Source organism: Lacrimispora struthionigena, from assembly GCF_048627165.1.
Taxonomy (GTDB): Bacteria; Bacillota; Clostridia; order Lachnospirales; family Lachnospiraceae; genus Lacrimispora.
Genome location: NZ_JBMBWP010000001.1, coordinates 230,685 through 288,355, shown reverse-complemented (window position 1 = coordinate 288,355; position 57,671 = coordinate 230,685). Strand labels below are relative to the sequence as shown.

Sequence of the window (57,671 nt, the reverse complement as noted above, 5' to 3'; positions counted from 1 at the left end):
CAGTCCCGCTTCTGCGAGGCAGCTTTGAAATGCCTCAATGTCATTATAATGAATTCCTCTTACTTCCACTGTTAAGCGGGCTGTAAATTCCACATCTCCGTTTCCAAACTTTCTTGCTGCCTTAGCAATGGCAGCGGTCTGATCTGCTGTAATCTTACCGTTTACCGTAATTACCCGCCCGTTAAATAAATCCGTTCCCTTATTATTTAAAAACCCCAGAGCCTTAACCCTTTTGATCTCATCTGGCTTTAATGTGCATGTCATAATTTTACCACTCCTGTTTTTTTATTATGATCCTTCTACCTCTGTAAAAGTAATTCCGCCTTCCAGCACCTTTGTATGCTTATATCCGTAGTAATCCAGCCGGTTCTGAAGCAGATAGGCCCGCTTTCCCCTGTTACATACCAGAAGAATATGATCCTCTTTATCAAGCCCTTTAACCGGTCCGTCTACCTCCGTTAATTCCACATGCATGGCACCTGGCACGGAAGGAACCTGACCTGCGTCCACCAGCTTATAACCTTCTGCCATTCCATTTGCATATTCCGCAGGAGTCATGGATTTTAAATTGCCGTTTAATTTATTCAGTAGAATATTTAAAGTATGTACAAATGGATGGATTGCGGTAGAAAATGGAGGTGCATAAGCAAGATCCATATCCGTAAGATCGTTTAAATCCGCCTTACACATAATCGCAGTCACTGCCATATCCACAATTTTATCAACGGCACCGCTGCCAACGGCCTGAACTCCAAGAAGGCGAAGGGTTTTCTTATCCGCGATCATTTTAATAATAAAATAAGATGCACCCGGCATATAATGTGCTTTATCATCCACCACCGCGATCACGCTTGCTGCATCAAATCCTTCCTCTATGGCCTGGGTCTCTGTCAGTCCAGTTCTTGCGGCATTTAACCCCGGAAGCTTACACACTGCAGTTCCCAGAACGCCGCGGTAGGAACGCTCTTCTCCTGCAATATTTTGTGCAATGAGCCTTCCGCTGATATTGGCCGTTGATCCCATGGGTGACCATGCTGGTTTTCCTGTGATGGCATTTTTCACCATGGCACAGTCTCCTGCTCCATATATATCCTTATCATTGGTTCTTCCCTGGGAATCAGTAATGATTGCTCCCTTAAACATCTCAATTCCGGTGCCCTCTAAGAATTCTGTATTGGGTTTGATCCCTGCGCAGAAGACAACCATATCTGCTTTATAGGAGCGTTTATCCGTTACTACCTTCTCCACTTTTCCATCGCCTTCAAGAGCGGTTACCTTCACCCCTGTCACAACAGGAATTCCGGCATCTGCAAGCTTTCGTTCCAGATAGTCAGAAACCTCCGGATCAAAACCCGGAAGAATGTGAGGCGCCATATCCACCACAAATGGCTTAATTCCTTCCGCAGCCAGATTCTCAGCAAGTTCAAGACCGATATAGCCTGCACCCACCACAACTGCCTTTTTTATTCCTCCATTTACTGCAAGCTCCCTGATCGCTATGGCATCTTCAGGCGTTCTCATGGTAAATACATTCTTTCGTTCTCTTCCCTCAACAGGCGGAATGACCGGGCTTGCTCCTGTTGCAATTACCAGCTTATCATAATGGTATAACTTTTCTTCTCCAGTCCCCAGATCAACTGCTGTCACAGTTTTGCCGTTACGATCTACCTTTGTTGCCTCTGTACGGATCAATACCTTTGCTCCAGTGAGTTTCTCAAATTTCTGGGGAGTATTGACAATCAGCTGCTCCTTTTCAGGAATTACATTTCCTACGAAATACGGAAGTCCACAACCTGCATAAGAGATGTTTTCTCCTTTATTCAGAACGATCACTTCATTTTCTCTGTCTTCCCGCATAAGCTTTGCGGCCGTTTTTGTTCCTGCAGCCACACCGCCAAGTACAATCACCTTCATTGGTTTCTCCTTTTGATTTGTATCAAAACTTTGATTACTTTTTATCAATATCATAGCACTTGTTTTTTGCACCGTAAAATAGTATTATCTAAAGCATGATATTGGTTTTATCTATACCAGATGAAGGGAGATAGTAAGATGGCAACCTTGAAGCAGTTAAAGACCTTTATAGCAGTGGCAGAGACATTAAAGATGAGTGAGGCAGCCAAACGGCTCTATCTGTCCCAGCCTACCGTAAGTCAGATTATTGCAGATTTGGAAAAAGAATATGAAACTACATTTTTTAAACGATACCCCAAGCGTCTGGAACTGACCCCCATGGGAAAGCTTTTCTGGGACAGAGCCCTGAATGTTTTAAACAGCTATGAGACATTAAACCAATCCATGAAAAACTCTGCCGTACTCCGCCCTCTGCGGGTGGGCGTTACCTTAACCATCGGAGATACCATGATCAGTGATATGATACAGAGACTGCAAAAGAGCCATCCGGACATCTCATGCTCTGTATATATAGAAAATACAAAGATACTGGAACACCGCCTGATTCACAATGAGCTGGATATCGCTCTGGTGGAAGGCGTGATATTAAATGAGAAAATTCATACAGAACCAATTATGGAAGACGAATTGCAGCTGATTTACAGCATAGACCATCCTTTTTCCGGAAGGGATGTGATCAGAGCTGAGGATTTATACAACTGTGAATTTATACTGCGGGAAGTTGGCAGCGGAACACGTTCTATCTTTGAAAACCTAATGCAGACCCGGCATATTCCTTATAGCGTTAAATGGGAATCCTACAGCGGATCTGCCATACTGGACGGTGTTGCCCGCAACCTTGGCATCGGAGTCATCTCCACCCGCTATGTAAAGGGATCTTCCCGGTCTGAAGTGATTCATGCCCGTCCCATAAAGGATATGCCCATGAACCGCTACTTTTATCTCTGCTATAATGAATGCCACGCCTTTAACTCCCAAATGGCTGATTTCAAGGACACCGCAACGTCCATGAAATAGAAAGCCGGTGGGAGTTTCCTGCTTTTCAGCCTATGGGAATTCAATTTTCATTCCATCATAGGCAAATTCAATTCCTTCATACTGTCTTTGCAGCCTAAAGTAATCGTCATAGGACTTTCCCCAGTCTTCTTCTAAATGGGTAATGATTACCTTTCCTATCTGATAATTCTTTTTTAATGCAACAATCTCATCCATAACAAATAATTCTTTCCGCAGAATATTTGATTCATCAAGTACAAACCCATCCTTTAACTGATCTCCCACAATGGTATTGCCAATTATTAAGACATCGGCTTTATAAAATAGCAGGTGATCTGGAAATGGTTTTACATCACAGGGCGCATAAATCACTTTCCGGTCTTTATCCTTTATCACAAAAACGGTTACAATCCCACTTTCATCAACCGGGACAAATTCGATCTGAATTCCGTTTTGTTCCAGATGGTTCATATTTTTGACTTTTGCCAGCCCCATATCTTCATAATATTTCAGCATGGAACCATATTTACTGCACTGACTCCTCAGTTCCTTTATAATCTCAGGCATCGCCCCTACGGTCAAAGGCTGGCTGCAGGTTATCCCCAAAGACCGGGCGAGCCAGTCCATCTTTAACTGCTCAATCACTCTGATTCCCATGGTATGATCCGGGTCTGCATGGCTGAACAAAATGGTATCAATTGCTTTCACATCAACATGGTTTAGTGCTGCATTGATGTCTTCCGGTGTATCTATTAACAAGTTCAAATCTTCTAAATACAGACTGCATCCACATCTTGCGTATGGAACTCCTTTTATTCTGGCCTCCTTACAGATTCTGCATTGGCATAATGGTCTTGGTATGCTGACACAGCCGCCTGATCCGACTATTTTGATCTTCATGTTGTCACCTCCTGGTATTGATAAATTTTCTCTTTTCGTGTGACATTGTTACATACATATTGCGTAAATTTTTTTATAATCAGGAACATAAACAACCCACCTATGGAAAGAAGGTTAAACAATGAATGCACAAACCCTTGTTGTTATAAAAGAGAACTGCCCCCAAAATCACCCCTGTCCGTCTGTCCGTATCTGTCCGGTAGGAGCCTTAAAACAAAACGGCTTTCAGGCCCCCACGGTTGATATGGAAGCCTGCATACGCTGTGGCAAATGTACCAGATTTTGTCCAATGAACGCGCTGCGGCTAGCCTGATTTTCTTGTTTTAAAATCATTGGGACTTAAGAGTAAATTCATTAAAAGAAACTTTCCCCCGCATTAGATGATGCGAGTTTCATCAATAAGAATTTGCACTTAAGTCCTTGTGATATCAATCTTTTCTCAATGCCCCGGCAATACCCAAAACAGCTCCATACAATACCGCTGCACTTGGCCAGATAATCCAGGTCTTACCCCAGCCTTCGGTTAAAAAGCTGATCCCCAGATAAACTGCAGTCACGATACACCAGTAAATTGCTGGAACACGTTCTTCTTTTTTCTTTTCCACTTTTTTGCCTTCTGAATAATCTCCCTCCTGAAGAAGAATATGAAAGCAGGATTTCTTCTCGCCTGCCACAATGATCAGAAAAACACCTGCGGATACTATAACAAATAATAGTAACAGACAAATCGTTTGTATATATTCAGAAACACCTATAGAAGATGCGATCACCAACGGGCACACGGAGATAATACATAGAAACACACCTGAGACAGTATAGAGACGGTTAATCCCTTCATATTGTGCCATTTTATTGCGTACTACTGCTTCTACTCCATATTCCAGCTGAAATGTTTCTTTTTTCAGATGTTCAAATGCTTCCATCTTCATCCCGTTTAATATGAAAAATACCGTAGAAAATCCCACAATCAGAAGTAGAACAGCAACACCGACACCCCCTGCCCTCCCTTCGCTGATTACATTTTCTTTAAACTGTGACAGTGCCCCAAGATAAATAAGAACAACCGGAGATAAGATACAGGCTGAAACAGCCCCGGCTATCTTCTTTGATGCTTTGATCTTATTCTCCATAAATTCACTTGCAACTTCCATGGTGATTCGTCTTTTCCCATTTTCACCATCAGAAGCTTCCGGCGATGCTGCCGGTAAGTCTTCTAACTCCTCCTTCAGCAGATAATCCGTAGATACACCAAACAGCTGACTGAGTTTTAAGATTCGTTCCAGATCCGGAATGGAAGCCCCTGACTCCCACTTTGAAACTGACTGCCTGGATACATCCATCTGAAAAGCCAGCTCCTCCTGAGACCACCCATTTTTCTTTCTGAGTTCCATAATTTTTTCTGCTAATATCACAATGATCCATCCTCTCATCATTTATATTGGTCATACTGCCCATCCTTTGCTTTCTATTCTGTTATAGTCTGAAAGAAAGTGATAAATGCCCGTTGACTGCCTCTATTATAAGATTTTTACCGGTTGTCAACTACCAAGTGCACTGTATGATCTGACAACCAGCAGTTGCAATTTGCAAAAACAAAGGTAAAACGGATGGCTAAGACTCAGATTATCAGAAAACGGGAACATAATATGGTAAAGGATCCCTCTGTAAGAACCTGTCACCGCGAAGAATGGCTATATTAACCGCCAATAACAAAAGTCATTTCTGTCTCAGTTGATAACTCCTCTATGTACCGGTACCCCAATGCATTAAATTTCTTTAACTGTCTGACCTCTGTCACATGGTTCTCTGCCATAAACCGAACCATCTCTCCCCTTGCCATCTTGGCGAGAGTTCCTTTCTGCTTTATCTTACCCTGATCCAGTTCTCCAAATATACAGGTTACAAATGTATCAGCAGATGACAAATATGGCTTCACTGCCTGAGAGTACTCCTTAGAGGCGAGATTTATTACAGTATGATCTTCCCCTGCCAGTTCTTTATAGATTCTGTTGTCCCAGAAGCCGTATAAATCTCTGCTCCCAGCAACAGCCATACGCGCCTGCATCTCAAGGCGGTATGGCACTACTCCGTCAAAGGGAGATAAGATTCCGTAGAACCCGGAGAGAATCCGCAGATGGTCTCCGAGATAATCAAGTGCCTGTCTGGTCATAATCAGAGGCGCCATATGCTGGTATTGAAGTCCCTCATAGGCCAGTACTGCAGGAGTTATGTTTTTTTCCAAGTTCATTTCAGCAAACCGCCTGTAGTTTAATCCCGCAAGCTTGTCGTTGCAGCCCCATAACTTCTTTGCCTCATCATAGGACAACTTTTTAATTTCTTCCCAAAGTATTCTGGTATGATCTAATAAGACAGGCAGTCCTGTTGTGGCCATGGAATCGGTATCCACATTCATTTTTTTCGCTGGTGAGATTATGATCTTCATTTAGATTTCCTTTAACATCTGCGCCGGATTTTCAGCCGCCTTTACTTTTCCCAATGCCTTTATAATTACTCCCTGTTCATCAATCAGATATGTGGTCCGAACCACACCCATGGTCTTTTTTCCATACATATTCTTTTCCTGCCACACATCGTAAGCCTGAATCGCAGTCAGATCCGGATCAGAAAGCAGAGTAAACGGCAAACCATTCTTCTCCTCAAATTTCTTATGAGAAGCAACGCTGTCCTTGCTGATGCCGATCACGACAGCATCCTTTTCAAGAAACTGGGGATAAAGCTGCGCAAATCCGCATGCCTGACTGGTGCAGCCCGGTGTCTGGTCTTTTGGATAAAAATAAAGAATCACTTTCTTACCCCTGTATTCATCTAATGTATGGATTACTCCATTCTGGTCCGGTAATTCAAATGATGGTGCTTTTATTCCTGTTTCTAACATCTTTATTCCCCTTTCCGTCTGTCTGCTCTTATTATTTCCAACAGTATGACATTCCATTTATGTACTTATATTATCATGAACAGGGGATTTTTTAAAACCATTTCTATTTATTCTGGTGTCTGGCCGGCAACTTTATTTCTGATATAAATAGTCCTGCCAGTGTAAGCAGGATTCCAAGCACGGCGGTACCTGTAATTGTCTCGTGAAGGATCAGTACGGAGGTAATAACAGTAATTACCGGAACCATATAAATATAGACACTGGTTTTTACGGCTCCCAGTATTTTCAGAGCATAATTCCAGGTTACGAAGCAAATAGCCGATGCTCCAAATCCAAGAAATATGATATTAAACAAATTTACCGGCTTTATAATCTGACCAATGTCCGGTTCAAACTTAAATATAAATAATACAGGCATCATAAACAGTAAGCCGTAAAAGAAAATTCTTCGTGTCACTGAAATGGTGTGGTAATGATACCCACTGATTTTCTTAGTAAGTACGGAATATATGGCCCATACCACAGCCGCCAGAACCGCCAGTATATCTCCCATTGGATTTAATTTCAATTGGCTGCTTCCATTAAAGCTGATGAGAAATATTCCACCCACTGCCACTGCAAACCCAATAAAAAACTGGGCTCTCATCTTTTCCCCTGCCAAAAGCAAATGGGCGAAAATTGCTGTAAAAAACGGTGCAATGGAGATGATAACGCCAACATTCGATGCAAATGTATAAGTCAATGCTATATTTTCCAGCAGAAAATAAAGTGTGATACCACATAATCCTGCTCCTGCAAAATACAGCTCCTGTTTTCTTTCCTTCACCTTCAGGCGGTGGGGATATAACGCAAGTAAAGCGAAATAGCCAATTACAAATCTTATAAATAATATTTCTATGGGAGAAAATGTCTTTAAAAGTATTTTAGTCGATATGAATGTGGTGCCCCAGATAAATATTGTAAATAATGAAAACAAATGTCCCTGAATCTCTTTCTTTCTGTCCATGAAAACCCTTTCTTTTTATCAGTCAGCATCAAGTATCTTTAAATATTTTACTATACTGCTTTGGTGTAAGTCCTATGTAGCGTTTAAAAAAGTTGGAAAAATGGCTTTGATCACTGAATCCGGTCTGAATTGCTGCCTCCACAGGCATGGCCCCTTGCTCCAGCAGCTTCTTTGCTCTGTCAATCCGTATGGTTTCCAGATAGCTGTAAGGAGAGATTCCCTTTTGCCTGGTGAATGACCGAAGCAGGTAGTATTTACTCAGCCCAGTCATATTACAAAGATCATTGAGAGAGATATTTTCCATATAATGAGACTCCAGGAATTGGCAGACCACCGTTGCCTTAGTGCTTTGCACCATTTGTTCTTTTGGCAGATGCTGTTTTGTGTATTCTTCAATCAGCTGCCCCAGAAGGAAAAAGAATATCTCCTCTTTTTTAAAATCCGTTTCTTCCTCCATAATCATCTGATGAAGCTCCTTTAGTATCACAACCAGCTCACTGTGAAAAATTACCTGAGACGTGAAATAAGGCAGATACTCTTTCCCGGTTATTTCTAACATTGCCTTTTTCATAATTTCAGGCTGGATATTAATACACCGATAATCAAACGCTTTTCCGTCAATCTGTTCGCAGGCATGATTATCCCGGGGATTAAACAGCAATAAATCGCCTGGTTCTATGGTATAATCCTTGTTTTTACAGTGCAGATACCGCTGGCCAGCGTCAATGAAACCAATTACGTAATAATCATGAAAGTGGTTGGGAAACTTTTGCATAATCCCCTGAAAAAGATAAGCCTCAACATTTAATTCCCCATCATATTTCACAGTCCGTATTTCCTGCTTCATAAACGGGTCCCTCCTTTCTCTCCTGTCTAATGCATAGTATAACATAGATGGTAGCTACTTTCTTGTATGATATTGCCTTTCACTGTATAAAAATACACCTCTTACCGCCAATAACCCACCACTTGCCTGAAACATATTTACATCGCTGTTATTTTCAGATAAAATTAGCACATATTAAAAACAGGCGCCGGCAGCTGACCAGAAAGAACAGGAGGATGGATATCACTTTATTATGAAAATTCAAATAGAAATTGATACGGCTTTACAGGAAAGTGAATTGCGTATCCGCTGTCCTGAAATCAACGAGGAAATTACCCTGATTCAAAAAATGATTTCGGAACTGGATAACAGCCAGACACAAATGATTTTCTATCAAAATGATACGGAATTCTATTTTCATGTAAGCAGAGTCCTGTTTTTTGAGACTGCAGACAAGGGCATTTTTGCCCATACAACCGATGATGAATTTCTGGTAGAATATAAGCTTTATGAACTGGAAGAGCTTCTCCCCCCTTATTTTATGAGAATTTCAAAATCCACCATATTAAACACCACAAAGGTTTACAGCATCACACGCAGCCCCACTGCCTCCAGCAGAGTGGAATTTCAAAACTCCTATAAAAAGGTCTATCTATCAAGAAACTACTATAAGCTTTTAAAATGGAAGCTGGATCACCAGCACATGGAACGATAAAAAAGAGAGGTAAAATCATTATGCAAAAAAATAGATTATTTTGGGGAATCATGTTTCTCCTGGCAGCCGCATTTGTAATAATCGGAAAACTGGGATATCTTGGAAGCTTCAGCCCATTTTCCTTAGTTTTCACTGTATTTATGCTGGCCATCATCGTAAAAAGTATTCCGCGCTTAAATTTTTCAGGAATCTTATTTCCAATTGCATTCCTGTGCATCACCTATGACAAGGTTCTGGGGATCGAAAGCCTCACCCCCTGGACTGTCCTTGCAGTAGCACTCCTGGGAAGCATCGGGTTGTCGTTACTGTTTCACAAGAAAAGCCACTATTGGTATAACCATCATCATAAATACAACAGCTTTAATCAGGACCCACAGGTGGAAGTGATCGATATAGAAGACAATGACCATGTAAAACAAAGCACTACGTTTGGATCCAGCACAAAATATATAAACTCAGATGATTTTAAACAGGCTGACTTAGACTGCAGTTTTGGCTCCATACAGGTTTATTTTAATAAAGCACACGTGGAAACAGAGGCCATTGTACGAATCAGCGGTAACTTCTGCGGAATCGAACTTTATGTTCCGAAAGAGTGGCGGGTGGAAAATGAGATCGAATCCGTGGTCGGTGGAGTTAGTGAGAAAGGGAGAGGGTTTGTCACCAGTAATACTGCTCCGGTTTTAAAACTGGTAGGGGAACTTAATTTTGCAGGAGTGGAAATTATATATATCTGATAACAAAAACGGGCTTCAGTCAGTTATGACTGGAGCCCATATAATTATTATCATTAATCTTTCAGCAATCCATGAACTTCGCACAGATCATTCTTCTGCAGTTCAACCAAATCAAAGCTTACTAAAAGACCATCATAATTTAACATCTTTCCATAAAGAACTTCATCCAACCCCAGCAATATTTTAATGCATTCTACTGCCTGTAAGGAACCGATCACACCAACCACTGCTCCCAGTACCGGACCTGGCCGTTTCAGCTTTGTATTACCATAGCCAATGCATTCCAGACATGGAAAATCCTGTTTTATTGACATAACAAAACCATAAAAACCGTATACCCCGCCTTCAACCAAAGGAATATCCTGTTTTATACATTCCCTGTTCACAATTAATCTTGTTTCTACATTATCAACACAATCAATTACTACATCTGCACCATTGATTATCTTCCCAATATTCTCTTCGTCTATCCTTTCAGAAACAGGATTGATTGTGATTTGAGAGTTTAAGCTGTTTAAGACCTCTCCAGCCAGCTCTGCTTTATTCATTCCCATATCTTTTTCATGGTAAAGGAATTGCCTGTTTAAGTTGGAATCTGATACTGTATCATAATCAATCAGCGTTATTGTTCCCACTCCTGCACATGCCAGGTAAGTCAGAACTGGTGAAGCAAGACCTCCTGCACCAATTACTGTGACTTTTGATTTTTTTAATGTGTTCTGTCCCTCTTCACCAATTTCCTTCATTAAAATCTGACGTTCATATCTCATAATCAGCCTCCTCCTACCGGTGGAAACAGAGCCAGAACATCCTCATCTTTCACAGAAGCATCTAACTTAGAATGCCTTCCATTAATTAAGCAGATTGCCACCTCTTCATGAGGTATGTGAAAATAATCGATTACCTGAGCAGCTGTCTGAAACTGACCTGCCTCCAGGAAGGTAATCTTTTGCCTGCCTTCACGGAATGTAGCAAATAATCTTACTTCTATCATCATAACCTCCATTGTTGATTTACAGTGTTTTATACTGTCGTATTCTTTATTATATAAATATAGGAAGGATTTTATAAATGAAGCATCGCTTTCACTTAAAATCCTTCCTGTATATAATAGTGGCACGACTTTATTACTTTTTTGTTACCGGTATGGAGACTATAAGCCCAGACGTGCTAATGTTTCCTCAGTAGGAAATGCATTTTCCCAACCGCGTACTTTGTAATATTCCGGTAATGTAATATTAATCTGGCTTACCTGTCCTTTGGATGGACCATCCGGAATCGGCTGCTCTGTCAGACGTTTTGGAAGTCTGTCATCTTCCGGCTTCATACCCGCAGCTTTGTTAAACAACCGTTCAATGTTATAGATCCGCTCCCCTACTTCTAAAAGTTCCTCAGCTGTATAGCTGGTTCCTGTTCCTGCATTTAACATGGCAGCATATTCAGGTGCTCCCAAAGCAAACGAGGTGAACAGACAAAGTCCCATAGAATCAATAACTGCAGTCAGGTCCTGGAATATCTTCGTCCACAGTGCCTTTCCTTCGGTTTCGGTACGGTCTAACTGCTGGGGTAACCCAAGAATCTCCGGTGAGATTAAATAACCTCTTACGTGACAGCCACCCCGGTTACTTGTTGCATAGGTGATACCAATTCCCTGGATGGCACGTGCATCGTATGCGGGCATCTCCTGTTTCTTAACACTCATGGAAATTTCAGGATGTCCATAGTATTCACATAAACGGTAAGAACCCTGGGCCATCAGCCTGGCTAACGGAATATCAGACTCACCCATCCGCTTGGTCCACTCTATGATTGCCTCTGCATTGCCCCACTTTAACGGCACGCCTTCACATTCTTCTTCCTTAATCAAACCCTTTTCATACAATTCCATGGCTGCTGCAATGGTACAGGGAGTAGAGATCGCATCTAATCCATATTCATTGCACCAGTAGTTGGCTGTATTAATTGCATTTAAATCATTAATTCCACAGTTTCCGCCAAATGCCCATAATGGTTCATATTCCGGTCCGCCTGCAACCTTACCCTCAACATTGATAACACGGCCGCAGCCAATGGGACATCTGTGGCAGAAGCTCTGTTTTACAAGATACTGGTCTTTTAAACTTTCGCCGGACGTATCGTCCGCTTCCTCATAATAGGACTCCTGCCAGTTTCTGGTAGGAAATGCACCGGTATTATTAATAATGTTAACAAGTACTGCCGTTCCGTATGTAGGTAAACCGCCTCCGGTAACCCCATTCTCTTTTATCGCCTTCAGACATCCTTTTGTCACTTCCTGCAAAGCTTCCGGATCATATGATTCAATGGAGGATTTTGTTGCTGTAGCCGTAATCGCTTTTAAATTCTTTGACCCCATAACTGCGCCGACACCGCTTCTGCCTGCTGCACGGTCTTTATCATTCATAATTGCGGCTAATAAGGATAATTTTTCGCCTGCTGGTCCGATATTTAAAACGGAACACTTCTCATGTACTTTTTTTAACTCTTCATCAATTTCTTCACTCATCATGCCAACATATTCATCTGCCGGCAGAATCTCTATCTTATCATCCACTACATTGATATAAACTGGTGTCTTTGCCTTTCCTTCCACTATAATGGCATCCCACCCTGCATATTTGAGCTTTGCGCCCCATACACCACCGGAATTAGAACTTGCAATCATACCGGTTAACGGTGACTTGGTTACAACCATATAACGGCCGGAAGTCGGTGTCTTGGTTCCGGTCATGGCACCGGTTATATAAATTAACTTGTTGTCTTCCGATAAAGGATCAACGGTTGCAATACCTTCATCATATAACATCTTGGTACCGAGACCGCGGCCTCCGATAAACTTTCTGGCCAGATCCATATTAAGTTCTTCTACTCTGATCTCTCCAGTTGATAAATTAATTCGGGCTATCTTTCCATTGTACGCTGTCTGCATAATAACACCCTTTCCTTTCATTGTTTAAAAGTAAACTGTAACGAAATAGAAAAGGAGTCCTTTCCAAACGCGGGAGGCACTAATTCTTAGGTTAGTACCCATAGGCTTTATCTACTCAAGATAAAACTCGGATCCTTAATTTTATTGTACATTATTCGACAAAAAAATGCAATTAGTTTTTTATTTGTTGCTTTTTTAACAAATTTATCTGTTTATATGTGGTATTTTTTGTAACATATTCCATTTTTCAGGTCTTTGAATCTGTCTGCCTGATTTGATCACCAGTTTGTATTTTTCCTGACTTTTTAACTTTTCCGAAGCATGTACCCGAAGTTAATACGCATGGGCGATCCGTCTGCCTCAGTGTGCATTCAGGAAAGCAGCGTTTGGTATATGTCCCTATTTCTATGGCTGCGTGATCTATAATTAGAATATCACCTTCATTCAGCCGGGTATAATCGATCCCCTGGGTCACAATATTTTCCTGAAATTTCCGGAAACACAAACCTTCTTTTTCCTGTTTTCTGATCCACTGCTTTGATTTTGACGAAATAAGAGCTATCTGTTTCTCTCCTCCTAAAGCGTGGCAATCGCCAACTATCCCTTTACCCGCTTCAAGCTCTACGAATGTTACGCATTCAAATGGCTGACCTTTTTTTCTTTGTATCTGAAGTGATTCTACATATCCTGACTGCAATTTTGTACCCCGTTATTCTTCATCTAGATAGCATATGTTTCCCGCCTCATCATACTGGTAACCTCCGGCATTTGCCAAGCGTGTATGAAGCTCACTACTCTTTAATACTTCGATAAATGCTTTGATTTCAGGAAGATTCAGATATTTTACCGGAACAGCGAAATCATATTCCTCCTGCCCGACTTCTATGAAATCCAGCTGCATAGCCTTTGCTGCCGCGAATATACCCATGGCTGCATCTGCACTGTTCCCGGCAACAAGAGCCGCCACAGCCATATGGGTGGCTGCCTCTCTGTCGTAGCCATTAATCTCAGAAGCGTCCATGCCAGCCTGCTTCAGTTTATAATCAAACAATACTCTTGTTCCTGCACCTCTCTGCCGGTTCACAAACCTGCATCGTTTTAAGTCTGCTATTCCTTTCAAGTTCAATGGATTTCCTTTTTGCACAATGAGTCCCTGAATGCGTTTAACCCCTTTAATCAACGCCATGGGTTCTTCAAACATTCTTTTTATATAAGGTATATTATATTTACCAGAGGCTTCATCCAGAAGATGGACAGGTACGATATGAGCTTCTCCTCTTTTTAGTGCCATTAATCCCCCCATACTTCCAATATGAGTACTGGACAGATATACACCCGGATAATGGAATGCCATCAGATCAGCAGCCAGGTCAAGAAGCAGGTCATGGCTGCCAATGCAGACAACCGTATGTCTTATTTCCTGCAAGCTTCTGTACAATTCAACTCTGACCATTTCTCCGGCTTCAATTCCTTCACAATTCTGTTCAATCACACAGAAACCGTCGGCACGCACAAGGCTCATGGCTGCGCCTGCCCCTCTGGCAAGGGGAGAAGCTACCAGTTTATCACCTACCTGTCCCACTTTTACCCTTACGTATTCTTTATGCTTTAGAGAAGATATCATTCTCTTTGACAGCACTGCCTCTGCCACATTATTATCACAGTAGGTTTCTCCTGTTAACAATGCCAGTACCGGCTTAACAAAATTTTCAAAATCAATATAAGCCGAAACCGGATAACCTGGAAGACCGATCACCGGTTTTCCTTTTACGGCAGCCAGTATCACCGGTTTTCCGGGTTTAATTGCAACCCCATGCACGAACACTTCCCCCAGTTCCCTTAAAATATGCACGGTATAATCTTCTGTCCCCGCACTGGAACCTGCATTGATTATTACCATATCGTAGCTGTCCAGTGCTTCTGAAACCGCCGTTTTTATTTTATTGTAGTCATCCGGGGTAGGCGGAAAACGGTCTGCTAATCCTCCATACGAGGTTACCATTGCCTCAAACATTCTGGAATTTGATTCAATAATTTCTCCTGCTTCCGGCGTTTTGGTTGGTTCTATAATTTCAGTTCCGGTAGGAAAGATTGCTGCTTTTGGCTGCTTCACCACCATGATTTTAATAATTCCGCCGGAAAATAATACGCCTATGTCAATCGGTCGTATTTTGTGCATGCTGGGCAGCAGCATCTCACCGGATACGATATCTTCGCCAATGGGTCTGATATGCTGCCAGGCTGTTGCTGCCTCCAGAATTTTAACAGTTCTTTCATCAATTTCAATTACGTCCTCTGCCATGATTACAGCGTCATAAGGATAATTAACAGGATCTCCGGTATCAACCACAATGAAATCCTTATTCTTTTCTAAAATAAGAGGCGTCCTTTCCGAGGCGCCCTTTGTTTTTTCTGTTATTACCGCTATCCCATCCATGGCTGCAGCATTAAAAAGAGGTGACGAGCACCTTGCATAAACAGCCTCTTTTGTTATCCGGCCCAGACTTTTTTCTACCGGAATTTCCTCATATTGCATTTTTACTATATCTTTCAGCGCTTTTTTATAAATGCCCAGCGCTTCATTTACAGGTGTATTATTTAAATAGAGATTTCTGTTTGCCATAGCTTCTATGCCTTTCTGCTTTATCCCGGAAATCCTGACTATCATGTAATTTTATATATAAAACACTTCAACAATTTCGTCTTTTTTAAGTCCTTCTTTATTCTCCTCAATTAAAATATAGCCATCAGCTCTTGTCATGGTCGTAATAAGGCCCGACTTTCCGAAAACCGGTTCTGCATGTATTTCATTTTCCTGCCTGTTCAGTTTAACAAGCTGGCAGGTCATTTTTCCAGGGGCTCCTGCCAGATTTGACGTAATACGGGCAAATAAAGAGCTGTCTGCAGGTTGATCTGTCAAATGCTTCCAAACCCATATAACCAACAGTTCAAAAACCAGCATGGCTGCTACCGGATGACCAGGAAGTCCTGCCAAAAGTGTACGGCTGATTTCATCATATCCTACAATAGTTGGCTTTCCCGGTTTTAATGCTAATCCATGAATGAATGAACCTTCACTTGCCACTTCGTCAATGATATCATTGGTTGCATCCTTTTTCCCCTGAGAACTGCCACCTGATATGACAACCACATCACTCACCTGCATTGCCTGTATCACGGCTTCTTTTAACTTCTGTTCGTCATCCTTTTGTACCACTGTATTCAGTACTGTAAGGCCGTGTTTTTGTGCCTGGGCACAAAGTGAATAGGAATTAATATCTCTTATTTCCCCCGGAGACGGTGTGTTATGAGGGGGAACCAGTTCATCCCCTGTGGATATAATGGTAATCTCCCATGGTTTAAAAACTATAACCTCTGTAATACCCAGGCTTGCCATAGCTCCAATTTCCTGGGGACGGATCCTGGTTCCTTTCTTTATCACTATTTCTCCCTGCTCTATGTCTTCACCTGCTAAAACTACATTTTTCCCATAGGAAACCGGACTGTAAACGGCAATATGACTGCTGTCAAAGGCTTCACAGTATTCAACCATTACCACTGCATCTGCTCCAGGAGGAATCATTCCGCCGGTTGGCACATAAGCGCATTCTCCGGCATGTATGTCTTTCAGGGCTGGAAAACCCATGTTAATTTCATCCACACATTCCAAAAAAACCGGCAGATTCTCCGATGATCCGGCGGTATCACCGGATATAACAGCATATCCGTCTACTACAGACCTGTGAAAGGCCGGTACCGGTTCCCTGGAAATAATGTCGCTGGCTAATATATATCCCTGGGATTCAAGTAATTTTCTGCATTCTGTCTTAATCAGCTTATTCTGCATGATATTTACTGTCTTATCTCTTGCTGATGCTATGGTATCTACCTTTAATAATTTCATTCTTATTATTGCCTTTCCTGATTCAGTTTCCAATCGTGTATTTTGACAAATATTGTCTGATAACAGGATTATCAGTATTAAGTAAAATATCATCCGGAGTTCCTGATGCGAGAATACTTCCTGCATCCATAAAGTGAATGCATTGACACAGCTTATAAATATGTGTCAGCTGATGGCTTACAATGATCCATGTAACCGGTTTTTTTGACTGAATTTCAAAAATTATCTGCTCAAACAGTACGACACTGTCCGGATCCATATTGGCCATGGTTTCATCAATAAAAATCACTTCTGGCTCAAAGATCAATGCTCTTGCTAATGAAAGCTTCTGGCGTTCTCCGCTTGAGAGGCTTGGCGCATATTGTTTCTCTTTGCCGGAAAGCCCGCACCTGTCTATCCATTCCATGATTATTTCTTTCTTAATAACCTGCTTCCTTATCTTTAATGGATAAGTGAGATTATTATATACCGTATCATGAAGCATATAGGGTCTTGGCGCTGTAATCACAATATCCCGCTTCGTTAATGTACCAAAATCCATAACCCCCATATCGGGCTTTAACAGCCCCGTCATCAGTTTAATCAGTGTAGACTTGCCGCTTCCATTATTTCCTATAATACCATGTATTTTTTTCTCTTCCAGACATAAATCTTTAACACTTAACTGAAAGTCACCTATTTTTTTTTCCAGCTTAATTATTTTCAACATTCTCTTCGTACCTTCTGAGAAAATCTACAAAACATTGGATTGTAAAAGAAATTATAAGCAGAACAAAACCCAAAGTAATTGCTTCCCCAAAATCGCCTTTATTTCTCATTAATGATATTGCAGTAGTCATAGTCCTTGTCTTATACTTTATATTACCGCCTACAATCATCACAGCACCTACTTCGCTGATGGAACGTCCAAAACCGGTTATAAGGATGAAATAAATGTCATTTTTTATTTCCTTTATCACAAGCAGAAATGTCTGCCACCGGTCAGCACCCATGCTTATTGCGAAGTTTCTTATCTGAGGCGCCATATTTTTACAGGACGTGTAAACCATCCCGCTGATTATTGGAGCAATGATTAATGTCTGTACAATGACCATCGCCGGAAAAGTGAATAATAACTCCCATCTGCCCAAGGGCCCTCTTCTCATTAAAAGCAGATAAACTGCTAAACCTGCGACCACGGGCGGAAATCCCATAAAAGTCCGGTTTATTCTGATAATCACCTTTTTACCGAAGAAGTCAACCCGTTCCAAGAACATACCAAACGGGACACCAAGTAAGGCAGAGATAAATGTAGAGACAATCCCCAGTTTCATTGTCAGTAGGATAATATCTATGATTTCCTGATTTATTTCAATGCCCATACTTGTCCAAAACTGCATTCATGCAGACTCCTCTTTATTTATTTGCTGCCGCGTCAGGAGTAAATAAAGATTCTCCATACTCTTTTACACCAAAATCTCCGATGAGCTTCTGGGTATCATCTGAAAGTATCCAGTTAATGAAGTCCTGTGCGCCTTCTGCATTGATTTTTGAACTCTTTTCCGGATTTACCGCTATTACACCGTAATAATTGAGAAGCTGTTTATCCTTTTCACATACAATATCCATAGCTGTCTTTGATTTAGTGGCTAACCAGGTCGCCCTGTCTGAAAGCGTATAGGCATTTTTTTCTTCTGCCATCAGCAGGGTAGCCCCCATTCCCTGACCTGCACTGATATAATTGGGGTTGTCCGCAGGTGTTATATTCAGATTTTTCCAGATAGAGAGTTCCTTTGTATGGGTACCGGATTCATCTCCACGGGATACGAAGGCGTCCTTATTATCAAATATAGTACGAAAGGTCTCTTCTGCATTATTATTCGTTTCTATTTCACCCTTCGGTCCCACAACCACAAAATCATTATACATGACATCAAAACGTTTTAAACCATGTCCAGCCTGTATGAATGCTTCTTCCTTTGCTTTTGCATGCACAAGCAGTACATCCGCTTCTCCGTTCTCTCCCATCTTTAAGGCTTCTCCTGTACCGACGGCTATGGTATCCACTTCCCATCCTGTTTTTTTGGTAAAATCAGGCAGTAATTCATCCAGAAGCCCTGAATCCTGTGTACTGGTAGTTGTTGCCAAAATTATCTTACCCTTTTTGGATGTTACAGAAGCTGTTGTTTCAGCAGAATTGTTTTTTGTTGTACTCTCTGCAACAGTGTTTTCCTGTTTTACAGAATTACTGCATGCTGATAATACAGTGCCTAATAAGATGCAGAAAAAAATTAAAGTAATTTTATTTTTCATCTATTTAATCCCCTTTTTTATTTATATATAGGCCACTGTTCTTATCTTGCACAATTGTTAGCAGTTCCAATCAGGATCTTCAGACCGTGCTCAAGTTCAGTAATCACATAAGTAAGGCATTCTTCCACCGCTTTCGGACTTCCTGGCAGATTGAGTATTAATGTAGATTTTCGGATACCGCAGGCTGCTCTTGATAACATAGACCGCTTTGTCATCTGCAGGCTGTAGGCACGCATAGCCTCCGGTATTCCGGGAACCATACGTTCAACGACTTTTTGAGTTGCCTCCGGCATACAGTCTCTTTGAGAGAAACCGGTTCCACCGGTGGTTAATATAAGATCTGCTGTATGATTGTCACAGATATATTTAATCTCGTCGCATAACATGGTCATATCATCAGGGAGAATGGTCCGGTGAACAACTTCATATCCATATTCTTTCACAATTCTGCAAATAACGGGTCCGCTTATATCCTCTCTTTCTCCTGCAAATCCAGAGTCGCTGGAGGTTATCACCGCCACCCGCAATTTATCAGTTTCCGTTTTCACCACTGCAGATTCCAATACGACCATATCATCCCCTTCCCGAATGATACCACCTGATAATACACGGGCAAATACGCCCTCTCTGGGCATAATGCAATCTCCCATTTTATGAAAGATCTCACAACCGGTATGGCATTCTTTTCCAATCTGGGTAAGCTCTAAAAGAACGTCATTGCATTGAAATCTGGTGCCTACCGGCAGGGAGCGGAAATCAATTCCTTCCACGATAAGATTTTCACCAAATGCGCCTTCTGCCACTTCTGCTCCCCGGTCCTTAAATGCTTCAATCTTATCATTGGACAGAAGACTGACCTGTCTGTGCCATTTTCCAGCATGAGCATCTCCATTTATTCCATATTCCTTAATAAATTCTGCCATATGGACATTTTTCTTTTGTGTTCCTTTTTTTTCACTGATGCAGACTGCGATTATTTTTCCCATAAGTATTCTTTTCTTATCCTCCTATTTTTGACATACCATCAAGTTCTAATGTTCCCTGGGGATTATCCCCTTTAAAGTTGTGGCTGACTGGCTTTTCATAAATCGTCTGCTCAATCATCTGTTCCAGAAAAGAATCCTCTTTATTGCCTCTTAAAACTTCTTTTAAGTCCGTTCCATGTTCATATTGCAGGCAGGTTTTTAAATAACCATCGGAAGTAAGCCTTACCCGGTTGCATTCATTGCAGAATTTATGGGAAATCGCACTGATAAAACCAATATTCCCCTCAAATCCGGATACTGAATAATAATGGGCCGGTCCGTTTCCAAGTACAGAATCAACTGGTTCTAATGGTCCATAGGCTTCTTTCAAGATTGCAATGATGTCTTCTTCACTATAATAAGAGTAGTTTTTTCCAAGCCCAATGGGCATCATTTCTATAAAACGGACACCCAGTCTGGAATTCTTTGCCATACCGGCAATCTTTATAATATCTTTTTCATCTGTATCGAGAACCGGAACACAATTTAATTTTACTTTTAGTTTCGGATAATTAAGCGCATCCTGTATTGATGAAAGCACCTCATTTAAAGCATCTTTTCTTGTGATCTGCTCATATTTTGAAGGATTCAGCGTATCAAGGCTGATATTAACTCCATCTAATCCAGCTGCCGCAAGATCAGGAAGATATTCTCCCAGTAACAGACCGTTGGTTGTTAAGGTAACGTTTTTCATTCCAACCTGTGATTTCATCTGTCCAATGAGAAATGCAACATCTTTTCTTACCAGCGGCTCGCCCCCTGTTATCTTTACTTTATCAATTCCAAGCTTTAAAAAGCATCTGCAAAGCCTGAGAATTTCATCAAAGGTCAGTATTTCTTTATGGGATAAAGATGGAACGCCCTCCTCTGGCATACAATAAATACAGCGAAGATTGCATCTGTCTGTTACTGAAATCCGAATATAATCAATCTTTCTATCCCACTTGTCAATCATCCCATGTCCTTTCCGTTGAAAATATCTCCGCTTTTTCCTCCACTCTTTTTCTCAAGAAAAATATCCGTTATCTCCATATTCTTATCAATTGCTTTGCACATATCATAAACGGTAAGCAAAGTTACTGTAACTCCAGTGAGAGCCTCCATCTCAACTCCAGTTTTTCCTTCCGACTTAACCAGGCAGACCGCTTTAATACTCCCTGTTTCTCTGCATACTTCAAAGTCTATCTGACATTTGTTTATGGCAAGCGGATGACACATAGGGATAAGAGAAGAGGTGTTTTTTACCGCCATGATTCCTGCTACCCTGGCTACCCCAAGAACATCTCCCTTTTTCACAGTATGACTTAAAACGGCCTCCATAACCTCTGAATTAACAATGATCTTACCTTTTGCAACTGCTGTACGCACAGTGATATCCTTCTTTGATACATCAACCATAATTGCATTGCCATGGTCATCAAAGTGTGTCAATTCTCCCATAATATTACCACCTCATCTTCCGGACTCTTAAAATAGTCGTAAATTAGTAAAGTTTCAAACGATGTACCGCCTGTTAGTATCAAGAAAAGTGCATCATTTTATTTTTAAAAGCAATAGGCAATTTATGAAATAAATATATAATATAAAGATAATTTTGTCAATATTAATTATTTTACGTGTCGCTTATTCGATTTTTTTGTCATATATTGCTAATTTTATAACTTTATTTAAATCCGCACGGTATAATTCTCCTCCGAAAATCATATGCGGAAATATATTTCTAACCGTAACAGTTTGTATTTTCCCCATTACTATCACCTCACTTTTTCGGAGAACTCCAAAAATACTTTCTTATCAAATCCGCCGCGATGTATCAACTTTTCCACCCTCTTTCCTTCCAGCTCCTCTATGCTGTATCCCCGTGCTTTGCAAATTGCATACAAAACTTCCAGAACATCAGCCATTTCCTCCAGGCTTTTGTCTGCCTGATACTCATGTACTTCTTCAAAAAGTTTTTCATCCAGAGCAGCAAGATATTCCTCCTCTGACAATATATGATATTTTGCCTTGCGTCCACTATTTTCAATCATATCCGGAATCTTATCTCTTACCAGTTTATTGTGATCAACCATATGTTTGTACCTTCCTTTATTATTTCGCCTCTTAAGCATATTCTTATTATACTATCAAAACTTTTTCAATAAAAGGAAAAGAAAAAACCGCTGCCATTTAAGCGGTCTGTGACATGACACTAATATGGCAGTGGTTTATATTTAACTGTTATACTGTTTTAAACTGTTTGCTCTGTTTTAACTGTTATACTTACACTTTTACTTCATACATTTTTCTATATGCTCTGCCGCACCTGACAGATAATCGCAGGAAAATCGTTCAAACTCTCCCTTATCTACCAGGCTTGCAAGTACTGGATCAATGGGAATTCTTCCTAAAATATCAACACCCGTTTCATCAGCTATTTCTCCCAGTTTGCTCTCTCCAAATATAGGAATTTCTTTTCCGCAATCCGGACATTTCACATAACTCATGTTTTCCACATAGCCAAGAATGGGAATATTCATTAATTTAGCCATGTTATAGGCTTTCTTCACAATCATGGAGACCAGATCCTGAGGTGAGGAAACAATGACAATTCCGTCCAGGGGAATTGACTGAAATACTGTCAGGGGGACGTCACCCGTTCCCGGTGGCATATCAATAAAAAGATAGTCTAATTCCTCCCATACCACATCTGTCCAGAACTGTTTCACCGTGCCAGCCAGGATAGGACCTCTCCATACAACGGGAGCATCTTCTTTATCCAGCAGCAGATTTACGGACATTATTTTTATGTTATTTACTGTTAGTTCCGGAAGTAACCCTAGTTCATTTGCAGAAGCTTTTCCGTTTATCCCAAACATTCTTGGAATGGAGGGGCCTGTAATATCTGCATCTAAGATTCCTACACGGTATCCTTTTCTATTTAACAAAACCGCCAGCATTGCCGTTACAAATGATTTTCCTACTCCGCCTTTACCGCTGACAATACCAATTACATTTTTTATGGAACTGTACTGGTTTAACTGCTCCAGCATACTTTCTTTACTATGCTCGCAACCTGCACAGGAATCCTTAGTACAGCTGCTATTTGAACAACCCCTTGCATTCTCACTCATATTCTCTTCTCCTGTCTTTTCCTTTGCTAAATATATTAATACTATTTTTGACATATGTCAATATTTAGCAACTTCATAATGAAAAATATAATCATTAATTTTCACCTGAAACTTTTCTGCAATCGCCGGGCACTTTGCTTTCAGCAGAAAAAACAAATTGCCTTTTTCTCCTGAAAGAGCTTCAAAGTTCCCCTGTCCTTTGCTGATAATAACGTCGGATCTTTCATAAATATCCATAAACTCAGGGCTGCAGTCAGCTAAAATTGTCCCTGGAGATGCACAGCCGGTGGAAATGACCCGTGCAACCGTATTAAGTCCCGAATCCATTGCCTCTTTTTCTGTCACATCGTTAATAATAGGTTTCTCCCGTACTCCATAGGTGATTGCTGCGTCAGGAAAACTCTCTAACATGACTCTGTCAAATACTGTTTCACCTGTATTATCTCCAATAATAAGTATATTCTTCGCCTGTTGTAATTTTTCGGTAAAGAGCTCCAGATCACAAATGGTAAATTCCTTTTCCAACTCCCTGCTAATGCTTTTTTCCAATTCTGGATTACAATAGACTGCCGCGTCCAGATTATTTCCTACAGCCGCTACTTTTAGAGCCCAGTATATGCTGTTATCTTTTTTTTGCAGAAAGTCTTTTAAAAACGGATATAAAACCTTTGCTGCCTGCAAATCTCTATTTTTTATCTGCTGGTATGGATCAGGATTGCCAGTCTCGTTCTTAACCAGATTATGGATTTCCTTTGCCAGCTGCGGGGAATTTTTGTATTTATCATATTCTGTCAGCAATTTTATTGTATCTTTCATAATTTTATTATGGATTTCTTTCTGATCTGTGGCTATTCTGGCTGCCTCCAGAGACTGACGCAGTAAACACGGGATGCAATCGATTAATAATTCCATTTTATTTCCCCCTGAATTCATTTTCTTTCATTATAACAGATATTCAGCCAGCTTGAGCTGACAAAAGAAAAGATTGAGGCAACAAATGTGTCTCAATCTTTTCTTTATCTATTTTTTCTTTGCATCTGCAATGTAAAAATAATCGTTAAAATCTGTGATCTTTATATCTTTAAATCCCGCCCTTTGAAGATTTCTTTTTAAAGTATTCTTATCCAGCCGGTGATCCGCTGGCGGTCCATAGTCACTTTCTTTCCTGATCCATTCAATAATAATGATTCGCCCGTCAGGGAGCAGAATCCGATTTGCTTCCTTTAAAAATTTCTCACGCATCTTGACTTCATGCATTACGGTACATAAAAAAGCAACGTCAACGGATTTATCCTCTAAAATCAAACGGTACTCCTGTGTCACAACCGGGCGCACATTTTTTATATTTCGTTCCAGCATTCCCGCTTCCACATCATCAAGCATCTCTTTTTCTATATCCAAAGCATATACAATTCCCTCTTTGCCTACCGCATCGGATAATGGGAAAGTGAAAAAACCAATTCCACAGCCTATATCTGCAACAACATCCGATTCTTTGATCCCGACTGTTTTCAGGATCTCTTTTGCAGGCAATACTTCTCTGCGTTTTGGACTGTCCAACTTGCTCTTATTTATTACTTTAAACTTGTGTGCCATATTTTGCTCCAATCGTAATATTTTTTACTGGAGCATTGATAAAAGCGTCTGCTTGGACTGGACACCAACTGTGCTTTTTACCACTTTTCCCTCTTTCATAACCACTAAAGTAGGAATGCTCATCACCTTAAATGCCTGGGCAAGTTCCTGCTCCTCATCTACATTAATTTTGCCGACTCTGGCCACTTCTGCCGTTTCGACTGCCACCTGCTCAACAACAGGCCCCACCATCTTACACGGGCCGCACCAGGATGCCCAGAAGTCCAGTAAAATGGGTTTATCTGACTGCATTACCTCCTTCTCAAAATTTTCCTTCGTTATTTTCAATACGCTCATCGTATATGCTCCTTTCCGTTTATAACAACTATGTTTTTGATGATGTTATTTTACCTCAAAAAAATATTTATATCTGTGATGATGTCACGGAGCGTTTACAAGGCTATTCTCTCTATAAGATACCTAAGAGGAACAATGGAATAAAGGTTGTCAATGGAGGAGTACTGTTTTTGGATAGCATAATCTGTAGAGTAATAACTGCCAGTATGTAGAGTTAATGATTTGTGTTATACTATCATCAAATCTAACAGAGTAAGACGACTGATATGCAATGGCTGGTCAGAAAGGTGATTTCTATGAAAAACAAAACAATTATAATGATTATCTGTATTTTTTCACTGTATGGCTGCTCTAAAACCAATACCAGCTATTCAGAGAACATAAAAACAGTTCAGACGAATGAATCAGCTACAGACACAAAATCAGAAACTATAGTTCAAGCCAGCACATTACAGAATAAAGGGGAAGATGGAGATAAAAGCAGTGAAACTACAGCCAGCAAGACAACAGAACCAGATTTGTTTCATGTGATATATGAAAAATATTACGCCCCCTGGACGGAAAGCGAAATGCAAAGTGAAATTGCAAAACGGAAACAATACCGTGATCTATGTTCTTTTTATCCGGAAGTATCCAATTATTTAGAAAATGTTCGGGAGGTAAGGGATATTTCTTCTGTTGTGGAACCTCTATATTTTACAGATTTAAAAATTTATCAAAATCAGGATTTTGATCAGGTTCCTCCATTAATCATACATCTGGCCAAAAATGAGATTTATGCCAGGCATGGATATATTTTTAAGAATCAAGATTTAAATAACTACTTTAAAGGACAGATTTGGTACGAACCGTCAATCACACCTGAAAATTTTAAAGACAGTGTGTTCAACAAAAATGAACAGGTGAATTTAAAGCTGCTATCAGCTCTGGATACTTACAAATAAATGAGCATAAAGAAGGGAAGTGTGAGGTGCCAAATCCAATCTCATTCTTCCCTTTCCTTATGGAAAATTAATTCTAAAATCAGTTAAGACGGAAGTGGTAAAATTAACGAACCTTTATTTTATTACCCCTTCTGATGGTGCCATCACTATTCCATTCTGTATACACGTAAGGAGCACCGCCTGTTGTTCCGTTTTCGGTAAAATTATAGGTGGTTTCATTATAGGTATAAGGTCCGGTTACCATTTTCAGTGAATTGGTGTTAAAGTAGTATACATTACCATTTATTTTCATAATTCCACCCTGAAGCTCACCAGTATCAGTTGTGAAATACCAGGAATCATCCCTTTGAATCCATCCAGTACGCATAAGCTCATCATTGCCAAAAAAGTACCAATGACCTTTAAAATTGACCCAGTTATTTATACAATAATCGCCAGACCCCCATCTATATTTTACCCCCTGTGGAGTGCTTTCGAAACCAGCCGCAAATGATGACATCGCACTTCCTATAGTTATAGCCATAGATATGGCTGTAACCATTAAAAACCTTTTTTTCAAAGCTTCTGACCTCCTTATATATGTTTATTCTGATCCGGATCTGCCTAGAGTATATATTCAATTGTAGTTATAAGTCAATGAAATTTATTTTTTTGTAAAAATATGTAATTTAATTGTAAGTAATTTACAGTATTTTGTACTACATTTTATTTTATTCCCAGACTAATTCTATATTATCTTTTCAGTTTATCATTTCTTTTTCTTGTAAAATTAATTATTATTTTATAAAACATTCTTCTTGGAAGGAAAACAGCTATAAATCGAATTATTTTTGCATCCAAACCTGGCACACTTACTACCCGTTCCTTCTTTAAATCTCTCATAGCCAGATTAACAATCTCCTCCGGATCCATAAATTTCATAAATCCTTTTTTCTTCTTAACTACATTCATTCCAGCACTTTCATGAAAATCTGAATCAATAAAGCCAGGGCATACCACCTGCACAAGAATAGCGGTATCGATCAATTCCATATAAAGCCCTTCCGTAAAATTAAGAATAAATAATTTAGTTGAAGAATATAGAATGTTTCTTGGCATTACTGCAAAGGCTCCATCGGAAGAAACATTAATAATAGTTCCCCTGTTTCTGACCATCATTTGTTTTAATATATGCTGGGTTAGAATAACGACCGTATTCATTTGTAAAAACATAATACCATCTCTGTCTTCTTTTGGCACTTCTGTAAATACAGGCTTCAATCCAAATCCTGCATTGTTAATTAATACTTCAATCTCATCATCCCGGATCTCATTAAGAAGAATATTTATTCCTTCTTCATATGCCAGATCTACAATAACTGTTTTGACTTTTACGTGATAAGTATTCTCTATATATACTGCATTTGTCCTAATCTTATCTTCCCTTCTGCCCGTAATAATAAGATTGTATCCTTTTTTCCCATACTCGTTTGCATACGCCAAACCAAGTCCGCTGGTTGCACCTGTTATTAAAGCCGCATTTTTCATTGATTCCTCCTGGATTCATTTATTAGATTTTATATAAACCGCACTATATGTACCTTTAGACACGTTACAACTTTCTCTGTAAAATCCATTACTTACCATTAATTCTTGTATTTCATTTATAGGCATTCCATCATTTTCTCTTTGCGGTTCTTTAATAAATAATTTTCCATTATTTTTCAGAATCCTAAAAAATTCAATTACGATTCCGTTTCTTAAATTCTTGGGAACTTCGTGTAATGCGTAAAAAATATATATGATATCATAAGATTCTACATTTAATTGAAGTTCTGGGAGTTGACCAGTTAAAAAATCAACATTATCATAATGTCTCATCCGCATTTTTGCTTTTTTCATCCAAAATTCTGATATATCTACACAAGTTAAATGACCATTTAAACTATAAAGTTTTTTTGCCAAATGTCTGGATCCTGCTCCTGAACCACTCCCAAAATCCAAAATAGTTTCATTTCCTTCAATACCTAACTGATTAATATGCCTTTTATAAATAAAACTAAATAATCTGTTATTACCCAGATCATCTATGAGTCTGTACAATAATGACGCCCTTTCATAACCTAAATCCATTTTATTTTTCCTCCCTGATTTTATTGATTATTATTCATTGACTTTTATTCATTCAACTGGAATTTTTTACCCCGGATTTTCACCGGGGTATCTTTTATTTCAATAATAATTTGATAATTTTCATTACTTTATCTGCTTTTTCTTCTGGTGACAGAGAATCATCATTTACGATGGGGGATTGCCCATATATAATAAATCTTGATACACTTTTGGGATCTTCAACCATTAACTGTCCCTTATTGTTAAGGCGGGCAATAAAATTTTCTAAATATGGTTGAAGCTTATCATTCATTATAATTTCTAACTGCTTGTGAAATAATTGATTCCCCTCTTTATGAAAAAAATCGTGATACTTTTCTTTGCCTTCATTTCGGATGAAAACATTCACTATTTTTTCATAATAAATGTCCAGTGAAACTTCCTCTGTCTGAAGAATCTCAATTAAAGGGGTAAGGCACTCATCTGCATACAAAGAAACGGCATACTCATATAATTCGTACTTTGATTTAAAATAGTTATAGCAAAGACCTGGAACAACATTGACTGCTCTTGCAATATCTTTCATGGAAGTTGCTTCATAACCTTTTTCACAAAATAATCTCATGGCGTTATCTGCAATTTCACGCTTACGGACTTCTGGTTCTTTTGATATTCTCATTTGACGCCTCCTATAAACGCATTATAGCACCCGAATGAATAACGGTCAATGAATATAATACAATAAATTTACAGACTTCCAGAAAAAAGATACCGATAAGAAATATAACTGCATTTTCCGACCAGCGATCCACAGGCAAAGCTCATAAGTCCTGCTGCAATAACACCGCTGCCTGCAATTCGTATAAATTTCAATCCCCATTTCAAGATGATAACTAAAATATAGATAAGAAGGCTCAAATAGGATTCTTTATAATACATTTTATCGTCTGAATCTTTTTCGTACTTCAATGATCCCCCTCTAAGCAAGCCCACACACAAACCGGCAACGCCAAAGACAATCAGTGCCATCATCATTTGAAACGAGTAGATAAGATTCTGATTTCCATAATCTTCCAGCATCATGCTAATAAATAAAACAGGCATAATCCATAGATTTGGAAATTTAATTAATTTTGTTTTACCTTTTGAAATATTGGATATTTTTAAGAGCAACAAAATAACAATCCCATATGACATTGTCATGATACAAATTCCCCCCTCGTAAATCCCGCATTTTTTCTAAGAATCAGCGTGATGGCTTTTCCCAGGAAAAACCCAGTAAATATAAAAAGAGCTGTAAGACCGATATATTGGGTACTATTTAAGTTGATTCCTCCATGAGCAATTGTTTCAAACCATGGTAACACCAGAATTCTCACTGGAATAAAAATAAGCCAGAACGCCATCCCCAGCAAGGTTCCTTCTGTGAAAGCTTTATGATCCACAATTGTGATTTTGGCAAGCAGACCTTGTAGAATGCCTATGGCGAAACCAACAAGTATCCTTAAAAAAAGTCCGGTTACCACTGAGTGCAGGAATTGACAATGAATATACCGCTCAAAAGAAACCAGCATGAAAATCATAAATGGGATTAAAGCCTTCCCGTTGATTTCCTGTTTTTTAAAATGATTTGTAACAAAAAAAGCAAATACTGCGATTGATATAATAACAGTGATTATCTGCTGCATATATTATCTCCTTTTCCTGATTTGTTTGATTTTTATATTATCAGATTATCAGGAATTGCTATGCTTTTCATCTATCCTAAGTCACATCTAAGGTCACAAATCTTTTAATTTCCCATGACTTTGGTCATATATACCATCAATTGCTTTCGATTTTCCATACCCAGTTTGTCCAGTATTTTGGTCACATGGTTTTTTACGGTTCCCTCTGACACAAACACCTTGGATGCGATTTCACGGTTAGTATTTCCCTGCATGACCATACATGCGATTTCAAATTCACGGCTTGTAAGTTCCCGCAATCCTTCCGGTCTCTTACCTGAATTTTCAGCTGTCTCCACAGGATTTACGTCACGGTCATCTGCTCCGATCCCTCCTTTATTCAGCCTCAGTGCCGACACAACGGTCTCTGTAATTCTGGGGTGAAGCAGCATTCCTCCCTTTGCAATGGTCTTTATTGCATGAATCAGATCATCAGGATCGGAATCTTTTAACAAATATCCGTCTGCTCCATTCTCCAATGCATGAAAAATATATTCTTCATCTTCAAATGTGGTCAATATCAGTACTTTTACACCAGGATATTTGTTCTTTACCTGCAGCGTTGCTTCTACCCCATCCATGCGGGGCATTCGAATATCCATAAGAATCACATCACAGGATTGTTGTTCCATTTTATCGATTAAATCAATTCCATCCACAGCCTCTTCAACCAGATTAAGCTCTGAATCCAGGCCGATCACATACCGTAGTCCATGACGAATAATGGGCTGATCATCTGCTATTATTATTCGAATCATCGAATCGTTCCTCCTGATTGAATTTAATCTGTACTTGTAAAGAAAAACCATTGTTCCGGGCACTGTTCAGCTTGCAGACACCGTTCCATTTCTTCATTCTTTCCTCAATTCCAAGAATTCCATAAGATTTATGAATGGTATTTACCCCGACTCCATCATCTTTCACAGAAAACTCCAGACCCCCATCCGACATAGTTAATGCAATCCAGATATGCTTTGCCTCCGAATATTTCATAGAATTTGTGATGCCTTCCCGAATTGAATTATAGATATCTTCTTTCAAGCCCAATTCAACTTTTTCTATTCTTTCATCACAATCAAGATAAATCTCCTGACTCCCGGTTTGGACTATGGATTGAATCAACTGCTCCAGTGAGTTCTTTAAATTTGAATACTGACTATTTTCTTTGAGCCGATATACTGTTGTTCGCAGCTGTAAAATACTATCCTGTATTACTTCATTTAACGTAGATAAAATTTCTTTCTCCTTTTCAGGATCAATTGCAATGTACTTTTCCAGCACCTTAACGTACATCTTTACTGCAACTAACGTGTGACCGATCGAATCATGCAATTCCTGTGCAATTGCCTCACGTTCCCTGCTTCTCGCCAATTCTTCGTTCAATTGCTGTTGTTGCTTCAATAATTCATTTTTTTTATTCAACTGATGATTTAGCAACTTCAATTTTTCTTTTTGCTTAATTTGCTCCAGGATTAGAATACAGATAAATAATACCGCAAGAAAATATACGATATCATACCCCACATAGGACCAGGCTGCTTCTATGCTGCCTCCTTTTAAAAAGCGTCCCAGATCCGTTAACAGATAGCTTACTCCATAAATGCCCAGCAAATCCGCAGGTATTTGCTTCTTATCATAAAACAGCAGCTCAATTAAAATGATATAGATATAAATATATGTGCCTGCAAAATATTTTAAGATACAGGCCATACCGATGGAAAATAAGATGGATGCGATCGCTCTTATATCCCAGGTCACATCCGGGTTGTTATTTCTTAATACCTTTTTTCTATAAAAATCATTGCATAAACTAATACTATATAAGAGTATCAGGAAGATTATTTTATCTTTTCCTGCCGCGAAAATATTGATGTAAACAAGCACGGAAAAGAATATTTTTATAATGATTGAATTATATTTGCTGAATTTCATATTTTTCTCCCCACATTCCCCCATTAAGGGATTGAATATATTTTGTAATTGTATCACATAAATTGATGACTAAACATAATTTTTTCCTCCTTAATGATAATAAAAAAAGCCTTACATCTCCGGCAATCTGCCAGAGAGACAAAAGACTTGATCTTATGCGGTACCACTCCATTTAAGCATAATTGCATAAGAACGTATAAAATGAGTGTCAATCATATTGGATTAGCACTCATTTTATATATGTACTTATCTATTTTTCACTTGCAAATTATTCCACCCGTCGTTTATTTAATAAGATCAGCTTCTCAAATATTATAATTAAAATCATACCAGCAACAGCAAATAATGCTGATACAAGAAATGCAGGCTGATATCTGCCTGTAATCGTATTTATTTTATTCATAATCATCGGCCCTGCCAGGCCGGCAAAAGCAAATCCAATAAACATAATCCCATAATTCACACTGTTATTCCTGCTGCCAAACAGGGCAGCCGTAAATCCGGGAAAGGTCCCCATTGTTCCGCCAAAACAGAACCCAATCATGGTAAGACCAATATAAAAAAACGCCAGGTTTTCTTTGTTACAAAAATATAATAACAGACTGGCAATCAATGAACCAATGAATATAACCTTTAAGGTTCCTGTAGCTCCAAATTTATCTGACATGGTTCCTGATACAAGTCTTCCCATCATATTAAACAGCGCAAGGATTGAGACTACTGTTGCCGCCTGTCCTCTGGTAAAGCCCATCATCTGCTGTGCAATCGGTGATGCCTGGGAAATAACCATAAGTCCGGCAAATGCACCGCAGGTAAGCGTAAGCAGCATTAAATAGAAACTTGATTCTCTGATCATTTGCTTGTAAGTATACTCTTTTCCCCCGGCACTTTCTTTGTTTTTTTTCTTTCCAGCCAGGGGATTATCCTTGTGCTGAACCTCCAAAGGGCACGCTTCTATTACAAAAGCCGACGCACAGATTATAAACATCATGACAATTCCGATTACCCGGAATGCAGTGGTTACATGATAATTTGTAACTAACGCCGTTGCAATTGGCGGAATAATAATTGAACTTCCTCCATAGCAGGCGGTTATCAGTCCGCCTGCCAGCCCTCTCTTGTCAGGGAAGAATTTTACAGTATTTGCTACTGTGGTTCCATACACAAGTCCAACACTCAGTCCCACGCCAAGACCATAAGTTACAATCAGCATTGATACAGAATTTGCATATCCGGAGCCAATCATGCCAGCCCCAAATAAAATACAACGTGTTACAGGTGAAGGAATCATCAAGAGCCGGCTTGCTCTTCTTGGGAAAACTCTGCTGCCTAAGCTTTACGTAATTACCATTCGTGATATCCATGCCGATACACAGATCACTGAATCGACGTTAAAAAATGTCAGCCAGTCTGCACTGAGAAACTTTTTTTCCCATAGTATATCTTTAATCTATAAGCGTGACATTGTACTGCTGGTCAGTCTGCAGCCTGAACAGCCCCTTCTGGATATTTTGCAGGAGGATTTAAGAAACTTTCTGACAGGCAATCACCTCATAGCAGGAATAAGCAATTGCTTTTATCAGATATCTGACATGTCAGAACATTATATTCAATCCACTGAGGCAATTAAATGGGGAATCAGGACAGATACGGAGGAAACCATATATCTTTATAATAAATACACGGCTTTTCGGATGTTCAGTTCACTAAAGGATTATTTACCCATTGCTTCCTTATGTATTCCTGAACTGTTTGAAATGTATATATCTGATAATAATCAAAACCAGGAATTACTGGACACTCTTTTCCTATATGTGAAAAGTCCCAAAAGCGCATCTGAAACAGCAAAAGAGCTCCATATTCATAAAAACACATTATTCTACCGCATTAATAAAATTACAGAAAAAGCTGATTTAGATCTTAACAATGGCGATGACATATTTAAAATTATTCTGACAGAAAAAGTAATACAATATTTAAAAGCAAACCGATACACGTAGAAATGCAGCGGACAAATTATATCTAAGTTGTCATATATCTGTCGCTGCGAAGGTCAATTACCGGCTCAATTTCAAAATTTTTCAGCAAGGTAGGAAAAATGCCATTCACCATAAACCCCTTTGTCATACTAATCATTTCTTCGGTAGAAAATACGTCGGTATCTGCCCATTGTATAAACATATCAACGAAAACAGAAATGGTCATGTTAATTGCCAAATTAGTCTTGGGGTCATTGCTTTTTGACTGAAATACATTAGGGAATATACTTTTTAGTTTATTTTTATACTTTATTGCAAAAAGAGGCTGCTTATTTTCTATAACCAGATCATGAAGGTAATCCCCATTGTCATGGAAAATCTTAAAAAGTGCCTTTGCATAATTATCAAGATCCTGGGCTGTTTCAAAGTATTCCATACTGATCTGGTCCAATGATTGTAACAGCATATCTTCAATTTCCTCTAAAACGGCATATACGTCCTTATAGTGCAGATAAAAAGTTGCACGGTGCATCTCACAGTCATCCGTGATACTTTTTACTGTAATTTTCTCAATTGGCTTTCTTTTATATGTTCTCCAAAACGCATCAACAATTTTTTTTCTTGTTTTTTCTCTTGCATTTTCATATATCTGCATCTTTTCACCTCTTTTTTAAAATACGACATATTGTCTATAATTGTAAATTGCTTTTTCGTATCTGCTGAATTATACTAATCACAAGAAATACGACACAGTGTTTATATTCTTATATTAAAAGTATTTTATACAATGTCAATAAAAATATCAGAAAAGAGGTATTCTTATGAAAAAAAATTTAATGACCAATAGCGGCTTTCCCATGTCAGTTAATCCTTCGGAAGATCTTAAACCCTTACCACACGCACAGATAGATTCCTGGTATATCAAGACGGAATTTGAAGCTGACGGAAAACAGCTGGGCTTTACCTGGCATCAGATGTTACAAGCTTACGGAAATGAAAAAAAGGTCAGTGCAGAAAGTCTTTTAATGAATGCATCCGATAATATCTGGCTGAATAACCGCATTCTTTCTTCTGAAAATGAAGAAAACGGCTTTGACTCTGATTCTATGCATTGCTACTCATCCTGGGGAGATCTAAACGGAGATATGAATCATATGTCCCTTGACTTAATAATTGATGGAAATGAAATTCACATGACTTTCGTACCCAATGGTGAAATTCTGTATAATGGCGGAACCGGCCTGATTGAAATTGGGAACACCGGCTCCTATCAATATTCATTTCCACAGATGAAAATGGAAGGCACATTTATTCTCCAGGGCCATGAATATAAAGTAAAAAATGCCCACGCATGGTTCGACAGGCAATACGGTATCCCTGCAAGCCGTCCATCTGAATTAACATTTGCTCCGGGTCAAAACAGCTGGCTGTGGATTGGTTTATCACCCCTTATGAATCAGCTGGGAGCTGTATCACTTTGGGATATTTATTCCACAGATAAACGATTTGCTTTCGGAACATTTCTGCATGAGGATGGTATTATGACAAATGCATCCATCGATATTTCCTATGATGATATCTGGATAAGCAGGAAAACCGGACATTCCTATCCGAATACCATTCATATAGCTATCCCTTCCGAAGATTTTAATGTAACCCTTACCAGCCTTGCCAAGGGACAGGATGCTGAATTTGTTCATGAAATCAAGCTATTATCCGGCTGTCAGTGTCTCTATCATATTACCGGAACATACAGAGGAGAAAAAATAGACAGGGCAGTTGATGTAGAAATGATTGGAGATGTGTGCGGAGAAAAATAAATAATAGAAAGCAGGCTGACTTATGGATTAATCCGGTCAGCCTGCACTTATTTAACTTCATCATTTTTTATCATCGCAAAAGTCAGTAACTACTATAAAAGGTATGAATTCCTTTTGACACTTCCCAGTGCTTATCCCCAATGATTATATACGCGTCCACAGGAGTCTCTATTTCATATCTCCATAGGTCATCGGCTTTTTTCCATTCTGAACGAATCGTTCCGTATCTGGTTTCCACAGCAGCTTTTAAGAAATCCAACCGTTTATCCGGATTTGGTGAAATGATTACTTTTTCGTAACCCGGAAATTCTTCCAGTTTTTTAATACCGGCAGCTACACCGTATACCCAGTCAGCAACCGCACCGTATGCATAGTGATTATAAGAATTCATATCTGAACTCCAAAAATCTCCGTTTTCCCTGATCCCATCCCAATGTTCCCATATGGTAGTAGCACCCTTGGTAATGGGATACAGCCAGGAAGGATATTCTTCACGAAGCAGTAAGGTATAGGCTAAATCAATATAGCCATACTCACTTAAAACATGCAGAAGATATGGGGTTCCAACAAAGCCTGTCTGCAGCTGGATCCCACACGCTTTCACCATGACAGCAAGCTGATCGGCAAGCTCCTGGCAATCAGGTGCTAAGTTAAAATATGCTGCAAGAACACATTCCGTTTGAGTGAGGCATTTTGGATATCTCTCTTGAAAAGCAGATATGATACGCTCATATAGTGCTTCATAATTTGATACGTCTTCTTCCAATACCTTACCTGCTTTAATGACCAGTGAAGCAGAATGAGCATAAAAAGCAGAGGCTATGAAATCTTCTCTGCTGGAACCCTTATAGCTTCCAGCGGGTGCATCAAGGCCAAGCCAGTCTCCGAAATGCTCTCCTCCTGTCCATAAATTTTTATCTTTCGTATGCTCCGTGATGTAATCAACCCACTTCTTCATGCTTGTAAATTGAGCAGAAAGTATCTGGGAATTTCCATATGCCAAATATAATTCCCATGGACAGATTGTAGCCGCATCAGCCCAGGCAGCACTGCTTTCTCCCCCCAATAAGTCTGGTATTACATGACCGACTCGTCCGTTTTCATCCTGGTCAGCCACCAGATCCGATAACCATTTAGAAAAAAATTTTTCTACATTATAATTAAGTGCTGCAGTTCTGATAAATACCTGCGCATCCCCGGTCCAGCCCAATCGCTCATCACGTTGAGGACAGTCCGTAGGAACATCCAAAAAGTTGCCCTTCTGCCCCCATATAATGTTGTCAAAAAGCTGATTGAGCTTCGAATTAGAACAGCTTAAATAACCGGTGCGTTTGATATCAGAGTACACAACAACTGCTGTAAAATTTTCTGGTTTCGCACACTCCACACCTCCGGGAAACTGATCTATCCTGATATAGCGGAATCCAAAATATGTAAACTTCGGTTTATAGGTCTGCTTACCCTCCTTGCAGATATAGAGATATTTCGCCTTGGCACTGCGATAATTTTCAGTATAAAAATTGCCCTCTTTGTCTAAAACTTCAGCATGAGACAGTTCTGCTTTATCGCCTTTTTTCCCATCAATCGTCAATTCCACATAACCGGTTACCTCCTGACCGAAGTCTACCACAACTTCTCCCTTAGGCGTCTGAAACAGCCTGGCTGCATAAACACGCTCCCTCTCTCTGATCTCCTCCCCCTGCTGCGGAATCAGGGTATGGAAAGGTCCATCAAAAATCTGAACACGGGCATGGTCACTGAGATCCGTGCAATAGGAAGCATCATAGGTTTCACCATCATATATTTCTGAAAAACGGACATTACTTAAACCAGAGTTCCAGGTCGTATCCGTCAGAACCACTTCCTCCGTTCCGTCCTCATAATGAATTTCAATTTGCGCCAGAAGCCCCGCAGGTGATTTCTGCAGCTCTTTTTGCGTTTTCGATTCTTCCCAGCCAACTAATCTGCTTCGATACCAGCCTTTTCCAACCGTTACAAGCAGCTGATTTTCTTCTTTTAACTGTTCCGTTATATCATATTCCTGATATTGCAGCCTCTTTTGATAACTGGTCCAACCAGGGGCAAGAATATATTGTCCTACTCTTTTTCCATTCAACACTGCTTCATAAACACCTGTTGCAGTGATAAACAGCCTCGCTTTCTTAACCTTCCCTTTTGGACAAAAGCTTTTTGAAAACAGCGGACAAACCTCCCCTGTTTCAGATGATGGCATGATCCATTTTGCCTTCCATTCCATAAACATTACCTCCGTACTGTTTCATAATACAGGCTTCTACACACTTGCTAATTTTATCTCTTCTATCTCTCTGCTTACAATACTCCAGTTTTATAAAATTGTAATCCGATTCCGTCCGTTTTTCTTAGAATGGTATAGCGCCGCATCAACTTTCTTTACCATCTGCTCCATACTAAGTTCTTCATCCACCTCTGAAATTCCTACACTAATGGTCACATGGTAACCTTCTTTCTTTTCCTCGCTTTTCAATGAGTCCATAAACCATTCCATGATTTGCTTTGCTTCATCCAGTCCCACCGTCAAGATACCAAAAAACTCGTCTCCGCCCCATCGTGCTGCGATTCCATTTTCGCCTATTGCATGTTGTAAGTCTTCCCCTACCATTGCAATGACTGAATTTCCAAATATGTGGCCGTATGTATCATTAATATCTTTAAAATGGTCAATGTCAAACATAAACAACGTTTTTTTCGTCTTCCGGTGCTTTCGAAGAAATGCCAGATACCGTTTGGAAAATTGCTTTCGATTAGGAAGTCCTGTTAACTCATCCGTATTCTCAATCTTTACAATACGCAGATTGCAGTTGATAAAAACAGATGTGGAAACTACGATACAGGCAGCCAGTGCAACCAACATAAAAAATATATTGCTTTTTACGCGTTCCTGAAACACCTGGCTAATGGAACTGGTATCCATCTCAAAAACCAAATACCAGCCAAGTATTTTATCATACTGGGTGATTAAGCATTTTCGCTTCCCTTCCGATGTATACCACTGCATGATTGGGGTTTCTGACTGATTTAATTGAAGGCGTTCTGTAATCCCAATCCGTTTTTGCAGTTCTTCTTCGCTGATAAAGATATCGGTATTCCCTTTAAAAGAAGTTTCAGCTCCCATGACATTAATGATATGTACCGACAAACCATAATCTCTTTCATAAGAATAGATCGTATCACCCAAGGAATCAACCTGTAACCCTACTCCAATTACACCCAGAAGTGTTCCATCAATGCCTTCCACACGAAAATTAACAAATACCGTTATATAGTCTTCCTTCGTTTCATTGGTGTCTACCTCAAGATCATACTCATTACCGGATCTAATAAAATTATAATACCAGATGTCATGATCATCTGTCTTTGAAATAGTCTTGTTAAAGCCGTCCTGATAATAATAATTTCCTGTTTCTGCTGAAATACAAAACACTGTGGTATATCCATATTTATTCCGATACGTGTTCAAATAATTATATAACTGTTTCAGGTATGTATCATTTCCAACATTTTGGGGTTCCTGTGAAAGCCATTTTTTCAGGAATTCATCATTCGCCATTGTTTTGGAAACCATCACTGGTTTCGTCATAGCGTCTTCCACATGGCTGGAAATATCTTTATTAGACAGGCTTAAAATATTTTCCAAATGTTTTTCTGCCAGGTCCTGGTACGCGGTGGTATCTCGATAAACGATACCGATAAATCCAATTACAATGGAAATGATGATAATGAGATTGCTGAGTAGTAGTATATGCTTTTTCACATTTGCTCCTCTTGGTCATACCCTTGGTGTATTTTTAGCTAGAATATCTTTCTTATTATATACAATAAACCACGTCATTTCTACAATATAATTATATGCTTTCGAAAATTAAGTTAAAAAGCTTTTTCATTCGATATCCTATCCATCAACCAGATGGAGGGGTGGGACTTCTATCGTTCATACGCGTAGAGAATTTATATCGTTTTCTTTAAAGGGTATATCCAGTTAAAGAAACCCAGGAAATAGTTGACAATCTCTGCATATGCTGTATCATTAATTGAGTAGTTGCATGGTTATATGTTTTTTTACGTTTGTGGAGGTTTATATGAAGAGAATCTGCATTTTTTTAATCATTAATTTAATGTTTATATTGGTTGGGTGTACAACTAGTGAATATATTGATAAGTCCACCTTCTCTGAGGTGGAATCTAATACTTTAAAGGACAACACGATTAATAACAATGAAGAAATTTTGGATTTACCAAAAGAATTATATAAGATTGAAAACTCTGCATATGCTCAACCATTGCGTTATGATTTTATAGTTGCGGATAATACAGAATTCACTATTACCGTATCCAATGAATCTGGAGACTTCAAGCTTGGAATAAAAGATAAGGACACAAAAGACTTTGTGTACCCAATGAAAGAATATCAATCTGGCTCCGATACCGTGACACTAACAAAAGGGAATTATAGCATTATAATAACAGAACGCAAATTCACTGGTAGTTATCATATAATAGGCACTACGGTAGAATAGGATTTGCTAATTTCTTTTCCAACTTGGGTTCAAACTAAATTGGCTGATTTCCATACGTGGGATTGGAGGGGATAGGCTTCCTATCTGCTTGCTTAATAGCTAATTCGCTTCATAAATTTGTTCCATCAATTTCTTACTGAAATACAGGTTTATAATATCTACTTCCAACATTGTCTTAAATCGTACCCCAATCTTTCATTAAAACATGATATATCGCGATATTTTACGTTAATCTTGTCTATTCTATTTTGGTCGTAAAAGTCTGAAATACCCTTATATAGTGCACTTCCCAAGCCCTTCCCTACAGTTCATAAGGTAAAGAAAGATGGAATTATGGGACAAAACGCATACACAACACTAATGAATGGTACTGCAAAGTTAAGTGCGGATATCATTGACCGCTGGTGTAAGGAGTTAAATTGTCAGCCTGGGGACTTGATGGAGCATGTACCAGACAAAGAATAAAAAGGTTCATTATAATAGGGAAATAAAGAATTAATACAAAAAGGATAAATTAACGATGGTAAGCTATTCAGATAATGAAAGAAAAGAGATTTAAGTGATTCTACACTAACTTGCATATCACTATCTTATCATGGTATAATAAAACAAAGGACGGTGATAAAATGCCTGAGATATCATTATTCTATGGTATACGCATAACTATGTACTATAACGACCATACGCCACCACATTTCCACGCTGAGTACAATGGTAATAAAGCATTGGTTGATATTATTAACATTCAAGTTATAAAAGGGTCATTGCCTAATAAACAATTACGTTTAATACTTGCATGGTGTACAATCCATCAAGACGAATTAATGCAAAACTGGGAACTCACAAAAGATCAAAAGCCATTAAACAGAATTAATCCTTTAGTATAGGAGGGGTGAATATGCAAGATTATTTTCCTGTAGTTGTACAAGTGATACCTTTTGACAATTACCATGTGCAAGTATTTTTTGATGATGGAAAAATCGTCGAGTATGACGCATCAGGTCTTTTACAAGGTGAAGTCTTTAAGCCATTACAAAATATTCAGGTGTTTAAAGACACATGTACTGTCTTAAATGACACTCTTGCTTGGGACATAACAGGGGATAGGAACCCAAGTGAATGCATAGACCTTGATCCGTTCATGCTTTATGAACTAGAATCTATTAACCATTTGATTGCATGAAACATATAAAAATTAAATATTTATAACAAAAAAAGGCGGTCATGTGAACCGTCTTTCTTTGTGTTTAGCCTTATTGTCGGCTCTATCATCGGAATACACATCGAATCCTTATTATTCCTGTGTTGCTATAAAACTGCTGTTTGCTAGTGTCATGTGATAGTGCTGTTACAATACCCCTGTGGCGCACCAGAATGTCCATACAGACGTTTAACTGTCACAGATATTTTTCCCCATATGTGATTTTTAGGCACTAAAATAAGCCTACAGGCTCATATTTCTATAAGCATATAGACTTATTTAGATGTCCAAATTTATATATTATATAAGTCTTTTATTCAACAGTTTCCGTACCCCACAAAGCACTTTGCTATACCTCATTAATACCCCAATTTCACGATAAAAGGTGTTATTCGGCGATATTTTACGATACTTTGAAAATTGCACACAGCTCTTTAAAATGCCGTAAACACGCTATTTTCCTTACATTTCCTACAACTCATACGGTGTAACCTGATATACATAATAATTCAACCAATTCCCATAAATCGTATTCGCCGCATTCCTCCAACAAAGCACCGGCATCGTATCCGGATCATCGTCCTCATAATAATTACATGGAATCTCCGGATTCAACCCCTTATCCAGATCCCTATGATACTCCCCATTCAACGTCATCCGATCATATTCCGGATGCCCCTGAATGAAAACCTGCTTTCCATCCTCACTCATCACCATCAGGATTCCAGCTTCCTTCGACTCCGCCAGAATCTTCAGCCCCTCATGCTTCTCTATATCTGCTCTCCTCACCTCGGTATACCGGGAATGAGGCGCCATCACATAATCATCAAGACTGCGTACCAGCGGCACTTTCCTATCCAGAACCCTGTGTCTGTAAATACCAGAAAGCTTTGTATCCCTCTTATACTTGGGCACACCATAATGATAGTAAAGACCCGCCTGGGCGCCCCAGCAGATATGAAGGGAGCTGGTGACATTGGTTTTACTCCACTCCATAATCTTCGTCAGCTCTTCCCAGTAGTTCACCTCTTCAAACTCCATATTCTCAACAGGCGCACCGGTAATAATCATACCATCGAACTTTTTCTCTTTTACCTCATCAAAGAACACATAAAACTTATTCAAATGACTGGCAGAAGTATTCTTTGAAGTATGACTCTCCAGCATCAGAAACGTACAGTCCACCTGCAGGGGAGTATTAGACAATGCGCGAAGAAGCTGGGTCTCCGTCTCTTCCTTAATGGGCATTAAATTAATAATCAGGATTTCAAGGGGACGAATGTCCTGGCTTAAGGCCCGGTCCTCGTCCATGATAAATATGTTCTCTGTTTCCAGTATGGCTTTCGCAGGTAAATCCTTTTGTACTTTAATCGGCATATTTTATCCCTCCAGCAGTTTTATGAAATCCTCTTCTGAAATAATGGGCACTCCCAGTTCCTTTGCCTTTTTATTTTTAGACGAATTGGATGTGGTATCATTGTTAATTAAATAAGTCGTCTTTGATGTAACCGAACCAGTCGCTTTGCCTCCCTGTGCTTCAATTGCTTCCTGAAGTGCCTTCCGGTTCTCAAAATGCTCCACGGATCCGGTAATAACAAACGTCATTCCCTCCAGCCGCTTCTCTCCTCCGGTCTCCGCCTCCTGCTCAATGGTTACTTCCGCTAACAGACGATCTGTCATCTCATTATTCTTCTCGTCCTTAAAATAAGTAATCCATGCATCTGCCAGCACCTTTCCAATGCCGGAGACAGCAGTCAGCTCCTCTTCCTCTGCATGACGCATTCGGTCAAAATCGAAACGGAATTCCCGGCAGAGCATCTTTGCATTGGCAACTCCGATACCAGCAATTCCAAGCCCATAGATCAGACGGGGCAGGGTGGTATGAGACGCCTTTTTCACTGCCTGAATTAAATTATCATAAGATTTTTTACCGAAGCCCTCCATCTGAGTAATAGCTTCTTCATGCTGATCTAAATGAAACATATCGGCAAACTCCCGGATAAATCCGGCCCCGATAAACTTTTCCAGCGTAGCTTCTGATAATCCATCAATATTTAAAGCATCCCGGCTTACAAACAGAGAAAAGCCCTTGATCCGCTTTGCCTGACAATCCGGGTTGGTGCAATATAAACTTTTTACATCATTTACCTGACGGATTTCCGTCCTTCCGTCACAGACCGGGCAGTGATCCGGAATCTTTATTTTTCCGCTTCTGGTTAAATTGTCGGCAATCTGAGGAATAATCATATTCGCCTTGTAAACCGTGATCTGGTCCCCTTCACCCAGCTCCAAAGCTTCCATAATACTTAGATTATGAACACTGGCACGGCTCACTGTCGTACCCTCTAACTCAACCGGCTCAAAGATGGCAACCGGATTAATCAGGCCGGTTCTTGACGCACTCCATTCAATTTCTGTCAGAGTCGTCTCCCTGATCTCATCAGCCCATTTAAATGCGATGGCGTTGCGGGGGAACTTGGCAGTCCGTCCAAGAGATTCTCCATAAGCGATATCATCAAATAAAAGCACCAGTCCGTCTGACGGAATGTCATATTCCGGTACAGTCTTTGCGAATTCAGCAACTGCTTCCCCGATGGTTTCTTTCGTCACGATCTTATAATCCACCACATCAAAGCCCTGGGCTTTCAACCACTGAAACTGCTCAGCTCTGGAGTTTTTAAAATCAACCCCTGGGGCGGAAACCAGTGCAAATGCCTCAAAATTTACGTTTCGGCGGGCGGTGATCTGGTTGTTTAACTGTCTGACGGAACCGCTGCAGAGATTTCTTGGATTCTTATATTTTGCGGTCACATCCTCAATCTCATTATTAATCCGGTTAAAGTCAGTATATTTTATGACAGCCTCTCCCCTAATCACCAGTTCTCCCTGGTAGGATATGGTAAGGGGTATGTTTGCAAATACCCTGGCATTGTTGGTAATTACTTCTCCGATCTCACCATTTCCCCGTGTTACCGCTTTTTGAAGCGTTCCTTCCCGGTAAACCAGAACAACCGTCAGTCCGTCCAGCTTCCAGGAGAGAATTCCCCTCTGGCCTCCCAGCCAGTCTGCTAAATCCTCCGTGCTTTTCGTCTTATCCAGAGAAAGCATAGGGGAATCATGGGCTTCCTTGGGAAGCTCGCTTAAGACCTGATAGCCAACGTTCTGTGTGGGGCTGTTAGATAAAACAATTCCGGTTTCCTCCTCCAGCGCCGCCAGTTCATCGTAGAGACGATCATACTCGTAATTGCTCATAATCTCCCGGCTTTCCTGGTAGTAGGCTTTTCCTGCTTCCTGCAATAACAGGATCAGTTCCTTAATTCTTTTTAGTTTTTCGTCCATCAGATTTCTCCTTTTTCTGTTCTTGATAGGAAAGACTGGTCGAGCTTTTTAAAGACTCTTTCATCTGGTGGTATTCACGCCGGGAGAGTTCACGGTAAGCACCCGGCTTTAAATCTCCTAGTTCAATATTCATAATCCGCATTCGCTTTAACATGCGCACTTCAAAACCAAGCTGGGTGCACATTCGGCGAATCTGGCGGTTTAATCCCTGGGTTAATACGATACGAAATGTTTTCTCTCCCGCTTTCTCTGCAAAGCAGGGCTTTGTGGTTACGTCTAACTCGGAAAGAGTGACTCCCTTTCGCATCTTTCTGATGAAATCGTCTGTGACCGGACGATTCACTTTTACTAAATATTCCTTTTCATGAGCATTTCCGCTGCGCATGATTTTATTCACTAAATCTCCCTGGTTGGTCATGAGAATCAGACCCTCGGACTCCTTGTCCAGACGGCCTATGGGATAAATCCTCACAGGATAATGAACCAGATCCACGATATTGGGAGCCCGGTCCTTGTCTGAGGTGGTGCATACCACACCCCGGGGCTTATGGACTGCTAAAAAGACAGGCTCTGCCTTATGGCCGGTCTCACCTTTGGCTGCGCTGACAGAACGGCCCTTAACCGTAACAGACTGCCCCGTAAGCACCTTTTGTCCCGGTACTGCGGCCTGTCCATCGATTTTAACCTTTCCTGTCTCAATGAGCCGATCCGCCTCCCTGCGGGAACAGATCCCTGCCTCACTTAAATATTTATTCAGACGGATTCCATTTGCATCCATAATTGTTCTCCCTTACTATTTGCTAGATAAAAATTATAACATTGCTAAAGTGGTACGTCAAATTTTTATCTGTATTTTAAAATCAATTTTTCTTTGCTGATTGGTAAAATATGGTTTGCTTTTTCTTAACAAGAGTATTATAATAATAAATATCATTATTACATAGGAGGATTTCGTTATGCCATGGACACAAAATTTATCAGTTGGTATTTCAATGATTGATGATCAGCATAAGATGTGGTTTGAAAAAGCAGAGGCTCTCTTTGATGCCGGAAAGAACAACAAAGCGAAGGAATATGTAGGAGAGCTTTTAGATTTTCTTGAAGATTACACAAAGAAGCATTTTGCAGACGAGGAAGTTTACATGCAGAAGATTCATTACCCGGGATATACAGAGCAGAAGCAGGCACATACTACTTTCATTGCCCAGCTTTCCAAGCTGAGAAGTGATTATAATTCTTCAGGCGGTAATTTACTTGTTATCTTAAATGCAAACCAGATGGTGCTTGAATGGCTGACAAAGCACATTTCAAATATGGACAAAAAGATCGGCGAATACGCAAAGACAGCCCATTAGCAGGGAAAGAGGACTTAAATGAAATCCATTCAAGCCCTCTTTTTTTATTATCCTTACGTAAACTTATAATGCACTTCACAGCCGTTAGAAATGCGGTTGCAGATATTTACCACCCGCTCCATGACAGCCGTAATCTTGCTGTTCTCCATCTCAATGTTCATCACTTTTAAGTCTTCTGAAATCTTTACTACTTTCACCCCATCGACCTTTGCAATTTCCCGCTCAATTTTTCTGGCCTTTGGCCGGTCTGACAGGGCGTAAACGTGGTAACTCCTGTTCACGCTTCTCCCTCCTTTCTATGAGTGTCTTACCCCTATTGTAGACAATCAGAGGGAACTTTAAACATTACAGGAACGCCCTTGCTGCAGTAGTAAATAAAAAGCAGACAATAACTCCGGTTACCGTAGGAACAACCCAGGACAAAAGAGTCCATTTCATGCTCCCGGTCTCCTTCCTTATGGTCAGGCAGGTGGTGGAGCAGGGCCAGTGCATGAGGGAGAAAAGCAGGGTGCTGACGGCAGTCACCCAGGTCCAGCCATGGGCAATCAGCAGATCCCTTAATATGGATAAATCATTGATTTCCCTTATGCTGCCTTCGGAAAGATAAGCCATTATCATAATGGGAACAACAATCTCATTGGCAGGAAAGCCAAGGATGAATGCCAGGAGGATCACGCCGTCAAGGCCGATGACTCTGGCAAAGGGATCTAAAAAACCGGAGCAGCGGGTTAATAAGGTCATATCCCCCACTGTGATATTTGCCATGAGCCAGATTAACAGACCTGCGGGAGCAGCCACTGCAGCCGCTCTTCCCAGAACAAAGAGGGTCCGGTCAAATATGGAACGGACAATGACCTTTCCGATCTGTGGCCTGCGGTAAGGGGGCAGCTCCAAGGTAAAGGAAGAGGGAATCCCCTTTAATATGGTTACAGAGAGTATTTTGGATATTACAAGGGTCATGAAAATTCCAAGAAGAATAATACCTGACAGAATCCCTGCAGATAAAAGAGTGGAAAATGATCCCGCCGCTCCTCCGATAAAAAACATGGTGATAATTGCAATCATGGTTGGGAAACGGCCATTGCAGGGAACAAAGTTATTGGTTATCATTGCAATAAGCCGTTCTCTTGGAGAATCAATAATCCGGCAGCCTACAATTCCTGCTGCATTGCAGCCAAAACCCATGCACATGTCGGGAGAAATCTATGCTTTTTTACTGTCTGGAGACTCTGACCGGTAACAAATCCTGACAGTCATAATTGTATTGTCTTTCTGATCCGGATCTTTCCCTGACTGAAAAATTTCAATCCGGTCAATAAACTGGTGCAGCAGATCAAAAGCTGGAATCCTTTTTTCCCTTATCTCAATTAATAAACAATCCACAGACTTCTCTGACTCCTCTATGCTTTTCCACTCACATTTGGTCATTCGCTTTAAGGCATTTGCTTCTGCCCCAATCTCCTTTAGCTCCTGTTCATAAGAAATGAGCAGCTTACAGAAACGTTCTTCTCCCACCACTTCATTGACTCGATCCTCGTAAAGCTTTCCAATAATTCGCTCAATCTGCCTCTCCCTTTTTTTTAAAGATGCAGCCGCCCGTTTTTCTTCTGGATTGCCTCTGTTTCTTCCATAGAACTCTAACTGGCCCGCAACCTCTTTTCTCTCTTCTTCTGACAGTGTAATGAGAGTCTCAAGCTCCTGGGATACAATCTGGCAGAGCAGGTCATATTTCATGTAGTGGTTTGTGCATGCAGTTCTCCCATACTGCTTATATCCGCTGCATACCAGCTTTCTGTCCTCCTTATGACTACCCCCTGTTGTGGTCATCACTCTTTTGCAGTCCCCACAGTACACCAGTCCGGAAAATGCATTAGAAAATTGAGCTGATTTTGATCTCTTCCGTGGGACACTCCGCCTTCCTGCCTGCTCAAACAAATCTTTGGATACAATGGCGTTATGCTTGTTTTCTACCACGATCCATTCCTCTTTCGGTATCCTTAAGGTCATCTGACTTTTAAATGACAGCTTGGAGGTTTTGCCCTGCACCATATCCCCTGTATAAACCCGGTTGGAAAGAATCTTGCAGATGGTGCTGGATGTCCAGCCCTTTTCTCCTCCAACAGTCTCCATATCCACCTCCTTCCGTTTAAAACGACGGTAACTGGCCGGAGTTTTAATACACCTCTCATTCAGCTCCTTTGCAATCTTTAATGGAGGTTCTCCCCTGGAAGCCCGCTCAAAGATGTCCCGCACCACTGGTGCCGTCAGAGGATCAATTAAAAGATGGTTTCTATCACCAGGGTCCTTTCTATATCCATAAGGAGCATAATTTCCGATATATGCCCCGTCTTCCATCTTGGTTCTCAATGCGCTTCGAATCTTTTTTGATGTATCTCTGGCATACATTTCATTGACAATATTCTGAAAGGGAGCCAGATCATTTCCCCGATTGTTTGAATCATAGCCGTCATTTACTGCAATATAACGAACCCCTTTAGCTGGAAAATAAATCTCTGTGTACTGACCTGTAAGTATGTAATCCCTTCCAAGCCTGGAAAGATCTCTGGTGATTACAAGATTTACCTTCTCCGCCTCTATATCTGCAAGCAGGCGTTTCCATGCCGGACGATCATAAGTAGTCCCGCTGTAGCCATCATCTGCGTATTCTCCGTATATAAAAAAACCATTTCGGTCAGCATAGGAACGCAGCATGCTCCGCTGAGTATTAATGCTTGCGCTCTCCCCAGTCCCGTCGTCTTTGGAGAGTCTCATGTACAAAGCCGCCTTATACTGCCGCCCCTCTTTGTCTCTTTCTCTAATCACGACCTCCTGCCTCCAGCCGTTTCTTTAACAGGCAGAGAACCAATTCCTTTACGGATGCCTCTCCTTGATAACAGCGCTCGATCAAAACCGCAGTTTGCTTTTCTCCCCATTTTTTTTCATAGGCGCTCTCTTTGGACAAATCCATGATGCCCACCTCCTGAAAAATCTTATTCATAAAGGTTTGTACCATATACATAAGTGAATCCAACTGGCGAAAAATTGCTATTTGCATTTAGAGGTGTTGATTTCAGCTTCTCTAAAAGGTTGATTTTTCCAAGTCTTTTATGCACATTGTTCTAAACTGCCCTAAACCATTGCATTGTTTTTATGCATATTGCACTGTTTTCAACAAAAAGTAACTTGCACTCTTAAATATTAAAAGCTATAATCAGGCTATATACCAAATGAGGAATCAGCCATTGCCTCTGTACCATCTATGGCTGAAAAAATGATTAGGGGAGCTTATTATGAGACATTTTTTTCCATCAGGATTATCTTTTCAAAAAAACATCAGGATAAAAATCATTGCATTTTTTCTGATTATGGTACTTTCTATTACAATGACACTTGCTTATATCTTATATCAGCAAAGCTATAAAGCTGTTACCAGTAAGGCCTCCGAGACGGCTTACCAGACAGTATCCCAGTCCAGTAAGTACATTGATGTGGAAAAATTTATAACACTGACCTCTCCAGAGGATGAAAACACCGATTATTATAAAAAAGAACGGGACAACTTAATAAAAATCAGGGAGATCACCGGAGCAAGACATATCTTCACTCTTAGAAAAACCTCTGATGGAAAATTTATGTATGTAGTTGACGGTTCACCTGAGGGAGAACTCTCTCATATCGGAGATATGGAAGAATCTGCACTCTGCTACGAACAGTCCTGGAGCGGAATTCCCTATACAGACCAGAGGCTTAACTTTGTAGAAGGCTGGGGAATCTACATAAGCTCCTATTATCCCATTAAGGACAGTCAGGGTACGGTTGTGGGAATCATGGGTGCGGACTTTGATGCAGAATCTATTTATAATGAAATGGAGCACTTTAAAAAGGTCTGCTTACTGATTCTTGTGATATTTACAGCAATTATTGCCTTGGCAGGGTTTCTTTTTTCAGATAAAATATCCCGCTCCATTAAACGATCCTCTGATTTTGCAAAAGAACTGGCAGAGTTCAATTTACAAAACAGTATTTCAAAAAAAGAATTACGAAAAAAGGATGAATTTGGAGTTTTAGCCAATTCATTGGAAAATATCAGAAATAACTTTCAAGTGCTGATTGGTAAGATAAACTCTTCCTCCAGTCAGGTTGCTCTTACCTCTAATCAGCTGACTGCCGCTTCTACTCAATCAGCCAGAGCGGCCGAAGAGGTATCCCACACCATTCACGAGATAGCTTCCAGAGCAGACGATCAGATGGAAAGCACCATGGAAGGAGCTTTAAAAACAACCCAATTAGGAAATATTATTGATAATAACCTTTCATTAGCAAATCATATAAACAGTGCCATAACAGTTGTTACAGAGTCAATTAATGACGGTCTTAAAGAAATGGATAACCTTTCTGAAATAACAGCGGAGAGCAACAGTGCCAACGAGAAAATATATGATTTAGTGACTAAAACCAACGAGAGCTCCCATCAGATCAGTGCAGCAAGCAGCCTGATCTCCTCCATTGCCCTTCAGACCAGGCTTCTGGCTCTCAATGCATCTGTAGAAGCAGCCCGTGCAGGTCAGGCTGGTAAAGGCTTTTCAGTTGTTGCCAGTGAGATAAAGAAACTGGCTGCCTTATCTGCCGATTCTTCAAAAAATATAGAAGAAATTGTTTCAGATCTGCAAATAAACGCTTCTAACGCTGTGGATATCATGGAACGAATTAAATGCATTACCACGGAACAAACCCATCGGGTTGAAAACAGCCGAGCCACTTATCAGGCCATTAATCAGGCCATGGAAAAGTCTAAAAATGCCTCAATGCAATTAAATGATACCGGAAAAGAAATGTATGATATGAAAAATACAATACTGGCTCTAATTGAAAATCTAACCCACATTGCAAAGCAAAATTCCCAGGCTGCGGGAGACGTGAATCAATCTATGGAGGAGGAAGCCGGCGCGCTGGAAGAGATCGCTGCTTCCAGCGATCTCTTATCCCAGCTTGCAAAAGACTTACATGACATGATTTTAGAGTTTAAGATATAGTCAAAATGCACACCAATAACGCAAAAAAAGAAACAGGACAGGAAAATCTAAAAATGGTTTTTCCTGTTCTGTTTCTTTCTGACTTACTGATTGTCTGTTCCTGCCACACCAGGTCCCACATTCACAGTCTCATGGGTCTCACCTGGTTCTTCAGTCGGAGCTGCTGTGGTGCTTTCCGGCTGTACATGAGTTTCCTGTACGGTCTCTTCATGCTTTAAGGTGGTATTTCTCTGAATTACCTGAGGTTTCCCTTTATAACTGCTGTTGTGAAGCGGCTCTTCCTTTATTACAGTGTCGCCCTTCTTGAATACACGGTAGCTCTTAAAATATCCGCCGATGGTTCCTTTATCCACTACCTTTTCTGTTCCAAAAGGCAGCGCTGTGTTTTCCTCATAGGTAACCGGAAGGGGATCGGAGTCCTTCACCTTTTCTGAACGTATGGTAACCTTTACCCCATCCTCCAGAACCGGGATTCCTACGATAGATAGTTTTAAAGTAGTTCCGTCTAAAGATGCTCTCAATACAACAGAAGAACTTCCTGTATTGATAAATTTTAAATCCGGTCCGGCATAGCCGTCAAAGCTGACCATGGCATCCTGTCCCTTTTCCACGTAGGAGGGAGCAAAGCTGTGTGAATTCCGTTCTGTGGTTTTAAACCCGCTTTCTATAATCGCATGGTACAGTGTGGTGGAAACCTGACATACGCCGCCACCCGGCTCTTCAATTAAAACGCCGTTTCTGTAAGCGCCTGCAGGCTGATATCCCTTTTCACTGGTACGGTTTCCTGTGGTATTATTAAAGGAAAATTCCTCACCAGGCTTTAAGACCACGCCGTTGATGGCATTCACTGCAAGGCTGATATTCTGATTCCGGTTTTTATTGGTGGTGGTTTTGGTAGTAAAGGTTCCGATTACCTTATACTGTTCCTTTGCCTGAGCCTGGGTCCTTACAGGTGCCTTAAGGGCAAACTCTGCCGGGATCTCTGCCTGAAAATTCTCTTTCTTAACAGCATCCAGCAGCTGATTTACTAACTTCTCCTGGTCCAGTACTCTGCCATTCTGCTCTTTTGTATAACTGTACACCCCAGTTTTCGGGTCAAATGATTCTACCTGGGAATTGACTCCGTCTTTGTTCCAGCGCTTGGCAAGGGCTTCTGCCTGCTTTGTAAATGCTTCCTTCATGGAATCATAATCCAGCTGATAATCCTGTGGCTGATCTGCCGGGGTTTCACTCAGCTGCTTCATAATCTTCTCCAGCTGACTGCTTACTATATCATCGATTACAACTGCATCTGTTCCGTCTGTAACCGTCATTCCCCACTGATAACGCTCTTCTATTGTATCCTTTGCCTCTTTAACAGTCAATCCGGAGAGATTTGTATCTCCAATCCTGGCCGATACCAGCGCTTTCTCCGGGACTGTTTCTTTTTCTTTGGTTTCTGTGATCACCTGGCTGCTGTCAGAATCTTTGGTTTTTTTACTACTTCCAAAGCTATATAAAATACCAACCGTTGACAGGGCAGCTATTAGCAATGATCCATAAATGATTCTCCGATTTCTTCTTTCACGTTTTCTTCTGGCCCTGTTTTTATCCATATTATTAGTTTCTTACTCCTTTCCTTGTCTGATCGATAATACTCTTCATCGTATCCTCTGATAACTGTCCGCTTGCATATCCAAATACATTGCCATCCCGGTCAATCATAAAGGTAGTTGGATAGGAGTATATTCCATACGCTTCGAATAATTTTGCATCGGTATCCATGAGCACCGGATAGGTGTATCCATTATCTTTTAAAAACGTTTTGATTCCCTCCTCATCCTTTTCATTCCCATAACCGGGAGCTGCTACTCCAAGGACAATCAGCGCGTCATCACCTTCTGTGCTGTAGGTCTCATAGATCTTCTGTATATCCGGCATTTCTGCCCTGCAGGGCGGACACCAGGTCGCCCAGAAATTTAAAAAGATGGTTTTTCCTTTATAATCCGATAGGGAATGTGTTTTGCCAAACTGGTCTGTTAAAGTAAAATCAATGGCCGGAAGGATCTGGTCTTCTTCGTTCCGGGCTTCCTCTGTCTGAGATTGGGATTCGTCCGTTGCTGCCTCTGTGGCAGATTCTTTTACCGTTTCAGACACCGTTTCCCTGGTTGATGGTTCTGTCTCTTTTGCAGGTTTTGTTGATTCTCTGGTAAATGGAGACTTTACAGAAGACAGATATCCGGTCACAGAATTCATTTTCCCCGTAAACATCAGCAATCCCATGAGTATCATCAGCACTCCGCCAACTTTAACCGCATTTTTAGCAACATTCCTGTGTGTCTTAAAAAATTCAAGAACAGATGTGGTGAAAAATCCCACTGCCAGAAATGGCAGAATAAATCCCAGGGTGTAGACTCCAATTAACATAAATCCCAGGGTTTTGGTGGTAGCAGATGCTGCCATGATCAGTACACTGGCCAGAGCAGGTCCTACACAGGGTGTCCAGGCAAAGCTGAAGGTAAATCCCATGAGAAGGGCCGTGAGCGGAGACATGGCTAGTTTGTCAAAGGAAACGGAAAGCCTGCGCTCCTTTCCCAGAAATGACGAATTACCCAGGAAGCCCAGCTGATATAACCCGAACATGAACACAAGAAGCCCACCCAGTCTGGCAAACAGAAGCTGATTGGTTTTAAAGAAGCTTCCAAGTGCTGAGACACCAATTCCCAGAAGAAAGAAAGTAAAACTGATTCCAATCACGAAACAAATGGTATGTAACATAACCTTGCTTCGCTTATAATAGATTCTTCCATCCTCACCTGTTACTCCGGTTCCCCCTGACAGATAACCAATATAGAGAGGAATTAAAGGCAGCACACAGGGTGAAAAAAAGCTTACTATTCCCTGTAAAAATACGGTTAATACCGGAACACTCATGTCAATCGAAAATCCCAAATGATTACCTCCTGTAAGTGATACTTTTACCGCCTGCTTATGGCAGTTAACCTTGTGTTTCTGTACTATTTTTAATTACAGTTTATATTTGTAACTATAACATTCAGAATAAGAAGTGTCAAGATAGTAATCCAGGATTTAACAGCGGAAAAGAGCATAGATTTCTTCTGTCACATGGTCAGCGCCTGCTTTCCACAGGCAGAACATCGTTTAAAGCACCGGTCTAAATTAAAAGCTACTCTGGGAAGATAACCAAAATCCTCCAACAAAGTAAAGAGGGGAAAGAAAATGGCCATAGGCGGCAGCATAACCGATATTACCCATGCCAGCACCCGGTATACACCGTGAATGAAAAGCCCGGACAGAATTGCCGGAATCCCCGCTGCATCTGCAGCAATAGCCAGGCGGTCTTCGATACCAAATAACAGATTGCTTAATAGCTGGGATGGATAATTGGCGCCTGTGATAGTCAGCCAGAAAATCCCCAGAAGAACCAGAAACATAATAGGAAATCCAGTTGCTTTACTGGTAAAGAGACGATCCAGTTTTCGGTCTTTCCCGTTATAGGTCTTATTCTCAAATACCACGACTCCCTTACATAACTCTTCTGCTTTTCGGATAAATACAGCAGCCATATCATCGCTAACCTGTTCCTGGCTGATTCCCTGCTCTCTCCATTCGCTCCAGATTTCAGTCAGGCATGCCTTTACAGCCTCCGAGTCTGCCAGAGGCTTTAAATATCTGTTTACTGCTCCCATCAGGTTTTCATTGGCATCCAAAAGCCTTGCACAAAGCCACCGTACCTTAACTGCTCCGTCTGATACTTCCTCCACAGCGGGAGCCAGCCTTTTTATTGCCTCTTCAATATATTGGGGATAATATATGAGCACAGGTCTCTCATAATTAGTCTCCTTTTCTTTGATGCACCGCTTTAACCCCTGGTATATCTGGTTCAGTCCCTTTTTGCTTCTTGCTGTTGTTCCTGCTACAGGAGCGTGGAGCCGTTCCTCCAAAAGATCCAGATTTAAAACAATCCGTTTCTTCTTTGCCTCATCCATAAGGTTTACGCAGACCACCACACGGTCAGCTGCCTCCGTAATCTGGAGTACCAGGTTTAAATTCCGCTCCAGACAAGTGGCATCACAAACAGTTACTACTGCGTCGGGATTTTCAAAGCAGATGAAATCCCGAGCAACCTCCTCTTCTGTAGAGTGTGCCATAAGGGAATAGCAGCCTGGAATATCCACCATAACATACCCCTGATCCCCATCCCGGCACCAGCCCTGGGCATTGGCAACTGTTTTGCCGGGCCAGTTTCCGGTGGGTTGATGCAGTTAGCCGAAAAATAACGGGTTTGTGATGGAAGTTTGTTCAAACTGTGAAATATTTGTGAATTTATTCTTAATTTTAACTGATTTCTATTTTTTTAATACAACTTAATTTTTTTTAAGAAATAAATAACAAATTTGCCATTGATTTTATTCAATTTCGGTGCTACACTGAGTTCTGACTTCAGGGACATAGGACAACCGGAAGCCATACAACCATAATACCTATGCAGTCTCAAGGAGGATATAATTATGAGGTTAACAACAAAGAAACTGGTTCTGACAGGTGTTGCAGTATTAACAATGGCAGCTATCTCCGCATGTGGAAATACCAAAACTTCTGAAACAACTGCCGCAACAAAAGCAGAAGTAACAACCGAAGCTACTACAAAACCAGCAGAAACTAAAAAAGAAGTAAAAGAAAGCAGTTCTTTAGCAGAAACTAAAAAAGACGAGACTAAGAAAGAAGAAACAAAAAAGGACGAAACCAAGAAAGATGAAACAACTGTTGCAGAGTCCAAGACTGGCGACAGCAAAGTGAAGGCAGAATCCACAGCTGCTGCAAAAGACAGTAAAGCAGCAGGAACAGAAACAAAGAAAGCTTCTAATTAGTTAGTAAGATTCCTACATAGCATACCAAAAGGCAGATCCGTCAATTCGATCTGCCTGCATTTTTATATAGAATCATTCCGTTGAACCAGTTTCTTTTTCTTCTTTTTTCCGAAGATTTTTCAGAGTGATCTCCACTCCCTCTTTTTCCCCTATAATTCTTGCCAGCGCTTCAAAGGCCTTGACCGGGTCTGCCTGATTTACTGTGGTGATAGTATCTGCCACTACTACCACCTCCTTTCTGGTTCATTGTATGTTCCGCTGTTTGTCCTTCTTACCTTATTTAAAGCAATCACCGGAAATGGGTTTTAATTTTCTGACGGAGGGAGTAGATTATACCAGGAGATGATAGAATGAAACATGCTGAGGAATCAGAGAAACTGCTGCGTGTAGCCGTCTACATCCGTGTGTCTTCCGATGAACAGGCGGAACGGGGCGATTCCATAAGAGATCAAAAAGAGCGGGGCATCAAATACATCGAAGAACATAAAAATATGGTTCTGCAGGATATTTATCTGGACGACGGCGTTTCCGGGCAGAAAATTGACCGGGACGACTTTACCCGTTTAATGAATCATGTAAAGGAAGGGCTTGTGGATCTGATTATATTTACCAAGCTGGACCGGTGGTTTCGCAGCCTGCGCCACTATCTCAATACCCAGGCAGTCCTGGAAAAATATCATGCAGCATGGACCGCCATCGACCAGCCCTTCTTTGACACTTCCACTCCCTACGGCCGGGCATTTGTGGCCCAATCCATGACCTGGGCAGAGCTTGAGGCACAAAATGGCGGTCTTCGTGTGGCTGATGTCTTTCGTACAAAGGTCACCCACGGGGAGGTCATAACAGGCAAAGTCCCACACGGATACCGGATCGATAATAAGCATCTGGTACTGTCAGAGGAAGCCCCTGCCATTCAGGATACGATTTTTTATTTCTTAAAACATCAATCCATGAATCAGGCTGTACAGTATTTGAAAGACACACACGGAATTATCATGTCGGTACAAAACTTTAAACAGTCAATCCTTCGCAATGAAAAAATCACCGGGCGTTACAGAAGCAATGAGACTTACTGTCCCCGTCTGGTTTCCGATGAAGCCTTCCATCAGATTCAGCGCATTCTGGATCTTAACAGCAATATAAAATCCAGCCAGAAATACCCCTACATTTTTACCGGCCTTTTAGTGTGCGCCGAATGCGGTCAAAAAATGGGCGGCTGTCATATCAATACAGTTTCAAAGCGGAAGGACAAAACAGTGCTCCGATATAAATATCCAGCCTACGAATGCAAGCGGCACCGGTCTTTCAGGAAATGTGACAACGGGGGGGCAATCAGGGAAGTCCGCATTGAGGAATATCTTCTTAAAAATGTAAAAAAACAGGTTGGATCTTATATTGCAGACTTTGAAGCAAAAAGCAAAAAAACAATTGATAACCGTCAGAAAAAAAATCAGCTTGAAAAGAAAATTGACCGGTTAAAGGATTTATATTTAAATGAAGCAATTACACTGGAAGAATATAAAACTGACAGAGAAGAATTAGAGATCCAGCTGAATAAACTTTCTGATATAAAGCAGCCGCCTGAAAATCCGGAGGCTTTCATAAATATGATTAATAAAG

The 57,671-nt window shown here is 40.4% G+C and carries 62 protein-coding genes, 1 pseudogene and 1 riboswitch (2 of these 64 cut by a window edge); of the genes and pseudogenes, 15 read left to right on the top strand and 48 right to left on the bottom strand.

Translation table 11 applies throughout. The features are described 5' to 3' along the window. Both ACOAOT_RS01365 and ACOAOT_RS01360 read right to left on the bottom strand, forming a co-directional pair. On the bottom strand, window positions 1–264 hold the 5' end (the start) of the coding sequence (locus tag ACOAOT_RS01365) for a ferredoxin-like domain-containing protein (protein ID WP_420215301.1). It extends 687 nt beyond the left edge of the window; only the first 264 of its 951 coding nucleotides appear in the window; its start codon is at window positions 262–264; its stop codon lies off the left edge, out of view. Window positions 265–288: 24 nt separating this feature from the next. Further along, window positions 289–1,914, bottom strand: coding sequence for an FAD-dependent oxidoreductase (locus ACOAOT_RS01360; RefSeq protein ID WP_420215299.1), 1,626 nt, complete (start codon window positions 1,912–1,914; stop codon window positions 289–291). Between the two features lie 138 nt (window positions 1,915–2,052). Between ACOAOT_RS01360 and ACOAOT_RS01355 the strand changes: the two genes are divergently transcribed. Beyond that, complete coding sequence (locus ACOAOT_RS01355; protein ID WP_420215298.1) at window positions 2,053–2,931, top strand: LysR family transcriptional regulator; 879 nt, start codon at window positions 2,053–2,055, stop codon at window positions 2,929–2,931. Window positions 2,932–2,961: 30 nt separating this feature from the next. On the opposite strand, the gene ACOAOT_RS01350 is transcribed toward ACOAOT_RS01355, so the two are convergent. Further along, window positions 2,962–3,810 (bottom strand): MBL fold metallo-hydrolase, encoded by an 849-nt coding sequence (locus ACOAOT_RS01350; RefSeq protein ID WP_420215297.1) that lies wholly within the window; start codon window positions 3,808–3,810, stop codon window positions 2,962–2,964. 121 nt (window positions 3,811–3,931) lie between these two features. On the opposite strand from ACOAOT_RS01350, the gene ACOAOT_RS01345 reads away from it, so the two are divergent. Continuing rightward, the gene (locus ACOAOT_RS01345; RefSeq protein WP_349669397.1) at window positions 3,932–4,123 is read left to right on the top strand and encodes a 4Fe-4S binding protein; all 192 of its coding nucleotides are present in this window, start codon (window positions 3,932–3,934) and stop codon (window positions 4,121–4,123) included. Window positions 4,124–4,238: 115 nt separating this feature from the next. Here the strand turns inward: ACOAOT_RS01345 and ACOAOT_RS01340 are convergent, their stop codons facing one another. The 5 genes from ACOAOT_RS01340 to ACOAOT_RS01320 form a co-directional block, all read right to left on the bottom strand. Then, window positions 4,239–5,222, bottom strand: coding sequence for a helix-turn-helix domain-containing protein (locus tag ACOAOT_RS01340; RefSeq protein ID WP_420215296.1), 984 nt, complete (start codon window positions 5,220–5,222; stop codon window positions 4,239–4,241). Between the two features lie 284 nt (window positions 5,223–5,506). After that, window positions 5,507–6,253, bottom strand: a complete 747-nt coding sequence (gene yaaA, locus ACOAOT_RS01335) for a peroxide stress protein YaaA (protein ID WP_420215295.1) — start codon at window positions 6,251–6,253, stop codon at window positions 5,507–5,509. After that, window positions 6,254–6,706, bottom strand: a complete 453-nt coding sequence (locus tag ACOAOT_RS01330; RefSeq protein WP_420215294.1) for a peroxiredoxin — start codon at window positions 6,704–6,706, stop codon at window positions 6,254–6,256. Between the two features lie 103 nt (window positions 6,707–6,809). Further along, window positions 6,810–7,712, bottom strand: coding sequence for a DMT family transporter (locus ACOAOT_RS01325; protein ID WP_420215293.1), 903 nt, complete (start codon window positions 7,710–7,712; stop codon window positions 6,810–6,812). A 28-nt stretch (window positions 7,713–7,740) separates the two neighbouring features. Continuing rightward, on the bottom strand, window positions 7,741–8,559 hold the full coding sequence (locus tag ACOAOT_RS01320; RefSeq protein WP_420215292.1) for an AraC family ligand binding domain-containing protein: 819 nt from the start codon (window positions 8,557–8,559) through the stop codon (window positions 7,741–7,743). Window positions 8,560–8,791: 232 nt separating this feature from the next. Between ACOAOT_RS01320 and ACOAOT_RS01315 the strand changes: the two genes are divergently transcribed. Both ACOAOT_RS01315 and ACOAOT_RS01310 read left to right on the top strand, forming a co-directional pair. Further along, a complete protein-coding gene (locus ACOAOT_RS01315) occupies window positions 8,792–9,253 on the top strand; it encodes a LytTR family DNA-binding domain-containing protein (protein WP_420215291.1) in 462 nt (153 codons plus the stop codon). Window positions 9,254–9,273: 20 nt separating this feature from the next. Beyond that, the gene (locus tag ACOAOT_RS01310; protein ID WP_420215290.1) at window positions 9,274–9,990 is read left to right on the top strand and encodes a LiaF transmembrane domain-containing protein; all 717 of its coding nucleotides are present in this window, start codon (window positions 9,274–9,276) and stop codon (window positions 9,988–9,990) included. Between the two features lie 53 nt (window positions 9,991–10,043). Here the strand turns inward: ACOAOT_RS01310 and ACOAOT_RS01305 are convergent, their stop codons facing one another. From ACOAOT_RS01305 to trxA, 17 genes are all read right to left on the bottom strand, one after another. Continuing rightward, window positions 10,044–10,760: a HesA/MoeB/ThiF family protein gene (locus ACOAOT_RS01305; protein ID WP_420215289.1), complete on the bottom strand. Its 717-nt coding sequence runs from the start codon at window positions 10,758–10,760 to the stop codon at window positions 10,044–10,046. 2 nt (window positions 10,761–10,762) lie between these two features. Further along, window positions 10,763–10,987 carry a MoaD/ThiS family protein gene (locus ACOAOT_RS01300; RefSeq protein WP_420215288.1) on the bottom strand — a complete coding sequence of 75 codons (225 nt, stop codon included), beginning with the start codon at window positions 10,985–10,987 and terminating at the stop codon, window positions 10,763–10,765. Between the two features lie 156 nt (window positions 10,988–11,143). Next, window positions 11,144–12,937: an aldehyde ferredoxin oxidoreductase family protein gene (locus ACOAOT_RS01295; protein ID WP_420215287.1), complete on the bottom strand. Its 1,794-nt coding sequence runs from the start codon at window positions 12,935–12,937 to the stop codon at window positions 11,144–11,146. Window positions 12,938–12,977: 40 nt separating this feature from the next. Continuing rightward, a riboswitch (molybdenum cofactor riboswitch) is annotated at window positions 12,978–13,082 on the bottom strand. A gap of 102 nt (window positions 13,083–13,184) precedes the next feature. Then, entirely contained in the window at window positions 13,185–13,634 is a 450-nt protein-coding gene (locus ACOAOT_RS01290; protein ID WP_420215286.1) for an MOSC domain-containing protein, read from the bottom strand. A 12-nt stretch (window positions 13,635–13,646) separates the two neighbouring features. Next, window positions 13,647–15,560: a molybdopterin biosynthesis protein gene (locus tag ACOAOT_RS01285; protein WP_420215285.1), complete on the bottom strand. Its 1,914-nt coding sequence runs from the start codon at window positions 15,558–15,560 to the stop codon at window positions 13,647–13,649. A gap of 51 nt (window positions 15,561–15,611) precedes the next feature. Continuing rightward, complete coding sequence (locus ACOAOT_RS01280) at window positions 15,612–16,841, bottom strand: molybdopterin molybdotransferase MoeA (protein WP_420215284.1); 1,230 nt, start codon at window positions 16,839–16,841, stop codon at window positions 15,612–15,614. A 22-nt stretch (window positions 16,842–16,863) separates the two neighbouring features. Then, the gene (locus ACOAOT_RS01275) at window positions 16,864–17,550 is read right to left on the bottom strand and encodes an ATP-binding cassette domain-containing protein (RefSeq protein ID WP_420215283.1); all 687 of its coding nucleotides are present in this window, start codon (window positions 17,548–17,550) and stop codon (window positions 16,864–16,866) included. Continuing rightward, window positions 17,534–18,202, bottom strand: a complete 669-nt coding sequence (locus ACOAOT_RS01270) for an ABC transporter permease (protein ID WP_420215282.1) — start codon at window positions 18,200–18,202, stop codon at window positions 17,534–17,536. Before ACOAOT_RS01270 ends, ACOAOT_RS01275 begins: the two co-directional genes overlap by 17 nt. 34 nt (window positions 18,203–18,236) lie before the next feature. Further along, on the bottom strand, window positions 18,237–19,133 hold the full coding sequence (locus ACOAOT_RS01265) for an ABC transporter substrate-binding protein (protein ID WP_420215281.1): 897 nt from the start codon (window positions 19,131–19,133) through the stop codon (window positions 18,237–18,239). Between the two features lie 41 nt (window positions 19,134–19,174). After that, the gene (locus ACOAOT_RS01260; protein WP_420215280.1) at window positions 19,175–20,119 is read right to left on the bottom strand and encodes a molybdenum cofactor synthesis domain-containing protein; all 945 of its coding nucleotides are present in this window, start codon (window positions 20,117–20,119) and stop codon (window positions 19,175–19,177) included. A 13-nt stretch (window positions 20,120–20,132) separates the two neighbouring features. Beyond that, a complete protein-coding gene (gene moaA / locus ACOAOT_RS01255) occupies window positions 20,133–21,113 on the bottom strand; it encodes a GTP 3',8-cyclase MoaA (RefSeq protein WP_420215279.1) in 981 nt (326 codons plus the stop codon). Further along, the gene (gene moaC / locus ACOAOT_RS01250) at window positions 21,110–21,598 is read right to left on the bottom strand and encodes a cyclic pyranopterin monophosphate synthase MoaC (protein ID WP_420215278.1); all 489 of its coding nucleotides are present in this window, start codon (window positions 21,596–21,598) and stop codon (window positions 21,110–21,112) included. The genes moaA and moaC overlap by 4 nt, the downstream gene beginning before the upstream one ends. 314 nt (window positions 21,599–21,912) lie before the next feature. Beyond that, window positions 21,913–22,230, bottom strand: a complete 318-nt coding sequence (locus tag ACOAOT_RS01245; protein WP_420215277.1) for a phosphoribosyl-ATP pyrophosphohydrolase — start codon at window positions 22,228–22,230, stop codon at window positions 21,913–21,915. Between the two features lie 198 nt (window positions 22,231–22,428). Beyond that, complete coding sequence (locus ACOAOT_RS01240) at window positions 22,429–23,271, bottom strand: P-loop NTPase (RefSeq protein ID WP_420215276.1); 843 nt, start codon at window positions 23,269–23,271, stop codon at window positions 22,429–22,431. 57 nt (window positions 23,272–23,328) lie between these two features. Further along, entirely contained in the window at window positions 23,329–24,183 is an 855-nt protein-coding gene (locus ACOAOT_RS01235; protein ID WP_420215275.1) for a damage-control phosphatase ARMT1 family protein, read from the bottom strand. Window positions 24,184–24,291: 108 nt separating this feature from the next. Further along, window positions 24,292–24,867, bottom strand: a complete 576-nt coding sequence (locus ACOAOT_RS01230; RefSeq protein WP_420215274.1) for a class I SAM-dependent methyltransferase — start codon at window positions 24,865–24,867, stop codon at window positions 24,292–24,294. Window positions 24,868–24,891: 24 nt separating this feature from the next. After that, complete coding sequence (gene trxA / locus ACOAOT_RS01225) at window positions 24,892–25,203, bottom strand: thioredoxin (protein WP_170822639.1); 312 nt, start codon at window positions 25,201–25,203, stop codon at window positions 24,892–24,894. Between the two features lie 296 nt (window positions 25,204–25,499). Between trxA and ACOAOT_RS01220 the strand changes: the two genes are divergently transcribed. Next, window positions 25,500–26,147, top strand: a complete 648-nt coding sequence (locus ACOAOT_RS01220) for a YARHG domain-containing protein (protein WP_420215273.1) — start codon at window positions 25,500–25,502, stop codon at window positions 26,145–26,147. A gap of 103 nt (window positions 26,148–26,250) precedes the next feature. On the opposite strand, the gene ACOAOT_RS01215 is transcribed toward ACOAOT_RS01220, so the two are convergent. The 9 genes from ACOAOT_RS01215 to ACOAOT_RS01175 form a co-directional block, all read right to left on the bottom strand. Continuing rightward, entirely contained in the window at window positions 26,251–26,706 is a 456-nt protein-coding gene (locus ACOAOT_RS01215) for a hypothetical protein (RefSeq protein ID WP_420215272.1), read from the bottom strand. 173 nt (window positions 26,707–26,879) lie between these two features. After that, the gene (locus tag ACOAOT_RS01210; protein ID WP_420215271.1) at window positions 26,880–27,674 is read right to left on the bottom strand and encodes an SDR family NAD(P)-dependent oxidoreductase; all 795 of its coding nucleotides are present in this window, start codon (window positions 27,672–27,674) and stop codon (window positions 26,880–26,882) included. 15 nt (window positions 27,675–27,689) lie between these two features. Next, window positions 27,690–28,259, bottom strand: a complete 570-nt coding sequence (locus ACOAOT_RS01205; protein WP_420215270.1) for a class I SAM-dependent methyltransferase — start codon at window positions 28,257–28,259, stop codon at window positions 27,690–27,692. Between the two features lie 94 nt (window positions 28,260–28,353). Next, on the bottom strand, window positions 28,354–28,917 hold the full coding sequence (locus ACOAOT_RS01200) for a TetR/AcrR family transcriptional regulator (RefSeq protein ID WP_420215269.1): 564 nt from the start codon (window positions 28,915–28,917) through the stop codon (window positions 28,354–28,356). A 68-nt stretch (window positions 28,918–28,985) separates the two neighbouring features. After that, window positions 28,986–29,441, bottom strand: a complete 456-nt coding sequence (locus ACOAOT_RS01195; RefSeq protein WP_420215268.1) for a hypothetical protein — start codon at window positions 29,439–29,441, stop codon at window positions 28,986–28,988. Then, entirely contained in the window at window positions 29,438–29,926 is a 489-nt protein-coding gene (locus ACOAOT_RS01190) for a hypothetical protein (RefSeq protein WP_420215267.1), read from the bottom strand. The genes ACOAOT_RS01195 and ACOAOT_RS01190 overlap by 4 nt, the downstream gene beginning before the upstream one ends. Before the next feature lie 104 nt (window positions 29,927–30,030). Next, entirely contained in the window at window positions 30,031–30,723 is a 693-nt protein-coding gene (locus ACOAOT_RS01185) for a response regulator transcription factor (protein ID WP_420215266.1), read from the bottom strand. Then, window positions 30,698–31,897: a sensor histidine kinase gene (locus ACOAOT_RS01180; RefSeq protein ID WP_420215265.1), complete on the bottom strand. Its 1,200-nt coding sequence runs from the start codon at window positions 31,895–31,897 to the stop codon at window positions 30,698–30,700. The genes ACOAOT_RS01185 and ACOAOT_RS01180 overlap by 26 nt, the downstream gene beginning before the upstream one ends. 268 nt (window positions 31,898–32,165) lie before the next feature. Further along, window positions 32,166–33,143, bottom strand: coding sequence for an MFS transporter (locus tag ACOAOT_RS01175; RefSeq protein WP_420215263.1), 978 nt, complete (start codon window positions 33,141–33,143; stop codon window positions 32,166–32,168). Here ACOAOT_RS01175 and ACOAOT_RS01170 point away from each other — a divergent pair. Further along, a complete protein-coding gene (locus tag ACOAOT_RS01170; RefSeq protein WP_420215262.1) occupies window positions 33,142–33,897 on the top strand; it encodes a PucR family transcriptional regulator in 756 nt (251 codons plus the stop codon). The two genes, ACOAOT_RS01175 and ACOAOT_RS01170, sit on opposite strands and share 2 nt — an antisense overlap. A 22-nt stretch (window positions 33,898–33,919) precedes the next feature. On the opposite strand, the gene ACOAOT_RS01165 is transcribed toward ACOAOT_RS01170, so the two are convergent. Next, window positions 33,920–34,531: a TetR/AcrR family transcriptional regulator gene (locus tag ACOAOT_RS01165; protein ID WP_420215261.1), complete on the bottom strand. Its 612-nt coding sequence runs from the start codon at window positions 34,529–34,531 to the stop codon at window positions 33,920–33,922. 166 nt (window positions 34,532–34,697) lie between these two features. Here ACOAOT_RS01165 and ACOAOT_RS01160 point away from each other — a divergent pair, with 166 nt between their 5' ends. Continuing rightward, entirely contained in the window at window positions 34,698–35,696 is a 999-nt protein-coding gene (locus ACOAOT_RS01160; protein ID WP_420215260.1) for a lipocalin-like domain-containing protein, read from the top strand. Between the two features lie 82 nt (window positions 35,697–35,778). On the opposite strand, the gene ACOAOT_RS01155 is transcribed toward ACOAOT_RS01160, so the two are convergent. Both ACOAOT_RS01155 and ACOAOT_RS01150 read right to left on the bottom strand, forming a co-directional pair. Continuing rightward, entirely contained in the window at window positions 35,779–37,953 is a 2,175-nt protein-coding gene (locus ACOAOT_RS01155) for an alpha-L-rhamnosidase (RefSeq protein WP_420215259.1), read from the bottom strand. Window positions 37,954–38,043: 90 nt separating this feature from the next. Next, window positions 38,044–39,489 (bottom strand): sensor domain-containing diguanylate cyclase, encoded by a 1,446-nt coding sequence (locus tag ACOAOT_RS01150; protein ID WP_420215258.1) that lies wholly within the window; start codon window positions 39,487–39,489, stop codon window positions 38,044–38,046. Between the two features lie 325 nt (window positions 39,490–39,814). Between ACOAOT_RS01150 and ACOAOT_RS01145 the strand changes: the two genes are divergently transcribed. The 4 genes from ACOAOT_RS01145 (at window position 39,815) to ACOAOT_RS01130 (ending at window position 41,435) form a co-directional block, all read left to right on the top strand. Beyond that, window positions 39,815–40,252 (top strand): hypothetical protein, encoded by a 438-nt coding sequence (locus ACOAOT_RS01145; RefSeq protein ID WP_420215257.1) that lies wholly within the window; start codon window positions 39,815–39,817, stop codon window positions 40,250–40,252. Window positions 40,253–40,585: 333 nt separating this feature from the next. Next, window positions 40,586–40,717 (top strand): helix-turn-helix domain-containing protein, encoded by a 132-nt coding sequence (locus tag ACOAOT_RS01140; protein ID WP_420215256.1) that lies wholly within the window; start codon window positions 40,586–40,588, stop codon window positions 40,715–40,717. A 161-nt stretch (window positions 40,718–40,878) separates the two neighbouring features. Continuing rightward, window positions 40,879–41,139 carry a DUF4160 domain-containing protein gene (locus tag ACOAOT_RS01135; RefSeq protein WP_420215255.1) on the top strand — a complete coding sequence of 87 codons (261 nt, stop codon included), beginning with the start codon at window positions 40,879–40,881 and terminating at the stop codon, window positions 41,137–41,139. Window positions 41,140–41,150: 11 nt separating this feature from the next. Then, the gene (locus tag ACOAOT_RS01130) at window positions 41,151–41,435 is read left to right on the top strand and encodes a DUF2442 domain-containing protein (protein ID WP_420215254.1); all 285 of its coding nucleotides are present in this window, start codon (window positions 41,151–41,153) and stop codon (window positions 41,433–41,435) included. A 489-nt stretch (window positions 41,436–41,924) separates the two neighbouring features. Here ACOAOT_RS01130 and metA read toward each other — a convergent pair whose 3' ends face one another. Genes metA through ACOAOT_RS01115 form a run of 3 tightly spaced genes read right to left on the bottom strand, consistent with a single transcriptional unit; the run spans window position 41,925 to window position 45,570 of the window. Next, window positions 41,925–42,830, bottom strand: a complete 906-nt coding sequence (gene metA, locus ACOAOT_RS01125) for a homoserine O-acetyltransferase MetA (RefSeq protein WP_420215253.1) — start codon at window positions 42,828–42,830, stop codon at window positions 41,925–41,927. A 3-nt stretch (window positions 42,831–42,833) separates the two neighbouring features. Next, a complete protein-coding gene (gene ligA / locus ACOAOT_RS01120) occupies window positions 42,834–44,792 on the bottom strand; it encodes an NAD-dependent DNA ligase LigA (protein WP_420215252.1) in 1,959 nt (652 codons plus the stop codon). After that, window positions 44,767–45,570 (bottom strand): pseudouridine synthase, encoded by an 804-nt coding sequence (locus tag ACOAOT_RS01115; protein ID WP_420215251.1) that lies wholly within the window; start codon window positions 45,568–45,570, stop codon window positions 44,767–44,769. The genes ligA and ACOAOT_RS01115 overlap by 26 nt, the downstream gene beginning before the upstream one ends. A gap of 178 nt (window positions 45,571–45,748) precedes the next feature. On the opposite strand from ACOAOT_RS01115, the gene ACOAOT_RS01110 reads away from it, so the two are divergent. Continuing rightward, window positions 45,749–46,147, top strand: a complete 399-nt coding sequence (locus ACOAOT_RS01110) for a bacteriohemerythrin (protein WP_420215250.1) — start codon at window positions 45,749–45,751, stop codon at window positions 46,145–46,147. A 53-nt stretch (window positions 46,148–46,200) separates the two neighbouring features. Here the strand turns inward: ACOAOT_RS01110 and ACOAOT_RS01105 are convergent, their stop codons facing one another. The 4 genes and pseudogenes from ACOAOT_RS01105 to ACOAOT_RS01090 form a co-directional block, all read right to left on the bottom strand. After that, complete coding sequence (locus tag ACOAOT_RS01105) at window positions 46,201–46,428, bottom strand: hypothetical protein (protein WP_420215249.1); 228 nt, start codon at window positions 46,426–46,428, stop codon at window positions 46,201–46,203. Between the two features lie 64 nt (window positions 46,429–46,492). Continuing rightward, window positions 46,493–47,338, bottom strand: a pseudogene (locus ACOAOT_RS01100) (nucleoside recognition domain-containing protein); the annotation flags it as partial. A 12-nt stretch (window positions 47,339–47,350) separates the two neighbouring features. Next, window positions 47,351–48,970 carry a recombinase family protein gene (locus ACOAOT_RS01095; protein WP_420215248.1) on the bottom strand — a complete coding sequence of 540 codons (1,620 nt, stop codon included), beginning with the start codon at window positions 48,968–48,970 and terminating at the stop codon, window positions 47,351–47,353. Then, entirely contained in the window at window positions 48,963–49,115 is a 153-nt protein-coding gene (locus ACOAOT_RS01090; RefSeq protein WP_170824202.1) for a hypothetical protein, read from the bottom strand. The genes ACOAOT_RS01095 and ACOAOT_RS01090 overlap by 8 nt, the downstream gene beginning before the upstream one ends. Window positions 49,116–49,437: 322 nt before the next feature. Here ACOAOT_RS01090 and ACOAOT_RS01085 point away from each other — a divergent pair, with 322 nt between their 5' ends. Then, window positions 49,438–51,180: a methyl-accepting chemotaxis protein gene (locus ACOAOT_RS01085; RefSeq protein WP_420215247.1), complete on the top strand. Its 1,743-nt coding sequence runs from the start codon at window positions 49,438–49,440 to the stop codon at window positions 51,178–51,180. Between the two features lie 83 nt (window positions 51,181–51,263). Here ACOAOT_RS01085 and ACOAOT_RS01080 read toward each other — a convergent pair whose 3' ends face one another. The 3 genes from ACOAOT_RS01080 to ACOAOT_RS01070 all read right to left on the bottom strand — a co-directional run bounded on the left by ACOAOT_RS01080 (window position 51,264) and on the right by ACOAOT_RS01070 (window position 55,445). Beyond that, a complete protein-coding gene (locus tag ACOAOT_RS01080) occupies window positions 51,264–52,775 on the bottom strand; it encodes a VanW family protein (RefSeq protein ID WP_420215246.1) in 1,512 nt (503 codons plus the stop codon). 4 nt (window positions 52,776–52,779) lie between these two features. Then, a complete protein-coding gene (locus ACOAOT_RS01075) occupies window positions 52,780–54,111 on the bottom strand; it encodes a redoxin family protein (RefSeq protein WP_420215245.1) in 1,332 nt (443 codons plus the stop codon). Window positions 54,112–54,281: 170 nt separating this feature from the next. Beyond that, entirely contained in the window at window positions 54,282–55,445 is a 1,164-nt protein-coding gene (locus ACOAOT_RS01070; protein WP_420216634.1) for a FeoB small GTPase domain-containing protein, read from the bottom strand. A 246-nt stretch (window positions 55,446–55,691) separates the two neighbouring features. On the opposite strand from ACOAOT_RS01070, the gene ACOAOT_RS01065 reads away from it, so the two are divergent. Continuing rightward, entirely contained in the window at window positions 55,692–56,051 is a 360-nt protein-coding gene (locus tag ACOAOT_RS01065) for a hypothetical protein (protein WP_420215244.1), read from the top strand. Window positions 56,052–56,123: 72 nt separating this feature from the next. On the opposite strand, the gene ACOAOT_RS01060 is transcribed toward ACOAOT_RS01065, so the two are convergent. Continuing rightward, window positions 56,124–56,273 (bottom strand): hypothetical protein, encoded by a 150-nt coding sequence (locus tag ACOAOT_RS01060; RefSeq protein WP_420215243.1) that lies wholly within the window; start codon window positions 56,271–56,273, stop codon window positions 56,124–56,126. A gap of 128 nt (window positions 56,274–56,401) precedes the next feature. Here ACOAOT_RS01060 and ACOAOT_RS01055 point away from each other — a divergent pair, with 128 nt between their 5' ends. Continuing rightward, window positions 56,402–57,671 carry the 5' portion of a recombinase family protein gene (locus ACOAOT_RS01055; RefSeq protein WP_420215242.1) on the top strand. 128 nt of this gene lie beyond the right edge of the window, so 1,270 of the gene's 1,398 nt are visible here — the first part of the coding sequence; it begins with the start codon at window positions 56,402–56,404; the stop codon falls past the right edge of the window.

Coding starts and splice junctions, on each gene's coding strand:
- ACOAOT_RS01360 (WP_420215299.1), bottom strand. CDS start 1,914: ATGAAGGTGATTGTACTTGGCGGTGTGGCTGCAGGAACAAAAACGGCC.
- ACOAOT_RS01355 (WP_420215298.1), top strand. CDS start 2,053: ATGGCAACCTTGAAGCAGTTAAAGACCTTTATAGCAGTGGCAGAGACA.
- ACOAOT_RS01350 (WP_420215297.1), bottom strand. CDS start 3,810: ATGAAGATCAAAATAGTCGGATCAGGCGGCTGTGTCAGCATACCAAGA.
- ACOAOT_RS01345 (WP_349669397.1), top strand. CDS start 3,932: ATGAATGCACAAACCCTTGTTGTTATAAAAGAGAACTGCCCCCAAAAT.
- yaaA (WP_420215295.1), bottom strand. CDS start 6,253: ATGAAGATCATAATCTCACCAGCGAAAAAAATGAATGTGGATACCGAT.
- ACOAOT_RS01330 (WP_420215294.1), bottom strand. CDS start 6,706: ATGTTAGAAACAGGAATAAAAGCACCATCATTTGAATTACCGGACCAG.
- ACOAOT_RS01325 (WP_420215293.1), bottom strand. CDS start 7,712: ATGGACAGAAAGAAAGAGATTCAGGGACATTTGTTTTCATTATTTACA.
- ACOAOT_RS01320 (WP_420215292.1), bottom strand. CDS start 8,559: ATGAAGCAGGAAATACGGACTGTGAAATATGATGGGGAATTAAATGTT.
- ACOAOT_RS01315 (WP_420215291.1), top strand. CDS start 8,792: ATGAAAATTCAAATAGAAATTGATACGGCTTTACAGGAAAGTGAATTG.
- ACOAOT_RS01310 (WP_420215290.1), top strand. CDS start 9,274: ATGCAAAAAAATAGATTATTTTGGGGAATCATGTTTCTCCTGGCAGCC.
- ACOAOT_RS01305 (WP_420215289.1), bottom strand. CDS start 10,760: ATGAGATATGAACGTCAGATTTTAATGAAGGAAATTGGTGAAGAGGGA.
- ACOAOT_RS01300 (WP_420215288.1), bottom strand. CDS start 10,987: ATGATGATAGAAGTAAGATTATTTGCTACATTCCGTGAAGGCAGGCAA.
- ACOAOT_RS01295 (WP_420215287.1), bottom strand. CDS start 12,937: ATGCAGACAGCGTACAATGGAAAGATAGCCCGAATTAATTTATCAACT.
- ACOAOT_RS01285 (WP_420215285.1), bottom strand. CDS start 15,560: ATGGCAAACAGAAATCTCTATTTAAATAATACACCTGTAAATGAAGCG.
- ACOAOT_RS01280 (WP_420215284.1), bottom strand. CDS start 16,841: ATGAAATTATTAAAGGTAGATACCATAGCATCAGCAAGAGATAAGACA.
- ACOAOT_RS01275 (WP_420215283.1), bottom strand. CDS start 17,550: ATGTTGAAAATAATTAAGCTGGAAAAAAAAATAGGTGACTTTCAGTTA.
- ACOAOT_RS01270 (WP_420215282.1), bottom strand. CDS start 18,202: ATGGGCATTGAAATAAATCAGGAAATCATAGATATTATCCTACTGACA.
- ACOAOT_RS01265 (WP_420215281.1), bottom strand. CDS start 19,133: ATGAAAAATAAAATTACTTTAATTTTTTTCTGCATCTTATTAGGCACT.
- ACOAOT_RS01260 (WP_420215280.1), bottom strand. CDS start 20,119: ATGGGAAAAATAATCGCAGTCTGCATCAGTGAAAAAAAAGGAACACAA.
- moaA (WP_420215279.1), bottom strand. CDS start 21,113: ATGATTGACAAGTGGGATAGAAAGATTGATTATATTCGGATTTCAGTA.
- moaC (WP_420215278.1), bottom strand. CDS start 21,598: ATGGGAGAATTGACACACTTTGATGACCATGGCAATGCAATTATGGTT.
- ACOAOT_RS01245 (WP_420215277.1), bottom strand. CDS start 22,230: ATGGTTGATCACAATAAACTGGTAAGAGATAAGATTCCGGATATGATT.
- ACOAOT_RS01240 (WP_420215276.1), bottom strand. CDS start 23,271: ATGAGTGAGAATGCAAGGGGTTGTTCAAATAGCAGCTGTACTAAGGAT.
- ACOAOT_RS01235 (WP_420215275.1), bottom strand. CDS start 24,183: ATGGAATTATTAATCGATTGCATCCCGTGTTTACTGCGTCAGTCTCTG.
- ACOAOT_RS01230 (WP_420215274.1), bottom strand. CDS start 24,867: ATGGCACACAAGTTTAAAGTAATAAATAAGAGCAAGTTGGACAGTCCA.
- trxA (WP_170822639.1), bottom strand. CDS start 25,203: ATGAGCGTATTGAAAATAACGAAGGAAAATTTTGAGAAGGAGGTAATG.
- ACOAOT_RS01220 (WP_420215273.1), top strand. CDS start 25,500: ATGAAAAACAAAACAATTATAATGATTATCTGTATTTTTTCACTGTAT.
- ACOAOT_RS01210 (WP_420215271.1), bottom strand. CDS start 27,674: ATGAAAAATGCGGCTTTAATAACAGGTGCAACCAGCGGACTTGGTTTG.
- ACOAOT_RS01205 (WP_420215270.1), bottom strand. CDS start 28,259: ATGGATTTAGGTTATGAAAGGGCGTCATTATTGTACAGACTCATAGAT.
- ACOAOT_RS01200 (WP_420215269.1), bottom strand. CDS start 28,917: ATGAGAATATCAAAAGAACCAGAAGTCCGTAAGCGTGAAATTGCAGAT.
- ACOAOT_RS01195 (WP_420215268.1), bottom strand. CDS start 29,441: ATGACAATGTCATATGGGATTGTTATTTTGTTGCTCTTAAAAATATCC.
- ACOAOT_RS01190 (WP_420215267.1), bottom strand. CDS start 29,926: ATGCAGCAGATAATCACTGTTATTATATCAATCGCAGTATTTGCTTTT.
- ACOAOT_RS01185 (WP_420215266.1), bottom strand. CDS start 30,723: ATGATTCGAATAATAATAGCAGATGATCAGCCCATTATTCGTCATGGA.
- ACOAOT_RS01180 (WP_420215265.1), bottom strand. CDS start 31,897: ATGAAATTCAGCAAATATAATTCAATCATTATAAAAATATTCTTTTCC.
- ACOAOT_RS01170 (WP_420215262.1), top strand. CDS start 33,142: ATGCCAGCCCCAAATAAAATACAACGTGTTACAGGTGAAGGAATCATC.
- ACOAOT_RS01175 (WP_420215263.1), bottom strand. CDS start 33,143: ATGATTGGCTCCGGATATGCAAATTCTGTATCAATGCTGATTGTAACT.
- ACOAOT_RS01165 (WP_420215261.1), bottom strand. CDS start 34,531: ATGCAGATATATGAAAATGCAAGAGAAAAAACAAGAAAAAAAATTGTT.
- ACOAOT_RS01160 (WP_420215260.1), top strand. CDS start 34,698: ATGAAAAAAAATTTAATGACCAATAGCGGCTTTCCCATGTCAGTTAAT.
- ACOAOT_RS01155 (WP_420215259.1), bottom strand. CDS start 37,953: ATGGAATGGAAGGCAAAATGGATCATGCCATCATCTGAAACAGGGGAG.
- ACOAOT_RS01145 (WP_420215257.1), top strand. CDS start 39,815: ATGAAGAGAATCTGCATTTTTTTAATCATTAATTTAATGTTTATATTG.
- ACOAOT_RS01140 (WP_420215256.1), top strand. CDS start 40,586: ATGGGACAAAACGCATACACAACACTAATGAATGGTACTGCAAAGTTA.
- ACOAOT_RS01135 (WP_420215255.1), top strand. CDS start 40,879: ATGCCTGAGATATCATTATTCTATGGTATACGCATAACTATGTACTAT.
- ACOAOT_RS01130 (WP_420215254.1), top strand. CDS start 41,151: ATGCAAGATTATTTTCCTGTAGTTGTACAAGTGATACCTTTTGACAAT.
- metA (WP_420215253.1), bottom strand. CDS start 42,830: ATGCCGATTAAAGTACAAAAGGATTTACCTGCGAAAGCCATACTGGAA.
- ligA (WP_420215252.1), bottom strand. CDS start 44,792: ATGGACGAAAAACTAAAAAGAATTAAGGAACTGATCCTGTTATTGCAG.
- ACOAOT_RS01115 (WP_420215251.1), bottom strand. CDS start 45,570: ATGGATGCAAATGGAATCCGTCTGAATAAATATTTAAGTGAGGCAGGG.
- ACOAOT_RS01110 (WP_420215250.1), top strand. CDS start 45,749: ATGCCATGGACACAAAATTTATCAGTTGGTATTTCAATGATTGATGAT.
- ACOAOT_RS01090 (WP_170824202.1), bottom strand. CDS start 49,115: ATGGATTTGTCCAAAGAGAGCGCCTATGAAAAAAAATGGGGAGAAAAG.
- ACOAOT_RS01085 (WP_420215247.1), top strand. CDS start 49,438: ATGAGACATTTTTTTCCATCAGGATTATCTTTTCAAAAAAACATCAGG.
- ACOAOT_RS01080 (WP_420215246.1), bottom strand. CDS start 52,775: ATGGATAAAAACAGGGCCAGAAGAAAACGTGAAAGAAGAAATCGGAGA.
- ACOAOT_RS01065 (WP_420215244.1), top strand. CDS start 55,692: ATGAGGTTAACAACAAAGAAACTGGTTCTGACAGGTGTTGCAGTATTA.